Origin of the sequence: Pseudomonas sp. IT-347P, from assembly GCF_949768005.1 — a bacterium.
GTDB lineage: Bacteria > Pseudomonadota > Gammaproteobacteria > Pseudomonadales > Pseudomonadaceae > Aquipseudomonas.
In genome coordinates this window covers 57,672-114,328 of the sequence record NZ_CATKPQ010000011.1, presented here as the reverse complement: position 1 = coordinate 114,328, position 56,657 = coordinate 57,672, and the positions used below count along the sequence as shown (strand labels likewise).

Genomic DNA, 56,657 nt, shown 5'->3' with positions numbered 1-56,657 from the left:
ACCCACCGCCGACCAGGTCACCGGAGTAACGGTTGTCGCTGCTGCGGTTGGTGTGCGTGGCCGTGGTGATTTCCACTTGTTTGCCGGCCATTTGCACGTCGCCCGCGCTGCTCAATTCAGCGCCTTCGGAGCGCAACAACGCGGCGGTTTGCAGGGCAATGTTGCCGGCCTTCAATTGGCTGGTGACGCTGCGCTGCTCTTCGCTGCTGCTGTTCCAGTCGGCTTTCCACAGGTGCTTGCGGTGGTTGCCTTGATCGGTTTGCGTGTGGCTTTCAGTGGCGGCGGTCAGGCGCAAGTCGCCGCCGCTGTGCACGTGGAGATTGTTCGCCGCTTCGACTTTGGCGGCTTTCAAATCGGTGTCCTTGCCGGACGCCAGTTTCGCATCGCGGCTGGCGATAATCTGGCTGCCGTGCTGACGCGATTCACTGTCGGTCTGGGTGCGGTCGTAGGTTTCCCAGGTGATGCCGATGGTGCTGTTGTTCCAGTTCTCACGCTTTTCCTGAAGCTTGCGGCTTTCGACCGTGGACAGGGTCAGGTTGCGTTTGGCCTTGAGCGTGACGTCGCGACCGCTGACATCAGCAGCGGCCAACGTCAGGTCCTTGCCGCTGTGCAGACCGACATCACCCTGACTGCTGCGAATACCGGCGCGGGTCACTTCAAGGCTGTCGGGAATGGCTTCGCCGCTGACGCTGAGGTCGCCGGCCGAACGAATCTGCACGCCATCACGCCCGGCGACTTGCACCGCGCCCACCCGCACGCCTGCACCTTCGGCGGTGCTGACAATATTGATGCGCCCGGCCTGCATCGCGCCGAACAGGCTGGCGTCGATGCGTTGATCGCCGGTGCTGCCTGCTGGATCAACGGTTTTCACTTGGCCGCTGGCGTAATCGACCTGATTGCGCCCGACCGTGAGGTTCAACTGATCGCGCGCCGTGATTGCGCCCTGGCTGTCGATGCGCGGCGCGATCAGGTTGATCGAACCTTCGCCGTTACGCAGGCCACCGCCTTGAATCTGCAACTGACCGCTGGCATCGCGGCTGTTCAGACTTTGCAGTTTGCCGTCATTCAATTCCGGGCGACCGACCACCAGATTGGCGTTCGGCGTATTGATGAAACTGCCACCATTGACCGAGATGCCGTTAGGGTTGGCCAACACATAATCGGCGGGCCGGCCGAAGATTTCCTGCGCACCGTTGATGGCCGAGGGATTGCGGCTGATCACTTCGTTGAGGATCACGCTCGCCGCCTGCCCTTGCAGTTGCGGGTTGGCCGCCAGTTGCCCGGCCAGTTGCGATTGCCCGGCCTGCAAGGCGTTGTTCAGGACCAGGCCCTGGCGGTCGACGTTGTAATCGAGGAACTGATTGTGCGACAGGCCCGAGCCGTTGGGCGCGACGATGTTGACGATGGGCACACCGCCCTGGGTTTGCAATTGCGCGGTGCCGCCGGGGCCGGGTGCGACCACGACGCCGCCGGCGAGGGCGCTCGGCAGGTGCACGGCGAAGAACAGGCTGGCAATCGCCCAGCGCAATTTACCCCGAGGCGAAAGATGAAATGCAAAGGTGTGTGCTGGCATAAAAACGTCTCCATGTGAGTACGGCATCACGGTGCGCGTTTAGTCTTGGCCGTGGCTGACGCGCTCAGATCCGACGGCTGTTGGTTCACTGCGTTGTTCAGATTTGCAGGCCCATTCGCATCAGCCAGGTTTCAGGCTCGTGCTGCAGGCCATTCGGGGTGTTGAGGGCGCGTTGGTAATCGACGTCCACTTGCAGGTTCTTCCAGCCCAGATTCAGGCCGACACTGGCACCACTCAGGCGTTGGCCCTGCGCGCCGTGATCGGCCTTGATCCAGCCATGGTCGAGGCCCACGCGCGGGGTGATCTGCAGCGGCCACTCGCTGCGCAGCGGCAGGCGCAAGGTGTTGCGCCAGATCGCACCGCTGGCGCCGGAGGCACTGCTGACCCGATAACCGCGCACCGCCGAGTCGTCGGTGCCGAGTAACTGTTCGATGGCCGGCAACGGGTCCGGGCTGTATTGCACGTTGAGCTGGCTCTGCCACTGCCAGGTCTGCGCACCGAGCAGGCCATTGCGCCACTGGCTGAGGCCGGCGCGGTACTTGCGAAACTGCGCCTTGGGCAGGTTGTTGATCTGCTGCTGTGAGTCGTCGTCGGCGCCAAACCAGCGCAGGCCTTGGGCGTAATTGACGTCGAGGTTCCACACCGCGCGGTCGAGCCAGAACAGATTGAGTCCGGCTTCGGCCACGGTCAGGGTCGGGCTTTGGATGCCGAGTCGGACGTCTTGCAGATAGCTGTCGACATCCTTGTGCGCCAGTTGCAGGTTGGCGCTGAGCTGACGGCTCTGGTCGCGCCACAACACACGGTCGGCGCGCAGACTGACCTGATCGGTGATGCCGGTGCTGTGGAATGTGACGCTTGGCAGTTTGAATGGCGCACGGTATTCGGCGTGGCTGGCGAACACGCTGTAGGTCCAGTAACCGTAGGGAATCGCGTAATACAGGCTGGCGTTGCGACTGTAACGATCGCCTTGATTGAGGGTGTCGCTGGCGCTGAGGCTCAACAAGTCGTTGAGTTGCAACGGGCTGTCGAGACTGAGGCTGACGGTGTCGCGATCGCGTCCGGTGCTGGCGCTGCCAAGGTTGTCGATGCCCGCGTTCAAGGCCCAGCGCGAATGCGCGGAAGTGCGAGAACGCAGGATGATCCGCGAGGCGCCGGGCTGGCTGCCGGGGGCAATGTCGGCAGTGAGATCGATCGAGCGCAGGCGATTCAACTGATCCAGGCCCTGCTCCAGATCGCGCAGGTTCAACGGCTCACCGAGCATGTTTGGAAACGCGCCGCCGAGGGACACTGGCAGGCTCTGATCGGCCAATTCGATGGACTCGATGTAGCCTTCGTCAACGCGGATATCCAGCGCCTGCCCCGCTGCCGGTGCGCTGAGCAGATACGGACGGCTGGCGATGTAACCCTTGTCGACGTAGATCGCGGTGATGGTGGCCAACAGATGATTGATCTGGCCGACGCCCATGCACGGCGCCAGCAGCGGCTTGATCCGGGCGTTGAGCTTGTCGCTGTCGATCAGCGTGACGCCGCCGATGCGCGTGCCGCTCAACGGCCAGCAACGTTCATCGGGAGCAACGGTTTGCGGGTTGGCCGGGGTGACCGGCGTCGGACCGAACGCGCCGCGCTCCAACTGCCGTTTTCTTTGCTCAAGTTGCAGCTGTTGCAGATCGCGCTGTTGCTGTTGCTGCTGGCGCAGCACTTCCTGGCCCGGCGCGACAGGTTCAGCCGCTTCAATCGAGGAGGCACACACACTTAACAACACGGCCGACAACAGCGGGCAACGCGTGGAACACCGACGAAAAACAGCGCGAAACGAAAACGGCACGCAACTTCCTTGCGATCATCAAATGGCGTAATGCCATGTCATCAATGATGGTGATAGTCGGAGCCATCCCACACAAAAGCAAGACGCTTCCTACAGCGCTTACATTTCTTAAACATTTGTTGTGCCTGACTTTTATCGTCGACAGCAACGCCTGAACACAAAAAACGCAACTGACGATCGGCATGAGAAATCATTTGCGACTAAATATTACCTGCGTCATATTACCGGCGTAATAACGATCCGCTTACCCAGGTAATCCGCCATGACCAGCATGCCTCCCCTCGAACCTGTTGTGGTGAAGACCAAGCCGCCCTTGCTTAAACGTCTGTTGCTTCCCGGTGCGGGCTTGCTCGCGCTGATTTTTGCCGGCGTTTACGCCGCTCACTGGTGGGGCACCGGGCGCTTTCTCGAAGAAACCGACGATGCCTATATTGGTGGCGACGTCACGGTGATCGGGCCGAAGGTCGCCGGTTACATCGACGAAGTGCTGGTCAGCGACAACCAGCACGTCAAAGCCGGCGAGGTGCTGATCCGCCTCGACGCCCGCGACTATCGCGCCAATCTGGCCAAGGCCGAAGGCGCCGTTGCCGCCGAAGAAGCGCTGCTGGCCAACCTCGACGCCACCGAACAATTGCAACAGGCGGTGATCGGTCAGGCCCGCGCCGGCATCGACGCGGCCGGTGCAGAGACCGCACGCTCGCGGGATGACAACGCCCGCTACAAACGCTTGGTGACGACCAATGCCGTGTCCGTGGAAAGCGCACAACGCGCCGACGCCACCTTCAAAACCGCCCAGGCCCTCAGTGCCCGCGCCCAGGCCGAACTGCTCGCCGCGCAACGCCAACTGGCGGTGATCGACACGCAGAAACAACAGGCCCGCGCTGCCCTTCAACAAGCACGTGCCGAACGTGATCTGGCGCAACTGAATCTCGGCTACACCGAACTGCGCGCACCGGTCGATGGTGTGATCGGCAATCGCCGCGCACGGGTCGGCGCCTATGCCCAGGCGGGTTCGCAACAGTTGTCGGTGGTGCCGGCCAGCGGCTTGTGGGTCGATGCCAATTTCAAGGAAGACCAATTGGCGCGGATGAAACCCGGGCAACGCGTGAGCATCCGTGCCGACGTGCTCTCCGGTCAGGAATTCCACGGTCGCCTCGACAGCCTCGCCCCGGCGACCGGCTCGCTATTCAGCGTGCTGCCACCGGAAAACGCCACCGGCAACTTCACCAAAATCGTCCAGCGCGTACCGGTGCGCATCCTCCTCGACCCGGCTGACGGCGTGCTCGGGCACTTGCGGCCGGGCCTGTCGGTGACGGCAGAAGTCGACACCCGCGCACAACCTGAAACCAGTGCCGTGGCCGTCGCGCCATGAGCTCCGCCCTCGCCGCCCCGTCGCAACCTTTCAACGCGGCGGACATGGCGACCGCAACCAAGGTGTTCGCCTTCGCGACCATGTGCATCGGCATGTTCATCGCGCTGCTGGATATCCAGATCGTCTCGGCGTCGCTGCGCGATATCGGCGGCGGACTGTCTGCCGGCACCGATGAAACCGCGTGGGTGCAGACCAGTTACCTGATCGCCGAAATCATCGTGATTCCGCTGTCGGGCTGGCTGTCGCGGGTGTTTTCCACACGCTGGTTGTTCTGTGCTTCGGCGGTCGGTTTCACCCTCGCCAGCCTGCTCTGCGGCGTGGCCTGGAATATCCAGAGCATGATTGCCTTTCGGGCGCTGCAAGGTTTTTTGGGCGGCTCGATGATTCCGCTGGTGTTCACCACCGCATTCTTTTTCTTCACCGGCAAACAACGGGTGATTGCCGCCGCGACCATCGGCGCCGTGGCGTCATTGGCACCGACATTGGGACCGGTGATTGGTGGCTGGATCACTGATATTTCTTCGTGGCACTGGCTGTTTTATATCAACCTGGTGCCGGGGATTTTCGTCGCGGTGGCCGTGCCGATGCTGGTGAAAATCGACCAGCCGGAACTGTCGCTGCTCAAGGGGGCGGACTATTTGAGCATGGTGTTCCTCGCGCTGTTTCTCGGCTGCCTGGAATACACCCTCGAAGAAGGCCCGCGCTGGAACTGGTTCAGCGATCAGACCATTCTGACTACGGCGTGGATCAGCGGTCTTGCTGGATTGGCTTTCATTGGTCGCACCTTGTACGTAGCCAATCCGATCGTCGATCTGCGCGCCTTGAAGGATCGCAATTTCGCCCTCGGCTGCTTCTTTTCATTTGTCACCGGCATTGGTCTGTTCGCGACGATTTACCTGACGCCGCTGTTTCTCGGCCGGGTGCGCGGCTACAGCGCGCTGGACATTGGTCTGGCGGTTTTCTCCACCGGGGTGTTCCAGATCATGGCGATTCCGCTGTATGCCTTTCTCGCCAATCGCATGGACCTGCGCTGGATCATGATGATCGGTCTGGGCCTGTTTGCGGTGTCGATGTGGGAGTTCAGCCCGATCACCCACGACTGGGGTGCCGGCGAGCTGATGCTGCCGCAAGCGTTGCGCGGGATTGCCCAGCAACTGGCGGTGCCACCCGCGGTGACGTTGACCCTCGGCGGGTTGGCGCCCGCACGTTTGAAGCACGCGTCGGGCCTGTTCAACCTGATGCGTAATCTGGGCGGGGCGATTGGCATTGCCGCGTGCGCGACCATTCTCAATGACCGCACCAACCTGCATTTCACGCGGCTGGCCGAACACCTGAACAGCAGCAATGAAGCGATGAATCAATGGTTGTCGCAGGTTGGCGGCAACCTTGCAATGCTGGGTCAGAGCGGCGATGTCGGTGTCACCGCCAGCCTGCGCCAGTTGTGGCTGCTGACTTACCGCGAGGCGCAGACGCAAACCTACGGCGACACGTTTTTGATGATCGGGGTGTGCTTTGTTATCGCCACGGCGATGGTGCCCTTGATGCGCAAGGTGCAACCACCGGCGGCGCCGAGTGCGGATGGGCATTGATCACTATTTCGCAGGTATCCACTGCCCCCTGTGGGAGCGAGCTTGCTCGCGAATGCGGTACATCAGCCAAAAATTCAGCGACTGATTCGCCGCTTTCGCGAGCAAGCTCGCTCCCACAGGAGTTATGCGTTGGAGCTTAAGCTTGTGGGATTTTGCGAAAGCCCACAGCCAGACGGTTCCAGCTGTTGATGGTGTTGATTGCCACGGTCAGGTCGACCATTTCTTTGGGTGTGAATTGCGCCGCAACCACGTCGTAATCTTCATCCGGGGCGTGGGTCAGGCTCAGTTGGGTCAGCGATTCGGTCCACAGCAGCGCGGCGCGTTCGCGCTCGCTGAAGAACGGCGCTTCACGCCAGGCAGTCACCGCAAACAGGCGACGCGGTGTTTCGCCATCCTTGATCGCATCGGCGGTGTGCATGTCGATGCAGAAGGCGCAGCCGTTGATCTGCGAGGCACGCAGCTTGACCAGTTCGATCAGGCTCTTTTCCAGCGGCAGCCTGGAGACGGCGGTTTCCAGGGCCATCATCGCTTTCAGGGCGTCTGGGGAAGCGGTGTAGAAATCGATACGAGGTTGCATGATGGCTCCGGGTAGCAAGTGAATGTGGGGCTACGTTAGCCCTCCCACCCGGTTCGGCAAATAGCCAATATCGCCGAAGATCAGGAGGCCACTCGGTTCTGCCGTTGACCGCTCGTCAGTCACTCGGCACCAAGGGTTCTGCGCGTCAGACCAATAACAGGTACAGACCCTTTCAGGAGACGGACCATGATCACGCGCAAACTCACTTCGTTATTGCTCGCCGGGCTTCTGGCCAGCGCCTCGGCCGCCAGCTTCGCCGCCAACGACGGCGCTGACGCCACCGGCACCAAGTCCGGAGGCCCGACCAGCACAACCACGCCGCCAGACAACACGCCGGGCTCGCCTTCGGGCGGCAGCGGTTCTTCGGGTATGGGTTCCGGGACGGGCACCAATGGCGGCGCCAGCGGTTCCGGCTCCGGGGCGGGCGGCGGCACCGGATCGGCCGGCGGCGGGACTGGCGGTGCGGGCGGTGGCACAGGCGGCTGAACGAACAAGAGCCATCCGCGGTGAAGAACCTTGATTGTTTGGGTATTCACATAACCTTGGCTTGATGAAAATCCCTGTGGGAGCGAGCCTGCTCGCGAAGGCGGTAGATCAGCCAACATTTTCATCGCCTGACACTGCGCTTTCGCGAGCAAGCTCGCTCCCACAGGGGTTGTGTCGGCGTTTGGGTTAGCGATCGGAGCGCATCAGTTCGGCCAGGCCGCTGTCCAGTGACAACACCGCCGCGCGATTGCGTCCGGCATTTTTTGCCTGATACAACGCCGCATCGGCGCGCTGGATAAACACTTCCAGGCTGTCATTGCCGCTCGGAATAAACGAATAGCAGCCCAGACTCACCGTCAGATACCCGGTCGGCGAACCGCTGTGGATGATGTGCTTGTCGATCACGCTGCGCCGAATCTGCCCGGCGATTGCCAGCGCGCCGTTGATGTCGGTGTCCGGCAACAGCACCGCAAACTCCTCGCCACCGTAACGCACCGCCAGATCCGACTTGCGCTGGCAGCACGTGCGCAGCACCTGAGCCACTTGGGTCAGACAATGATCCCCCGCGACGTGGCCATAGGCATCGTTGTAGCGTTTGAAGAAATCGATATCGAGCATGATCAGGCTGACCGGGCTGACCTGCCGCGCGCCACGAGCGAATTCGATCTCCAGCGAGCGCTCGAACAAACGCCGATTGGCCAACCCGGTGAGGCTGTCGTGGGTCGCAATCTGCTCCAGTGCGCGCTGGGCCTTGCGCAGGTTTTTCTCGATCCGTTCGCCATCGCGCACTTGGTGAATGAACACCCAGCCAAACAGGCCGACCCCGAGAATCACCAGCGCGACAATGACACTCGACTGGAACGCACGCTCGTACCAGCCCTTGAGAATCGTGTCGCGCGACGTTGCCGCCGAGACCACCAACGGATACGCAGACAGCCGCCGATAGCCGTACAACCGCACCACGCCATCGACCACCGAATCGATCATCGCCGTGCCGGCCGCCGCCTCCGGCAACAACGCGCGATAAATCCGTCCTTGCGCCAGCGACGTGCCGATCAGGCTTTCATCAAACGGCCGGCGGGCAAGCAAGGTGCCGTCGCTCAAGCCGAGAAACATGATGCCCTGGTCATCGAGACTGAAGCTTTCAAAGAAGCGGTCGAAGTACGACATCTTGATCCCGGCCAGCAACACACCCTGGAAATTGCCGGCGTGATCATTGATGCGCTTGGATATCGGGATAATCCACTCACCGTTCTCACGGCTGCGAATCGCCGGGCCGATGTGCGCCAGCGTCGAGGCGTTCTGCTGGTGAAATTTGAAGTACTCGCGATCGGCCACGCCGTTGCCACGGGGCAGATCGGTGAATGAAGTAATCACCCACTGGCCCTGCGTGTCGAAGAGAAATATGCCGTGCAACTGGTCCAGCTGCTGGACACGCCGGGCGAAGATTTTCTGCAGGCGCGGCTTCTGCGCGGTGCCGTAGCCGTCATCCTGAATCCAGTCGACCAGACTGGTCATCACCAGATCGGCGGCCAGGAAGGTGTCCTCGGCTTGTTGAGCCATCGCTCGGGTCAGGTTGCTCGACGCGACTTTCGCCACCGCCAGATCCTGACGCCGCGACTGCTCCAGTTGCAGGTACAGCAGACCGGACAGGCACAACCCCACCGCAACGATAAACAGCACCGCCGCTTTGCGCAGCGGCAGGCGTTTAAGGGTGCCTCCGGGGGCCTGATGCGGATCGTGAATGGGGATAGGCAAAAGCAAGTCCTGGGCAGGTACGACAAGGGCGCCAGCGGCAAAACCCTTATGTTTGTGAGCGTAGCCCACCGGAATCTATGGGGCAAACGCCCCGCTCCCGACCAGGTATATCGGCGCGCAGCGAATTTGGATGATCGCTGTTCGCAGATTTATTTTCGATTGCCTCTTAGGGTTAGTCAGTTGTGAAGGGCCAGGCGCCGCATCGCACTGTGCAAATGCGCCCGTGCGCTCTGAGGATCGCCCTCGCGCATCTGCTCATAAGCGCGCTGCGCAATAGCGTGGGGCACCGGTTTCAGCTCGCGCTGCGTGGCCATCGCCAGCAGTTGCACCTGAGCAGCACGCTCCAGGTAATAGAGGTCGTCCCAGGCTTCGGCGATGGTTGGCGCGCCGACAATCACGCCGTGGTTTCTCAGGAACAGAATATCGGCGTCGCCCATGACACTGGCGATGCGATCGCCTTCGGAGGCGTCCAGCGCCAGACCGTTGTAATCTTCGTCCACCGCCGTGCGCCCGTAGAACTTCAGCGCGGTCTGCCCCAGCCACAACAGCGGCGGCCCTTGCAGCAGGCACAGCGCGGTGGCGTGAGGCATGTGGGTATGGAAAGCGACTTTCACTCGCGGCAGTTGTTTGTGCAGCCGCGCGTGGATGTAGAACGCCGTGGCTTCCGGCTGGCCTTCGCCCGCCACCACGTTGCCCGCGAAGTCGCAGACCAGCAGATTCTGCGCGGTCACTTCGGCGAAGGCATAGCCGTAGGGATTGACCAGAAACAGATCATCATGCCCCGGCACCATCGCCGAAAAGTGATTGCAGATGCCCTCCTCCAAACCGTGCAGCGCGGCCAGTTGCAAGCACGCCGCCAGTTCGTTGCGCGCGGTGATGATCGCCTCGGTATCGAGGTTCAGCGCTGTCGGGCGAGCAGTCCGCGCACTGGCGGTCAAGGTGTGAGCCATGACGATTCTCCGTTACCAACCGAGGGATTTGAACAGCGGTAGCACTTGATCAAGGGTGTTGAGGATCGCGTCGGGGCGATAGTCCGGCAACAATTGGCGACCGGTGCCGCGATCGATCCAGACACAACGAAAGCCCATGTCCCGCGCCGCCGTATGGTCGAGCATCGGGCTTGCGCAGATGTGCACCACCTCCGCGCGGCTGACGCCCAATTGTTCATGAGCGTAGTCGAACAGCCGCGGCGCCGGTTTGTAGGCACCGGCCTGCTGCGCGGTGATCACCCGATCGATATGGCCGCCAAGTTGCGCGACGTTACCGGCAATGATGTCGTCGTCGGTGTTGGAGACGATGCACAGTTTGAAACCCAAGGTTTTCAATTCATGCAGGGTTTCGATCACCTCGGGAAACGGCGGCATTTTCGGGATCGCGGCAGCCAGTCGCTGGCTGTCCTCGGGCAGGCTGGGCAGACCCAATTCTTCCAGGGCCATTTGCAGGCCGAGAGTACTGAGTTCACGGAACGAGCGGTGCGGCGGGGTTTGTTCGAGGCGGTGCTCATGACGATCATAGACTTCGATCAGGTGCCCGACGTCGATCTGATGCTCGCCCTTCTCGCTGAGAATCTGCGCGACGACGGATTTGAGGCCTTCGTCCCATTGAATCAACGTGCCGTAGCAATCGAAGGTCAGCCATTGCGGGCGTGGGGTGTGGGTCAGTGTCATTGGTCGAATCCTCCGTCATGAGGACTTCAGCTTATGAGCGCCCGGTGATAGTGTGAAATTAAATAAATAGCCAATCGTCAGTTGAAAATCCACTATCGAGAGCGTCGCCATGCTGGACCTGGAATTGCTGAAAACCTTTGTCTGCGTGGTCGATGAAGGCAGCTTCACCCGCGCCGCCGAGCGCGTGCACCGTACCCAGTCGACGGTCAGTCAGCAGGTGCGCAAACTCGAAGAGCTGGTCGGCCACGCCCTACTGCTGCGCGACCGCACCGGCCTTAATGTCGCCGTCACCGAACACGGCGAATTGTTGATCCACTACGCACGGCGTTTACTGGCGCTGTCCGCCGAAGCCACCGAAGCCCTGGCCAGCGACCTCGACCTGGAAATCCTGCGCATCGGCATGCCGGAAGACTTCGACGCGCGGCGCATGGCGCTGATTCTCGCCGGCTTCACCCGCAGCCATCCGCAGGCGCGGCTGGAGACTATCAGCGGCATGAGCCTCGATCTGCGCCAGCGTCTGGATGCCGGCGACATCGACATCGCCCTGATCAAACGCGAACCCGACAGCGGCCCGGCATGGGCAACCTGGCCGGAGCGGCTGGTGTGGGTCAAAGGCGCGCAGTTCGATTCGTCCACTGGCGTGCTCCCGCTGGCGCTGTTTCCGCAGGGCTGCCTGTATCGGCAGCGCGCCATTCGTTTGCTCGATGTTGCCCAGCGTCCTTGGCGGGTGGCGTTCGGCAGCCACAGCCTGACCGGGATTCAAGCGGCGGTGGCTTCTGGGCTGGGGGTTTCGGTGCTGCCAGTCTCGGCGGTATTGCCCGAGCATCAGGTGTGTACGGATTTGCCGGAACTGGCGCCGACGGAGTTGGCGTTGGTCAGCCGTGAGGGTGTGTTGAGCGGGTTGCAGCGTGGGTTGGTGGAGTTTTTGCGTGGGGAGTTGGGGGTGGATGCGGGGGGATTTGTCTGAAATCCCCCGCTTCTGCTACCGGGGTTTATTGATTTCCCGCAGCAGATCCGCGACGGGTATGTTCATGGTGTTGGAGTAGTAGGGTTTGTAGCCGTAGGCGGTGACGACGACTTTGCAGGGGATTTGTTGTTTGTTGGCGAGGAGGTGGTTCAGTTCTGCCACTGACAAGTCTCGCCGCGAACCGCCACCGTTTGAAAGTTCACTCATGAAAGTACGGGTCAAGTAGGAGAACCCCACTTTTCTGCTGACGTCTTTTTCGGATTTTATTACACCAAATGCAGTAAACCGCATGAATTTCTTAATAGAAAAATCTTGCTCATCCGACAAACCGCACTCAAACATGCCTGAAGCCATCCCCACCCTTTCTCCTCGATCAAAAAGATTAAGGACATCGATATCCGACTGATACCGAATGACATACAGAAGCGAACTATCATCCCTCTCAACAGAACGGAAGACCAAGTTCGCAGGTGGTTTTATATGATCTTTAGCACACCCGGAACAAATACATAGAAATACGCAAAGTAAGAACTTATTCACCCGGAAATTCCTTCATGATGGATTCAAACAAGAAGTCGCTCGCCGATTTCCTGCCTGCTATGGGCGCATTGAATAGCCCGAATGCGTTGGCATGGTTCGTATCGACACTGACATTCACCGAGGGACCGCATGAAACAAGCCATTTCTCGCCAAAGTCAGCCACTCCATCTGACGGGTCTCTCTGGGTGGGTGCAGCCTTGATATTTATCCAGTCATTGGTGATTGGCTCAGGTCGTTCGCGATAAATATCCGACCCCAGCCAAACCAAAGCCCCCTCTCCTACCGGATCAAGAGTGATCAGCATCTGAACTCGGTAGCCCCATTCCGACATGATTTTTGTCAGATGAGCGCCATTCCATCCACCGAGGCTATGTCCGACGATATAAACAGGACAACTCTTGTAAGGAATAAGGCTCAAGACATGACGCTGAATATCCTGTTTTCCTCTGACCTCGTTGTAGCCCAACCAATCTGACTTGTATCTACCCTGTTCTTGCAACTTACGGGTGCGATCATCAAATGTCACCCATGCCTCTCGGATATTTTTATACGGTCCGGAAAAGTAATAACTCTCTTTGTCGCCAGCCCCACCAACAAATAGAACAATCGCCTTGGTACTCTCCACCGGCACAGGCTTGTCACTGACATCCTTCTTGTCCGTCAGCGCATGTTCCTTGTGCAGCCTGTAATTGTTGCCCTTCGCGCACGTTACCGTTTCAGCAGTCATGCCTTACTCCTCCAAAAACAACTTGATGGTTTCGGGCAGATGCGAGCTGACTTGGTGAGTAAATCCGTTCGCGTCAGACACCCCATGCTCCAGACGTCCGTCAGCGCGCTGAATAACGTAAGGATGATCAGGCATGGGCTCACCGGTCACGTCATTGACCAGTTTCAACCGGTCAGTGAAATGCACCGGCATCGGCAGCAAACCACTGAAGGGAGCCGACGTCACCGTGTCTCCGATGATGACTGTGCCGGAGCCGCCGATGACGACGTTGCCGTGCCCGCCGGTGCTGTCCAGCGTCGCGGCGTTCAAGCCATTGATGAACACCGTCGAAGCCACAGCGCCGGTAATCGGGCTACCGCAGGCGGATTTGTCAGTCATCCGCGCAGCCGCCAAGCCGTCGAAATTCACATTCGGGGAGCCACTGACAATGGGATTGGTGCCATGTCCCGGCAATGGGCAGGCGGTTGGATCGGTGACGCGGGCGGCGGGTTTTCCGCTCATGAACAGCTCCTTGCAATGTTGCAGGTCATCCTTTTAGGGGGCGCAAGCATGCGCGAATTTTCCAGGCGCTTCAAACCTTCAGGCGAAAAAAAGGCGCCCGATCGGGCGCCTTTTCAATACATGGAAACCGCTCACCTCAGCGCGATGGCGGCACCCGAATATCCCCCGCCCGGCACTGGGTTTTCACACCCTTGCCGCACGCGCCGAACTGCAAATCCTTGCTCATGCACACGCGCACTTCCGACAGTTCCGGACCGCTGCAAATGACCGCGATGCCATCGGCCGGGATCCCCGGATTGGCCTTGCGGAACAGGTCGGCGATTTCCTGGGCTTCGAAGTAATACGAGGAACTGAACGGTTGCAGCTCCTGCGGGATTTTCACCGCGCCAACGGCTTTATCCGCTTCATCCAGATACCCCATCGCGCCGAGGCCGCTGCAGGTGCCGTGTTTGGACCATTCGTGGTCGAGCAGTTTTTTGGTCGGGAACAGCGTCAGGCCTTTGCTGGTTTGCGCCGCGTTCAGCGTGGTCAGCGGCGGGCAGGATTCCGGCCAGCCGCCCTTGGTGTATTGCGGCCACAAACCGTGCAGCACGAAGCCATAGCCCTTACCCGTGCACTGCGCGTCATCTTTGTGGGTCAGACAGAACGTCGGCGACCAGGACAACGCCAGCAAGTAGTAATCGAATACCCCCGCCACCGATTCCGCCTGGGCCTTGCTCGACTGCGATTGCCGCGCCGAACTCAAACCGATGCTACCGGCCGTCAGCGCGATCACTGCCAAAATTGTAAACAGCTTTTTCATCTACCCGCTCCTTGGGACGCCTGCGTCCGTGGTTTTCGATCCTGACCCGACTTGGCCAGCGTTGATTTCGACACGCTTGTGTTGCAGGCGCATGACGCAAGGCAACGCCGTACGCCGTTGAAAGGTCTACGATTAACAGGCAGACATCAAACCAAGGGATCCGAAATGAGTAAAGCAGACGAACTCGCCGCCAAACTCAAGCAAACCCGGCACACCCACGCGGATGCCGCGCTGGAGATCGATTGCTGGCCGGCGCAGGTGTACGACTTGTACCACCGCATCGAAGCGTGGCTGCAACCCGTTACCGAAGTTGGTCTGAAGATTCGGCGCAATCCCACGCACATCTGCGAAAGCTCCCCGGATGGCGAAACCCATGATTACGCCATCGACCAACTGGTGATCGAGGCCAATGATCGAAGCCTGACATTTGATCCCATTGCGCGGTTTACTGAGGATGGCGCCGGGAGGGTGCAGATCACCCTGCCGGACCGCAACACCTACCTGCTGCGCACTGTCGATGAACACCACGAAAGCCACTGGTGGTTGCAGACGGTTGAAACCGGACAGGAACTGGATGCCATCGCCCTGACGGAAAACAATTTACTGTCGGAGGTGCAGGAAGGCTTGGGTTTGTAATCCTCGTCTGCCAGTAGGGGTCGGCCTCGAGAACGTGGTTAACTTCTCGATCCGATCCCTTTGAAGTCCGACAGACATGACAAAAACCACAATCTTGCTCGGTACACTCTTCGCCCTGACCTTGAGCGCTCAGGCCGCGGAACAAGCCTCACACCTCGACAGCATCCAGCAACAAGGCCAGGTGCGAGTGTGCACCACCGGCGACTACAAGCCCTACACCTTCAAACGCCCCGACGGCGAATTCGAAGGCATCGACATCGCCATGGCCTGCTCGCTGGCCGACAGCCTCGGGGTCAAAGTCGAATGGGTGCAGACCACCTGGAAAACCCTGATGCCGGACATGCAGGCCGGCAAGTGCGACATCGGCATGGGCGGCATCTCCGTCACCCTCGAACGACAGAAAAAAGCCTACTTCAGCAACACCCTCGACACCGACGGCAAGATCCCGCTGGTGCGCTGCGCCGATGTCAGCAAATTCCAGACCGTTGAACAGATCAACCAGCCCCACGTGCGCCTGGTCGAACCCGCCGGCGGCACCAACGAAGCCTTCGTCCACGCCTTCCTGCCCAAGGCGCAACTGGCCCTGCACGATAACGTGACGATCTTCCAGCAACTGCTCGACAACAAGGCCGACGTGATGATCACCGACGCCTCGGAAGCGCTGTATCAGCAAAAACTCAAACCGGGCTTGTGTGCGGTGAATCCGCATCAGTACATGCAGTACGGCGAGAAGGCTTACCTGCTACCGCGCGATGACATCAGCTGGAAACTGTACGTTGATCAGTGGCTGCACCTGAGCAAAGTGACCGGCAAGTATCAGCAAACCCTGAGCGAATGGATTGCCGTCCCTGCCACGCAGTAATCCTCAATCGTCATGCAACATGCCGGAGCTGTACTGATTGAGACTGCTGCCGATACTGTTGCCACCAAACTTCAACGTATTGGCGTTGCGCCCCTCCGGCGACTGACAGTCGCTGGAGAAACAACTGGTGGTGGTCAAGCCGCCGGCGCCCGAGCAGGCACTCAACACCGATACCGCAGCAGCAATCAACAGCACTTTGACGACAGTAAGGCGCATGGCACGATTCCCCTCGGGATGAACAGCGACAATCTTGTGCCAACATCCTAGGCCTGCGCCGCACGCGGCAAGATGAAACTTTGCTGATCGACAGCGCCGGTTCAGAATCGCTTAACCGCCGACAAGGACATCCCCATGCAATTCCTCCCTCTCACCGACGCCAGCCCCGCCATCCAGGCCCATGTCCGCACCCTGCGCAATCAGCCGGACGTGCGCAAGTTCATGTACACGTCGCACGAAATCAGCGAACAGGAACATGCCAACTGGCTGGGCTCTTTGCAGGGCAACCCACGCCAGCAAGTGTTTGTGGTGATCAAGGATGAGCAGGCGGTGGGCGTAGTTTCTTTGAATGCAATCAATGTTTTGCACAAGAGCGCGGATTGGGCGTTTTATCTGGACGTGGGGTTGCAGGGTAAGGGTTTGGGCAGTGTGGTCGAGTTCTGGATGCTCGATTACGCGTTTGGTGTGGCGGGGCTGGAGAAGCTGAACTGCGAAGTGCTGGCGATGAACGCGGCGGTGGTGAAGATGCATCAGAAGTTCGGGTTTGAGATTGAGGGTGTGCGGCGGCAGAACGTGGTGAAGGATGGTGTGCGGATCGATGTTGTCCTGCTCGGTATCACTAAAGAAGAATGGACGGACAAGCGCCCTGCCCTGGCGCCGGTAATCGAACGGCTCAACGCCGTTTGAAATCGGGAGGCCTGCATTTGGAACGTGAACTGAGTCCTGCCGATCGCTACAAAATTCGAGCAGCGCTGTCCGATATCTTCGTCGATACCGGCATCGATTTTCCCTACATCGCCAGCCAAATTGAAGGCTACGACCCGGAGCAGGTCAAAGAGATTCTTTATTCGGAAGTTGCCGTTGTCTGCGCCGGGAACCTGGAATGCGTACTCCCGCCAATCTGGACAGGTTTCGAACCCGACTCGTTAAACCGGGACATCGAACAGATGCTGCTCGCAAACAAGAACAGCTGGATCCGGCGACAACTGCATAAGCTGCACACCGCCCGGTTGCGGTATAGCTATCGAGAGGCTTGGGAAGAGCTTGCCGCTCACTGCAAAGGCTGGAGTTGATACAGCCCGCCGTGACAATGGCGCATCAACGATAGACAACGCGTTGAAACTGAAAAGATGATTGCCCTTCTGCCCGTTCAGTCCTTTCCCGGTCTAGGGATCGCAATCCGGCTACCAGTCTTGACCTCGCGCAACGCCAGGCTGGACTGGATCGACGCAATCCCCACCTGACGCCTGAGCACCTGCTCGATAAAGTCGCTGTAGCTATCAAGATCCTCCGCCAACACCTGCAACACATAATCAGCATCACCGGTGATCTTGTGGCAGGCCACCACCTGCGGCAATTGTGCAATCACCGCCTCGAAAGCGTCCGGCGCGTGGTCGGCGTGGGTGGAAAAACGAATGTGCACGAACGCCATGATATCCAGCCCGAGCATTCGCCGATCGAGGTTGGCCTGATAGCCCTTGATCACCCCGGCCTCTTCCATGCGCTTGCGCCGCCGCCAGCACGGCGTAAGGCTCAGCGACAGCCGCTCGCTGAGTTCAGCGTTGGAAATACTGGCGTCTTCCTGCAACAACTCAAGAATCGCCAGGTCGGTCTCGTCGAGGCTGATGCGTTTGGATATTTTTTTCTGCATAACGCCATTCCTGAGTAAAAACGCCCGAATAATCGACTTAATCACGAACACAAAGCAAAGAAAGCGCAGCCAAGCCGGAACAGAATATTTGCACTGGCTAACAATAACGGATGCGCAGAATGTTTACAGTTTTCAGTGATTCCCACCGTTTGCACCACGGCACCGAATTGAAAGACGGCGTGCTCAAACCGTCGTTCGAACAACCAAGTCGCGCCGACACCGTGCACAACCGCGTCAAGCAAGTCGGCCTCGGGCAGATCGTCGAACCGCGCGCGTTTGATCGCTCGTGCTACGTCAACGCGCACAGCGAGCGCTATGTCAGTTTTCTCGAAACTGCCTGGGCCGAATGGAGCGCAACCGGTCGCACCCACGACGCCTTGCCATTGGTCTGGCCGGTGCGCGATCTGGCCAACGAGGACGTGCCGACGTTCATCGACGGCAAGCTCGGCTTCTATGCCATGGATGCCGGCTCGCCGATTACCGCGACGACCTGGCAAGCGGTGAAAACCAGCGCCGACATCGCCCTCACCGGCCTGGCCCTGCTCGATGAAGGCCACGACAGTGCCTTCGCCCTATGCCGCCCGCCCGGCCACCACGCCGCGCGCGAATACATGGGCGGTTATTGCTACCTCAACAACGCCGCCATCGCCGCGCAACAAGCCATCACTCAGGGCGCCAAACGCGTCGCGGTGCTCGACGTCGACTTCCATCACGGCAACGGCACGCAGAATATTTTTTACCAGCGCAGCGACGTCATGTTCGTCTCGTTGCACGGCGAACCGGCGGTGTCCTATCCGTACTTCTCGGGCTACAGCCACGAAGTCGGCGCGGGTGTCGGCGAGGGTTACAACCTCAACTATCCCCTGCCGAAAAACACCACCTGGGAGAGCTATCGCAACGCCCTGCTCCACGCCTGCAAAAAACTCCAGCAGTTCGCGCCTGAAGTGCTGGTGATTTCCCTCGGTGTCGACACGTTCAAGGACGACCCCATCAGCCACTTCCTGCTGGAAAGCGATGACTTCATCGGCATCGGTGAACTGATCGCCAGCGTCGGCTGCCCGACCCTGTTCGTCATGGAGGGCGGCTACATGGTCGATGAAATCGGCATCAACGCCGTCAACGTGCTGCACGGTTTCGAGAGCAAACGCAGCTGAGCCGCCCGCCGCTCTACAACCTTTCAATGACTGGATCGGAGAACAAGAACATGACGCTTTTTATTGATGTCGATGATGCTGCACGCCTGTTCACCCAAGTCGGTATCCGCCGCGCCATCCGCGAAATGGCCGGCTACATCGAAGCGGACTACGCACGCTGGGCGCAGTTTGATAAATCGCCGCGCACGGCCAATCACTCGGCGGACGGCGTGATCGAGTTGATGCCCACCGACGACGGCCAGCAGTACTCGTTCAAATACGTGAATGGCCACCCGAACAACGGCCAGCAGAACTTGCTCACGGTCATGGCTTTCGGTCTGCTGGCCGATGTGCAGAGTGGCTACCCCACCCTACTCAGCGAACTGACACTGACCACCGCCGTGCGCACCGCCGCAACCTCGGCGCTGGTGGCGAAATCGCTGGCTCGTCCGGATTCGATCTCGATGGCCCTCATTGGCAACGGTGCGCAAAGTGAATTTCAGGCGCTGGCCTTTCATGAAATGTTGGGCATCAGCGAAATCCGTATCTTCGATATTGATCGCGACGCTTCGCTCAAGTTGAAGCACAACCTCGCGGCGTTCCCGGGGATTAATGTGATTCTGGCCAGCTCGGTGAAGGACGCGGTCAGGGGCGCGGACATCGTCACCACGGTCACCGCCGACAAAGCCTACGCAACCATTCTGACGCCCGAGATGATCGAGCCCGGCATGCACATCAACGCGGTCGGCGGTGACTGCCCGGGTAAAACCGAACTGCACGCCGACATCCTGCGTAACGCCCGGATCATCGTCGAATTCGAGCCGCAGACGCGCATTGAGGGCGACATTCAGCAACTGGCAGCCGATTCCCCGGTGATCGAGTTTTTCCGGGTTGTGCTGGGCGAAGTCGCCGGGCGCGAAAACGACACGCAGGTGACGGTCTTCGATTCGGTGGGTTTTGCGCTTGAGGACTTTTCCTCACTGCGCTACCTGAAGGACCTGGCGCAGGCCCAGCAAATCGGTCAGCGCATCCACCTGGTGCCGACGCCGGCCAACATCAAAAACCTCTTCCAACTGCTCGATCCGCAACCGGCCAAAGCCTCGCGTCTGCGCACCGTCAGTTGATCGCAATCGCCGCCCCCACCACAGGGGGCGATTCACCTTGTGATTAGCCGCTGCACCTCTAACAAGAACGCTCGACATCTACTTTCTGCCAAAACTCAAAAACATAAAATCAAGAGGTTTTGCAATGAAATCGACCCCTTCCGGGCTGGCTGAACAGCCCGCGCTGCAGCGCACGCTCAGCAATCGTCACATCCAGTTAATGGCCATGGGCGGTGCCATCGGGACCGGACTGTTCATGGGCTCCGGGAAGATCATCGCGCTCTCCGGAACGTCGATCATCCTCATCTACATGATCATCGGCCTGTTCGTGTTTTTCGTCATGCGCGCCATGGGCGAAATGCTCCTGTCCAACCTCAACTTCAAAACCTTCGCCGACTTCGCCGGTGCCTACCTCGGCCCGCGCGCGGCGTTCTTCCTCGGCTGGTCGTACTGGCTGAGCTGGAGCGTCGCGGTGATCGGCGACGCCGTCGTGGTCGGTGGATTCTTCCAGTACTGGTTCCCCGACGTACCGGCGTGGATACCCGCCGTCGGCATGCTGGCGACCCTGTTCGCCCTCAACGTGCTGACCGTCAGGCTGTTCGGTGAAGTGGAATTCTGGTTCGCGATCATCAAGATCATTGCCGTCGTGACCCTGATCGGCGTCAGCACCGTGCTGATTGCCAGCTCCTTCGTCTCGCCCAGTGGCGTCACCGCGTCCCTGAGTCACCTGGTGGACAAACAGGCAGCGTTCCCCAACGGCTTGTTCGGCTTCTTCGCCGGATTTCAAATGGCGATCTTCTCCTTCGCCGGCACCGAACTGATCGGCACCGCCGCCGCCGAAACCCGCTCGCCGGAGAAAACCCTGCCCAAAGCGATCAACTCGATTCCGCTGCGGATCATCCTGTTCTACGTCCTGGCATTGACCTGCATTATTGCCGTGACCTCGTGGCAACAGGTTTCCCCGGTCAAGAGCCCTTTTGTCGAACTGTTCCTCGTCGCCGGATTTCCCGCAGCGGCCGGCATCGTCAACTTCGTGGTCCTGACCTCGGCGGCCTCCTCGGCCAACAGCGGCGTATTCTCATCGAGCCGCATGCTGTTCGGGCTGGCCAATCAGAACAACGCCCCCGGCCTATTCCGCCGACTGTCGAGCAACAGCGTGCCGCTGCTGAGCCTGGCGTTTACCACGCTATTGATGCTGGTCGGCGTGCTGGTGCTGTTCATCGTGCCGGAAGTCATGACCGCGTTCACCATCGTCTCCACCGTGTCGGCGATTCTGGTGATCTTCACCTGGTCGACCATCCTTGCGTCTTACATTGCCTACCGGAAAAAACGCCCGGATCTGCATGCGAAGTCGGCTTACAAGATGCCGGGCGGCGTGCCGATGGCTTGGTTTTCGTTGGCGTTTTTGGGGTTTGTGTTGGGTTTGCTGGCGTTGAGGCCTGATACGCGGATTGCGCTGATGGTGATGCCGGGGTGGTTTGTCTGGTTGGGGATTGCTTACCAGTTGACGCGGTTGAGGAAGCCGAGGTCTGCGGTTGAGTCGGCTAGGCAGTTTGGCTAGATCTGCAAGCGAAAGCCGTCACCTGGAAGTGACGGCTTTTTGTTATCAGCGAAAGAGCATTTCACCTGCCCACGGCGGGACAGGCTTTACGCCTTCACCTCAACGTTATCCAACGCCTGATTCACCGCCAACTCCCCCAACATCACCACCTGCGCAATGCCCAACGCGGTTTTGCGGTGCGAGGGGTCGAGTGCTGCGGCGAAGTTGTTGAGCATTTCAGAGGCGGAACTCAGCGTTTCACTGGCATTGGCCAATAGGGATTCCGAGTCGTACTTTGGATTGGCGAGGTACATGCGCTCGGGCTCGTTGACGCTGGACATGATGTGGCCGGCGGGCAGGAGGTAGTGATCGAGCGCGCGTTCGGCGGCTTCGTGGAGTTTTTTGGAGTTGAGGGATTCGTAGGGGGATGCAGGATCGGTTTCTGGTGGATTTGGTGTTGGTTTGAACATGGTGTAACTCCTGACGGATGAACGAAAAGGAGCCATCACTCTCGCTACCAAACGAAGGGTGGAGGCCATACGCAGGTTGGTAGACCGGTCGTCAGGAACCCCGGCGCGTCCGAAGACGCCCCGCGCATGACCACCATAAAACGAAGACGAAAAACGCCCTCGCAAGACAGTAGTCTTGTGCTTCTGACGGAGACGGGCTACCAAACCCGATCACTGGTTTTCAGTGACGTAGGGACGATAGAACCTGCGGGCTAGAGGCACAAGCCGGGGGATTCTGTCTTAGCTGTAGGGGGAGGCGCAAGGGCGTGTAGGCTGAGGACTTCAGGAACAGGCTTCATTTAAACAGACACGTTTTTTCTGTTTGGAAAGGCTTTACGGGAAGGTTGATCGATCCAAATACTGTCAACAGCACAGAGAGCACTGCGTTCCTTTTTCACGGGCTGTCCGTCGCCCCGATGATGGATCGAACTGACTCTTCTTTTACCTCCCGCAAATAAAGGCCCAAACGCCTCGCCTCCAACCCGCGTACCATTTGCGTACCAGCTCTGTTCTTCTCCCTTCTTTTCCCATCCCCTCTGCCAACTGCATTAGCAAATTTTTAAGCAGCGGTTCTCGGCTCCAATCCTGGCACTGTCTATCGTCGGCTCAGGCGTGTTTCGTGAGAGTTAAACCGCGCGCATGAGAGGCCAGCGAATCGCCCCGTCTGTGCCTTACTCCGTTTTCAGGTTGACCCCTGGTAAAAAGGTAATTTTGATAATTTTATTTTCATAGTCATAAAAACCCAATAAAATCAGCATGTTAGATGGATCTAGCAAAGGTAATAATAGGGTAATAGGAAGGTTAGAAAATTACCCTTAGTCGTAGTAATTTCACCCACCTACGAAACCCTTTAAAATCAGTCACTTGGTGAAATATTACCTCCGGCCTTACCAAATATTACCTTCAAAGGTAATACCTCAAAGCCACGGTCTATAAGGACTGCAGCCATTTTTCCGCACCGTCTTACCAAAATTACCTTTTCCCCAGCCTCGAACTGAAATTGGCTAGCACAGATGCCCTGCTATGCTTCCTGGTTTCCGAATGGAGTCGAATACATGGCCAGCGAATATTCCCTCACCGTCGTCCTTGAAAAAATGTGCGAAAACCAGCTGGGGCTTGAAGCAGCGTTAATGGAATTGGTGCTGCTAGTCGAGCAGCAGGGATATGAGGCCGTGGGGGAGAATGCGGGGTTTATCCGTCAAGGATTGGCACGATTGAGAAACTAGGAAAAGGACTAGCTTTTGACCCGCCGTTCCAATCTGCTATCGGTCAATGTAAAGTTCTGTGAAAATATAGCTCCTATACATTAAAAACCATCAACGCTGCACAAGCAAACTAACTTAGCATATGTAAACCGTTGAACATTCAGCCTTGAAGCATACGCGGGAACTCAAATTTGACTACTAAATATCCAAACGCAAAATCAATCAACATTACAATCCCCGGAACTGATAAAGTTTGCGCCATCAATGCCGATGGCCGTAGCGTGATAATCACAGGCATAAATGGTTCCGGAAAGACCCAATTACTCAAAAAACTTCATAGCATTTGCGAGCAAATGCTAAACAGTGATGACTCGGTAGATAATTTACAAGCACAAATTACTCACTTACAAAGTTTTCTCAATATAAACTCCCCTCTTAACCCCGGCTATGAAGGCCATTTAGCCGCACTAAAAAACGCAAAAGAAAGGCTCGAGAATCTAACGACCCCACCAATTACAATTTCCGAAAACAGGAGATATGCGGAAGATTATAAACAGGGTAAAGCGGTGCTGATTTTTTTCGAAGCAACCCGCCAAGCCAATTTCAATGAGGCTACATCTGCTACAAGCAAAGAAAAAATAATACAAAAATCTGCACATACCGCTGACACTTCAAGCTACTTTGAGGACTATCTTGTAAGCCAGATAACTATGCAAGCTTACGCAGAGTCTCCTAAAATTGGAAATAATCCCGCAGCTGCACAGTCTATTGAAAAATGGTTTGAAAAACTTGAAAATGACTTTAAAAGTCTTTTTGAGGATCCTACGCTTCGCATACGGTTTGACTCAAACAAGCAGTGTTTTTTTATTCATCAAGATTACAAAACCCCTTATCGACTTCAGAATTTATCATCCGGTTTCTCATCCCTCTTAGCTATATACGCCAACTTAATTATGAAAGTTGAGTTACGTGAAATACTTCCATCCGAAATGTATGGCCTGATTTTCATAGACGAGATAGATGCTCACCTTCACGTGTCACTGCAGCGTAAAGTGCTTTCATTTTTGATAGATGCCTTTCCTAACATTCAATTTATCACTACAACGCACTCTCCATTCGTTGTATCGTCTGTAAGCAATGCTGTAATTTATGACATTTCAACACTTGAGCAAACTGACGACCTTTCAATGTTCTCTTACGAATCTATTTTAAAGGGCCTATTTGACACCCCTCCAATATCTCAAATCGTAACAGATAAAGTTGAACGACTTTTTGACATTTTGAATTCTGCCTCCCCAGACCTAGTTGAGCTTCAGGACATCCTCAAGCTGGTTAGCGCACACGAATCTGAATTAGATCCTGAATCGGCAATGCATATTAAGCGCGCGCGGATCATGTTAAACAAGTACATAAAAGGTGACGCTGATGTTTAATGCTATACGCACCTATCCCGCTCCAGAGTCGCTAGCTGAAGCAAGAGCATATGATGGGGAGGATGTTTATGTCGAGCTCAGAAAGATATTTTTCGACAAGTGTTACTTATGTGAAACCAATGACCCGCACGATATAAACGTGGAGCATTTTGTTGCACACGAAGGTGATGTTCAAATCAAGTACGATTGGGGAAACCTCTATTTCGCATGCAGCAGATGTAACAACATCAAAAGTAATGTATTTAATGAAATCATAGATTGCTGCGACCCCGCACACGACGCTTTTCGATCAATTAAACTTTTACCACCTCTATCGCCACGTGGAAAAACCGTAATAGTAACACCCACAAATGAAGATCCTCGAACTATAAAAACATCTGAGCTTCTCAAAAAAATATTCAACAGCGACCATACAATAAATAAAAGAATTTCAAGTGAGTTCTTAAGAAGCAAGATTTTTAAGCAATATAATCTACTACTTGATCAAATTGACTCTTACTTTGATCCAGTTGCCACTACTGATCAAAAAGCCAATTCTATAGCCCGCATGAGGGTGCTGATGCAGAAAAGCATGCCATACTCAGCCTTTATTCGTTGGTGCATCTTAGAAGACAATGTTCTCGGTCCAATTTTGGCAGGTGATATGGATTGATCACTTTTGTTATCAACGACTTTTCCAGTTAATTTAAGTGAATAATGTGCTTGGATAGCCGCTAGGCAGCGGCCGTTCCAGGCTGATATTCAGATTCGTTAAATATGACAATTGAACTGATTTTCATTAACTCCTAGGTGTACGTATTCAGCAGCTTTGTCAAATTCCGCTCCGTTTTGCTCTGTCTAGCGAATCATCCTATATTATTGATCAGCAGTGAAATGCACGAACCACTATAGAAGCCATGTAAAATAGGCGTTTGAGTGAATTTAGCGACCTTGTAGAGATACAGAGCGAGCTCCTCTGAAGAGCTCTCACATGAGCAAAAAGTCGACAAAACACCCATTTTAATATGACGCCACCTTGTAAACTGGGCGTTGTTGAGATCGTCTAGCAACCTGGTTTGCCCAAGGCGCTGTGCAATTCCTCCTCATTTTTTTGCAAAACCTTTCACTCCTTGAAATGCCACCCGAACTTAGATATCCCGCACTACGCTTGGGCGAGGCCCTTATTTGCAACGCCACCGCTTTTGCACAAAAAGCAGCTACGAGGCCCGCCGGCGGGAGGGGAATAAATGCTTTTTCGGCAGATTTTTTCTTACCGGGAACGTTATGCACGGCTAGCATGCACCCAAAATAATCAGGTAAGGATTAGCTGATGGAAGCAATCACGATATGGGGTTACAACGTCAAGTTCAGCGATGCGATAGCATTCCTGGCGCTTATCGTAGCCGGAATTGCGGTGTGGGTTTCGTGGCTGGCATACCGCGTGAACAGGAATTCCCTTGGCTTGTACGAAGGTGGGGATTATTTAGGGACGGTTTTATACGTCACAAACAATAGCCCTCACGCCGTGACTGTTTCGAATCTCGGCTATGTTGGTCCCGACGGACGTCCATTTAGTCTGCTGGGAGAGCAAGGGTTAAGAGTCCGTATTGAACCTAGGGACGAGGCAAGCATTAGGCTTGACGATGACATGGCCGCTACCGTGAGACGTGGTAAAGGTACCTACTCACGTCATTGTCTATTCGTGGCACTCGCCACTGGTCATAAGTTCTACAACGTCAATTTGTCGCGAAGGCTATGGTGGAAGGTTCGGGGGTTTTTCGACGGTAGCCGCAGACAGCGAAATCGAAAATCCCAGCTGTGACTTCCTTCCTTTGATTGAGCATTCGTGTCACCCGTGGCGCGCTTGTTGAATTGCTGACCAGCGGAACGGTGCTAATCTGGCGTGATCAACTGACTCCCTATGAGATTAGGTGCAAATGCCAGATTACCTTTATAGATTCCGTTCGGTAGAAAAGCTGCTTGGTAAAGATGAACTTGAAGGAGAGCTTGCAGGTACCTATATATATTTTGCGTCACCAGATCAGCTAAATGACCCATTCGAAGGCTATCGTGAATTGTTCTTTTCGGGCGATTCTATTGTGTGGCGCCAGCTTTTCAAGCGTTATATTGCTTGCCTAATATATAGAAACTATCAATATCTATCCGGATTTGAGCTTAATCAAAAAGACTTTCCAGATGTGTACGATCTCAGCATGCTGCCACCTGAGGTAAGCGAGCCTGGAAAAGAGACAATCTCCAATTTTCTTTCGAACAGCAATATCCAGCGACACATCGAGTTTCTGGCGCGAGGAGAGCGAAAGGTTACAAAAGAAGAACTGACCGTGCACCTAAACAGCATTCAGGTGTATGCAATGAAATTAGTCGCCGGACTTTACATTCAAATAGGCGTGAAGCCCGTAAACACCAAATTGAAGGAAATGAATGAAGCTCGTAGTCTTGAGTCGTCATCTGCATTGCTTTCAGTATGTGGAGAAGGTGAGGAAGGAGAGATTAGTGCAGCCGACGCTATAAGGTATACCGTAGCCTTGTACATGGCGGAAACTGAACTTTTCATATCGAACTACAATTCCTATAAGGAGGAGTCAAAAAACATTAAATGGCGCAGGCTTGTTCATAGTTTTATCGCGCAATTTGTAGAGAGCTTGAAGAAATTAAGTCATAGGGAGTGGTACACCGCGTGCTTTATGGAAAGTTGCAGCAACTCATCCATATGGGGAACCTACGGTGATAACCACAAAGGCGTGTGTTTAAAATTCAAGACTGACAAGGCTGGGGGCAAAGCGCAGTTATCTTTCCATATGGCTGTCGCATTATCATCCAGTGGGTCATTGTGGGATCATGCAAAGCTTACGTTTGAGAAAGTAAATTACGTGACCGAAATAAGTGATCTTGATTTTTTTAGATCTATCGGAATTTATCCAAAAAACACGCTGTTAAAAAACTGGTACTTGAACGATGCCGGTGATCGGAGTGCATGCTATTCAGCTCTTGATAATCAGGAGGAGTGGATAGAGAACTACTGGAAAAGCCGACAACTGAGCATTACTAGTAAAATGCGGGACTGGGAAAATGAAAGTGAATATCGTTTAATCTTGCAAAACGGAATGCCAGATTACGAAGAATTCAAAAATCGGTACTTAAAATATGATTTTGAATCGCTTGAAGGCATAATTTTCGGAATTCGCACGCCGGAAGTTGAGAAATATAAGATCATTCAAGTTGTCGAAGCGCTTTGTGATAAATACAAAAGATCCGAATTCAATATATATCAAGCCCATCATAACCCTTCAACAAAAGAGATTAGTTATCGCTCTCTTGTAAAGGTTAGCTGCGACAACCCCACTTAGGGACTAACTTAAAGAGTGATTTTTTTAACTGACATCGAGGCCGCTTTAGATTGCGCGGCGCATTGCTCGAAATTCGTCGCATTAGCAGGCACTGGTGTAGGCCCGTGCGTATGAATGGCGATTTCTAAGTTCATTTGTTGCAGTAGGTCGAGAACATCCCCGACAACTTTGAACAAATTGACTTCTCCGGAGCCAATCCAGTTTTTCAGTGCCTGAAATCGCTGGCTGATTCCTGCAACGCTGCGGCGTAAGCCTTCTATCCGCTTCTGCATATCGCCACCCACCGTGGCGTTGTGCTTCTGACCCATAACCAGATTCAGATCCCGGCCGGTGGCTTGATGCAGGTCATCCACCGCCGCCAGGCTCGCGGATCCGCCCGACATCAGTTTGAGCGCGCCCAGCGCCTCGATCTTTTTCACCCCCCCCCCCCAGAGTCTCGGTCGAGTGGTCATCAATCGTCTGCGTGTGGCTCTGGAACTGCTCGCGGTTGTCCAGGGCTTCGACTTCTCGCTCGATCGCCTGATCACGGATCTTGCCATCGGTCTGGCTTAGCCAGTTGCCGTCGGCATCGACGCGCTGCTGGGCGGCAGCGCTGTGTTGCCACACCTGATCACCTTTCGGCACCTTCGGCATGCTCAGGCCGTGCGGCAAAATCGATTGGATGTAGGGCTTGTTCGGCAGGCCGTAGGCGAAGCGCACCACTACCCGCGTGCCCTCCTCCGGAAAGGCGTAGATGCCCATTTCCTCGCCACCGGTGGGTAGCGGTAAAGGAACGCCAGTGAGCGCCGGCATGGCCGGATCTGGCTCGTCATCCGGGCCGAGTACGATAATGTCCACGGCGTAGCGCGGGCGGAAGTCGTCGCACAGTCCGCCGGCGCGTCGGCTACGGCGGTAACCTGGGCAAATCGCGGCAGGTGATAGCCACCGGTGAGTTCGGGGAATTGGCGCTCTACAGCGCGGCGGATTGCGTCGTCCATCGGATGGCCATCTGGTCATTGGTGAGTGCAACAGTGGTAATGCGCTCGCCGTTGTTGATCGTTGCACCTGGTCGCAACCCGGGGAGGGCGGCGACCATGGCGCTCTGGTTGCCCTGGTAGCCGTCGAACAGCTCCGTGGGAATCTGCAGCGGCGCACGTGCGCCGAAAAAGCTGTCGGCCCAACTGCCGGCGAACACTTCGCCGTTGCCCAGCTGGTGCCAGGTGAAGTCGGGAATGCTGAACACCCGGGCCAAACTGTCCATCGCCTGGTAACCGGCGGCGAGGCTGTAGAAATACGACGCCTTCACGCTGGCGTAAGGCCGGTCGGGAACACGAAAGCGCAGCCCGGTCTGTTCGCTGATCTCGGCCAGCACCGCACGCAGATCCACATGACGCAGGTTCAACGGCAACGGGTTGGCCAGAACGGCGGCCAGCTCACGGCAGAACAGCACCTGTTCGACCGCGTTGGCGGTCGTGCGGCGCTCGATGTAGCCGATATCCAGTGTCACCAGACCTTTCAACAGCAACGCGGATTGAACAGTGAAATTCGCCCAACCGGGACTGGTGGCGTCCAGCCGAACGTCTTCCTTGATCATCCGGATCAATCGTCATTGATGCCGAATGGTGCGACTTCACGCCTGCTCACTCCCACCAAACCATGTATCCATCACCCGAGCATTTTTTCAAAATCAGATAACGCCGGACTGTCGCCGGTTGGGTCACAATCGTCGGTTTCAACGACCAGCGTTTCTGGGGCACACAGATCAGTCGGGCAATCAACTCTGGGGCAAAGCACTAACTTATATGACCTTAAACACCGCCTATCATCGACCGGGCACACATGAATCCCAGTGTGTAAAGCTCTGCCCAGCTCATTCCTGATAAACTCACCCACCTTCGCCCCTCTGATCCAGATTCCCCCAATGTCTCTACAACCCGCCCCACTCTCCCGCCGCTTCTCCGTCGCCCCGATGATGGATTGGACTGACCGCCATTGCCGTTTCTTCCTACGCCTCCTGTCGAAGAACGCCCTGCTCTACACCGAAATGGTTACCACCGGCGCGCTGCTCAATGGTGATCACGAACGTTTCCTCCGTCACAACGAAGCCGAGCACCCTCTCGCGCTGCAGTTAGGCGGTAGCGTCCCATTGGATCTGGCCGCCTGCGCCCGTATGGCTCAGGAACACGGTTACGACGAGGTAAACCTAAACGTGGGCTGCCCAAGCGATCGTGTGCAAAACAACATGATCGGTGCGTGCCTGATGGGTCACCCGCAACTGGTGGCGGATTGTGTGAAGGCAATGCAAGACGCGGTGTCGATTCCAGTTACGGTAAAGCATCGCATCGGCATCAACGGTCGGGACAGTTACGCCGAACTGTGTGATTTCGTCGGCACCGTCCACGATGCCGGGTGCACCAGTTTTACCGTGCATGCGCGGATTGCGATTCTGGAGGGGTTGTCGCCGAAGGAGAATCGCGATATTCCGCCGTTGCGCTATGACGTGGCGGCGCAGCTGAAGGCGGATTTTCCGGCGTTGGAGATTGTGCTGAATGGCGGGATCAAGACGATGGAGGCTTGTCACGAGCATTTGCAGACGTTCGACGGTGTGATGTTGGGGCGTGAGGCTTATCACAATCCGTATTTGCTGGCGGAGGTGGATCAGCAGTTATTTGGCAGTTCGGCGCCGGTGATCAGTCGGGCTGAGGCGTTGGCGCAGTTGCGTCCTTATATAGCCGAGCATTTGCTGGCGGGTGGTGCGATGCATCACATCACGCGGCATGTGCTGGGCCTGGGCACGGGGTTCCCGGGGGCGCGGAAATTCCGTCAGTTGTTGTCGGTGGATATTCACAAGGCCAAGGATCCGTTGGCGTTGCTGGATCAGGCGGCTGAGTTGCTTGAAGGTCGTTGATTGAAGTTTTGAGTGTGCGGGCGACGCAAGAGCGTTGCCCGCTGTTTTGTTGTACTGACAGGATGTCTTTCGTTTATGCCCGCGTTTACTTTTTCTGGTTTCAAGCGTTTCACCCTCCTCGCCTTGTTCAGCTTCACTTCCGATGTTTATGCGCACTGCGATGGCTTTTGCATGGGCCGTACTGATACGCCGTGGGAGGTGACGCAGTTTTCCGGCTTCACGTTGGTGTCTTTAATCCTCGCACCTATTTCGTCTAGCCAGGAAACGACCGACAGTCACAAGCGTGTTTACTCTGTTGAAGAACAGGAAGACGCGCGACTCTATCTGGCCAGCGACGGCATGCTGCAGGCCGCGTATTTCACCTCGGCCTTGCAGCGCTACCGCCAGGAGTCGCCGGATTCGGCGTTAAACGATCTCGCCGTTGCGGCGTTGATCAGCAGCCAGTGATCAGGCGGCCGCTGCGGCGGTCCAGTTGACCCAGCCGAATAGCCACGTCGCCAGAATCAGCAAACCAAACGCGATCCGGTACCAGGCGAACGCGGCGTAGCTGTGGTTGGCGATAAACTTGAGCAAGCCGCGCACGGCGATCATCGCGAAGATGAATGCGGTGACGAAGCCGAGGGCGAAGACTGGCAGGTCGTTGGGCTGGAACAGGTCGCGGTATTTGTAGCCGGAGTACACGGCGGCGCCGACCATGGTGGGCATGGCGAGGAAGAAAGAGAATTCGGTGGCGGCCTTGCGCGACAGGCCGAAGAGCAGGCCGCCGATGATGGTCGAGCCGGAGCGCGAGGTGCCGGGAATCATCGCCAGGCATTGTACGAAGCCGACTTTCAGTGCGTGAGACCAGCGCATGTCGTCGACGTGTTCAACGCTGATCACATGGCTGCGCTGTTCGGCCCACAACATGATGATGCCGCCGACGACCAGGGCCACGGCGACGGTGATCGGGTTAAACAGGTATTCGTGAATGGCGTCGGCGAACAATACGCCCAATACCACGGCGGGCAGGAAAGCGATGAGCAAGTTGAGGGTGAAGCGTTGCGCATTACGTTCGGTGGGCAGGCCTTTGACGATTTCGAAAATCTTCGGTCGAAACTCCCAGACGACGGCAAGAATGGCACCCAGTTGAATAATGATGTTGAACGCCATGGCGCGTTCGCCGCCGAACTCCAGCAGGTCGGCGACGATGATCTGGTGGCCGGTACTCGAGATTGGCAAGAACTCGGTCAGGCCTTCTACCGCGCCTAATATCAACACCTGGAAAAGGGTCCAGAAATCCATTAATCCTCCGTCAGAGCGCTCTTGGCGAGCGACCGGGTAATAACACTCAGGGGTTGAGTATCTGCAGTGACATCATTGACATACATAAACGCAAAAGTTCATCAGCCACAAAGATTACGTCTTATTAAAAGACACACTCAAGCCATGTTAGTAATCGTCGGCTGACGAACTACGCGGAAAATATTTAGGCGTTTTGCGAAAAAAAGTTGATCTGGCAATAAAGTGTGATCAATATCACATTATCCCGAGATGGCCAGACAGTGGCATAAGGACATAGACAAAGCCATCGCAATAAGCTCAAAATAGTGGCACCATTGCATATCGCCATCATCTAAGCAGTAGTTCACCCTTCCGAGAAAATCAACTAAAAGCTTGAAAAGCTTAATTATTGTTAGAAAACTCGCGAGACACGTCTAAAAATCGCGTGAATGTTACCAATTGTCAGTCACAGATGAGAACCGGTGCTTTAACATCCCGATGTCAGCACTTAATTCGAGTCAATGCATGATGCTCTCAGGGAACTTAGCGACTAGTAGTCCGCGCCCTACAAACGACGAACCTGGTGTTCTTACTTTGGGTCGTACCCGTGGCGTGGCTGAACATTTCAAAGCGCTAGTCGCCCCGCATGTACGCACCGGTATGGCGCTCGAAGCCAATGCCTACACTAGTGCATATCAGTTGGATGAGCAGTCTGGTTCGTATCGAGCGATCTTCCTGGTTATCGACAGCCCACAGGCGCTCGAAGACAATCTTGCGCTGATCGAGAACCTGCGCAGCGACAATTTGAAACCGATCATTTGCGCGGTTATCACCGGTCGCGGCGCCTTCAACAAGATCAAATATTATCTGGCTGGCGCGGATATTTGTATCAAGCTCAATACCCTTTCCGACGATGGCGCCGAGTTGCTGGGCGAGTTCTTCAACAGTGAAGAATGGCAGCGCGATATCGATCTGACACTTGATCCGACGCGTATCTGCCTGATGGGCACCAGCAAGAAACTCGACATCTCGTTTGCCGAAATGAAGATTCTCGAAGCCTTCGCGCAAACCAGTAATCACATTCTGAGCCATGATGAAATCGCCAGCATCATGGGCCTCAACACCAATTTCTACGACCCTCGAGCACTGGAGAAATCAATCAGTCGCTTGCGTGGAAAAATCAAGGACATGTATGGTACAAACGCGATTCAGAGCATTCGCGGCTACGGCTATCGCCTGCTGCGGGGTCTGATATCGACTGCCTGAGTCTCGGGCAGCCATCCCTTTTGCATACGTACGAAGGATCGTCTGATGCAACCATATAGCTCCCGTTCTGCTTCACGCCTGTTTGAAATCAAGCAATTGAATGAGCGCGACAACACGACCCATAACAATAAAACTCCATAACATAGCAGCAGATCGAGTGGAATTTATCGAGGGCCAATCTTGGGCCCAGACCCTGCCTATCGATTACTTCCGAGGAAGTCATTGCTCGCCTGCCGATTTATCCTTTAGCCAATTTTGGTATGTATTCAGGAGAGAGACATGGAAACTAGTACAACCCTCCCAAGGAAATATTTTGTTGTCGTGACTCACAGTACAACGTCGCAACGCGAACTGGAGAGCATGCTGTCCAGTGAACGTTTCAATTCGTTTGAAGGGGTTGATTCGCCCTCTTCCGCTCCAATGGTGATGGAGTTCACATATCCAGGCATCAGTCGAAAAAATACTCCCCGCAGTATCGAACAGGATACTCAACGAATATTGGCCACGCTCGAATCCGAATGGCGCGCTGCGCAATCGGCTAACCCTTTCCAGAATGTCCCGGCCATTACCGGGGAAACCCGCAACATGCCGCCTGCCGTTGAAGGTGATATGCCCGGCAATGAAACCTGGCATCTCGACCCAGATCAGGGTGCACTGGTCAAAGAAGGTGTCGAAATCAGTCTGACGGGCCTGGAAACAGCACTGGTCAGAAAAATGCTCAGCCATGAAGAGCGTGTGGTCAGTCGTGACGAGCTGATTCTCAGCATCGGTCGAGAACCGGAACAATATCGCGGCCTGGAAATGTGCCTGAGTCGCCTGCAAGACAAATTCAAAAGCGCCAGTAATGGTGAGCGACTGTTTCGTGCCGTCAGAAACCGCGGTTATTGCCTGATTCAGGAAATCGTCGCATAACCCCGCAAGACTTCCGCGAACAGAACAAACAGACAAAAGTGCGATTACAAATACAACAAGAGCACTCTGTTTGGCTTCACCCTCCTCCCTGAATTAAAGATTCCCTGCCTCCACCCTCCAACAGTAACAAATACAACATCATTTATTCACCCCTTCCTCTGCGACCTTTTCTAACACTGTTCTATTTAATTATTAAAAAGTTGGCACTGTGCCATCTTGTTAGAACTCGTCAGACACCATTCCCGGCAATAACTTAGTCTATTGACTGACGACAGTTCGGCATATCGATGTTGTTACCTCAGGACACTCGTTAGAACAAAAACAATAAGTCTGCATAACAACTCGGATTTCAACTGTTGAAACCTGAATGGACGTCTTTTGGGGATACCGTATGGATCTTTCTTTAAGTATCAATCGAAGCACAGGCCTCAAGGGACTGACCTTTTGGGGCCAATGGGCGCTGGCACAAGGCTTTGTGGTGACGCTGTTGTTCATACTCGCGGAGCAGCATACCGGGACGGTGGCGTTCTACTACCGGATGTGTGCAACGCTGGCGGTACTGGCGTCGGTGCCGGCTTATACGTTTAGCGGTGTTTACCGCAAGCGTGACAATTACCTGACCGGTCTCGGTCGACTGTTCATGGGTTGGTCGATGACCATGGCAGCGCTGGCGTGCATCGCCTTTGTCTGCCAGGCCGATGAGCTGTTTTCGCGGCAGGTGATTCTGAGCTGGGCGGTGTATGGCTTCCTCGGTCAGGCGTTTCTTTACGCGCCGTTGCATGCGTTTTCCAAGTACTACCAACGTTCGCGTAAAAGCGAACACAAGACGCTGATCGTCGGCACCGGCGAACTGGCGTTGGGTCTGGCGAAGAAGCTTAGCCAACTGGAAAACCTGCCGTTGGTGGGTTTGGTCAGCAATGGCGATGTGTCGGCGCTGGGTTCGGATGCACCGCGCGTTGTCGGCGATCAGGAGCAGTTGCTGGCGCTGATCGAGGCGCATGACATTCGTCGCTTGTACATCACCCTGCCGCTGTGTGAAGCCGCGAAAATCGAGGCGATTTATGGTGACTTGCTGGGTGCCAACGTCGACGTGGTGTGGGTGCCGGACTTGAACAGTCTGACCCTGCTCAATCACTCGGTGAAGGTTGTGGACGGTCTGCCGGCGATCTACTTGAACGAAAGCCCGCTGACCAGCCGCCCGACCGCTGCTTTGAGCAAGAGCCTGGTCGAGAAAACCGTGGCGTTTCTGGCGATCATCGCGCTGAGTCCGATCCTGCTGATCATTGCGCTGGCGGTGAAGATCAACTCGCCTGGCCCGGTGTTCTTCAAGCAGGATCGCCATGGCTGGAACGGCAAGGTGATCAAGGTCTGGAAGTTCCGCTCGATGCGTGTTCACGATGACCGTGAGGTTAAGCAGGCCAGCCGTAACGATTCGCGCATTACCGCAGTCGGTCGCTTCATTCGCCGCACTTCGCTGGATGAGTTGCCGCAACTGTTCAACGTGTTGCAGGGGCACATGGCCCTGGTCGGCCCACGCCCGCACGCCGTTGCGCACAACAACTACTACTCGGGGAAAATCCTCGCGTACATGGCGCGTCACCGGATTAAACCGGGGATCACCGGCCTGGCCCAGATCAGCGGCTGCCGCGGTGAGACGGACACCATCGACAAGATGCAGAAGCGTGTGGAGATTGACCTGCAGTACATCAACAGCTGGTCGTTGTGGCTGGATCTGAAGATCCTGGTGAAGACGCCGTTTACCTTGCTGTCGAAGGATATTTACTGAGGTTTGAAGCTGCACACTGCAAGGGGACGAAAGTCCCCTTTTTTGTGCCTGGGATTTGGGAGCGGAGCTGGATTGCTGGTAAACGCAAATACTGTGGGAGCGAGCTTGCTCGCGAAAGCGGTGGGTTAGGCAACATTGATGTTGGATGTGCTGACGCTTTCGCGAGCAAGCTCGCTCCCACAGGGATTCGGGAATGGTTCGGGATCTGTGGCGTGACAAATAGCCAATGTAGGCCTTCGCCTGCTCGCGATGGCGGTGGGTCAGGCAACAGGGATGTCGGCTGGTCGGACGCTATCGCGAGCAGGCTCACTCCTACAGGGGATTTGTGGCTGGCTCGGGATTTGTGGTGTGACAAATAACCAATGTGGGAGCGAGCTTGCTCGCGAAAGCGCTGGGTCAGGCAATGATGATGCTGACTGTGCTGACGCCTTCGCGAGCAAGCTCGCTCCCACAGGGATTCGGGAATGGTTCGGGATCTGTGGCGTAGCAAATATTCAATGTAGGCCTTCGCCTGCTCGCGATGGCGGTGGGTCAGGCAACAGGGATGTCGGCTGGTCGAACGCTATCGCGAGCAGGCTCACTCCTACAGGGGATTTGTGGTTGGCTCGGGATTTGTGGTGTGACAAATAACCAATGTGGGAGTGAGCTTGCTCGCGAAAGCGGTGGGCCAGGCAATGATGATGCTGACTGTGCTGACGCTTTCGCGAGCAAGCTCGCTCCCACAGGGATTCGGGAATGGTTCGGGATCTGTGGCGTGACAAATAGCCAATGTAGGCCTTCGTCTGCTCGCGATGGCGGTGTGTCAGGCAACGGGGATGTCGACTGTACGGACGCTATCGCGAGCAGGCTCACTCCTACAGGGGATTTGTGGTTGGCTCGGGATTTGTGGTGTGACAAATAACCAATGTGGGAGCGAGCTTGCTCGCGAAAGCGGTGGGTCAGGCAATGATGATGCTGACTGTGCTGACGCCTTCGCGAGCAGGCTCGCTCCCACATGTTTTCAGGTGTTAGGGAGATCCGCGCTTACTCCGTGATCTTCTCGAAATTGCGATAAAACATGTCCCCTTCCCGGCTATCGGTCATCGAGTGCAGTTGGTAGCCGCGATTCAGTCGCGCACCACCGTCACGGGTCAGCGGGGCCCAGACCAGGTTGGCGCGGCGCATGGTCGACATGCTCATCATTTCGTCGAACGGGATCGACAGGTAGATGCCTTTGTCGAAACTACCTTCGCCATATTCCGCACTGCCCGCCGTGGTGATCGTTGCCCACGCGCCAAAGCGCACGCCGTTGAAAAACTCGCGCGAGATGTCCACGGTACCGCCCCAATCCCCAGCCAGATAACGCCCGACGCTGACAGCCGCGAGCGTATCGAACGGCAGATCCGTATAGGCCGTGACATGCCCGGTCACCACCGAATAATCGCGCAAGGCAAAACCCTGATCGAAATCGCGCTGACGCACCCAGTTCAGATCCGCCCCCACCGACCAACGCTCACCGGTCGGGCGGAACAACACTTCACCGCCGACACCGGCAAACATCGACTCCAGATAACCGCCATACACCATGCCGTACAGGTCTTTATCCAGTTGCTCGGCATGGCTGACCTGGAACAACGGCATGGTCACATCGGACGTGGTCAGGTACTGCCGCAAATCCGTGCGCACACGTGGCAGACCGCTCGGCGCATCGTAGGTGAATTTATCGAAGTTGTTGGCCAGGTTGGCACTGAGCAAACCGCTCCACCAGGTGTTGCGGTTGAAGCGGTATTCGGCGTCGGCATCGGCGCTCAATTGATAGAGCAAGCCATCCGGACCGCCGACGTTCTGCTTGAAACCCAGCCCCACGCCATAACTGAAGTGCTGCGGCGCTTCGCTGTAGAGGGTTTTCTCGTTGTGCGGCATCGCCGGGTTGATCTCGGTGGTGCGGTGCAGCGACTCCAGTGGCTCCTCGTTGTTGATCACTTCGCGGAAGGTCTGGCGCGGCACGCTGGTTTCCTCCAGCGGCAAGTCATAGCGCTTGTTGACCACGGTGAACCAGTCGATGTCGTCGTTGACGCTGTTGTCGAGAATCCGGCTCGCCCGCCCGACAGCCTTGGACGAATGGAAGTAACGCTGCTGCTCGCCATAGACGATCAGCTCGGAATCACGCTGGGTAATGCGCTCGACCTTATAGCCGGCATTCTGCTGCAAACGCTGCGAGACGTTGGCCCAGTCAACCTGATCCATCGCCGTGGTCGGCATCTTCGCCGGCAGCGGTTCCGGGGTCGGGTCGTAAGTCTTCGCCGGTGCCTTGCGGCTGACGAAATTGGTGTGAAAGGTCACGCCGAACATCGCTGTGTTACCGCGCTCCCACGCCGCACTGACATCGACCGAATCGGTGACCTTGAACACCGCGCCAAGGTTGATCGGCGAGTCCTGCTTGATCTCGTTGTCCTTCGGTTCGTGTTTGTAATCGTTACCTTCGAATTCGAGTTTCAGGCTGAGGCGATCCCACGGCGTCTGATAGCTCACACCACCGAAGAACGACGGCCGCCCACGAAAGTACGAACCCGAGTTGACGTCACCGGTGCCCTCCAGGGCCGGACGGGTGTCGAAACGATCACTGACGTAGCCCAACGGGTTGTCCATGTCGCCGCGATTACCGAGGTAACCCCAGGCAATCCCGGCGCTGAAATCGAAGTTGTCGTAGCGTTTGTTGGCGACGAAAAATTCACTGGAGAACAAACCGGTACCACCGATATCTCGGAAGCCCAGCGCCACGTCGGGCAGCCAATGACTTTCCTGCCACAGCCGGACTTTGACGTCGACCGCCTTGTCCTTATAGCTTTGACTACCGCTGAGGGCCTCCGAGCCGTACGGCCGGTTGGTGATCGCGGTGTAGCGAAACGAGCCTTCGAGCCAGTCCAGCGGCTGCAGCGACACGCTGTAGCGACTGTACGGATCGGTGCGGTTGGCGTTGACGCTCAACTCGCCGGCCGGGGCCATGCGCGCGGTTGGCGTCTGCAACAGACCGGTGCCACCGAAGTCATTCTGGGTAATGCGCGGCTCGGCATGCACCAGACCGCAGGGCAATAACAACACAGCTGCAAAACGTAACTTCAACGAACCACCTCGGCCAGCTGCGTGGCAATGAATTCGGCCAACTGCTGATTCAGTTCAGGAAGAGGCGGATCAAGATCATCATTTTTCACCGGCACCAGAATCTTGCTGCCGGCCACCGGAAACTGTCCGGACTCGCGATTCCAGTGGGCAATGCCGACGCGCCGCGACACGCCGTTGGGCTGGATCAGCCACAGGTAATCGGCTTCGGCATCGGCCAGAATCGAACAGCCTTGCAGGTATTCGCGGGCCTCCTGCAACGGCTGATACGGCAAGTGGCACGGTTCGGCGACGGCACCGAGCACTTGCACTTCATCGACGCGTTTCGGATAGACCAGACGATCGCCGTCATCGAGACGAATGTTGCGCGCGAAGCCGACTTCCAATGCGACCGGATCGAGATCGGCAATTTGCCGCCCCGTTACCGGCATCTGCCGCACGTCTTCGGCCAGACGCCGAGCCAGCGCCACACGACTGGGTTTGTCGAACAACGCCGCCATGCGCTGCAGCACGTCGAGATCGAACAGCACGCCGACCTTCAATCGCGTCTGTTCCTCAATCAACGACTGCCGCAGCAAGCCGCCCGCCAGCCAATAACCTTCGGCATTCGGCACCGCTTCACCGATCACATCGAGCAAGCGCCCGCCGGGGGGCAACGTGACCGGCCCGGGATTGGCGACATCGCCCGACACCGTGACGGCTGCCTGACTCACACTCGCGACCAGCATCAGGCTCGCCGATAACATTTTCAGGCGCATCACGGCAGGTGCCTGCGATCAGGGGTCAGTTGCACAACCTTGACGCGCAACTGCGAGGTCAGTTGTTGCTCGCTCTGCAAAATGAAACCGTCACGCGGGTCGACCCAGTAACGATTGGTCGCGCTCAGGCCGATGGCCGGGGCGTCAATCTGCTCATCGACACGCAGCACGGTGTATTCCTTGTCGAGAATCTGCAGGGTCTGTTCGGTGCGGCGCGAGAAGCGGCTGTTGACGATCACCCCGACTTCCTGACCCTTGTAGAGGTCGATCCAGCGCCGCGTGGTGAAACCGTCGGCGACGTGATGCAGGCCCTGTTTGAACGGCGAGTCATCGGCCAGCCGCGTGCCATCGAGATCACCTTCCAGGCCGAGGCCAATGCTGCGCACGGCGAGGCCATTGCGCAGCAGCAGCACTTGCTTGCCGGAGGCGACCCAGAACTGCAGGTCTTCGCGCTCGCGCACCAGCGCCAGCACCCCGGAGCCCGACGGCGTGGTCAGTTTCAGTTGCGGGTAGTTGACCCCGGCCACTTCGGCCGCCGACACGTCGACTTCATCCGGGCCGACGACCGCCGCTTTAAGGTTGTTCAACGAAGCGCTCATCAGCGGGTTACAGCCGCACAGCAACGAGGCCGCCATCAGGCACAGGCCAACTTTCAAAATGTTCAAAGTCGGCGACCTTATTTGCTGTTGTTACTGTATTCGCTCCAGTTCTTCGCAGCGGAAGCGCCAGTGCCAACAATCGATGCCGATGGCACCAATTGGCTGATCAAGCGGTTCCAGCGAGTCACGTTGGCCGGCCCGACATACACCACGTCCTGCGGGCGCACTTCAAAATGCGAAGCCAGTGCCATGGCGGTCGGCGATTCGGCTTCCAGCTGGTAGATCTTCGCCGGTTCGACATCGAGGTTTTCCACGCCACGAATGACATAGACCGCGTTGCCATTGGAGGTGGTCTGGGCCAGGCCGCCGACCGAACCAAGCACGTCGGTGAGGTTCATCGTCGCGGTCTTGAAACTCAGCGCACGCGGTTGGTTGACCTCGCCCATCACGTAGATGCGCTTGTTGTCGTTGTAAGGCAGATACAGCTGATCGCCACCCTTTAGGTAGACGTTCTGCAACTCGGAATCCTGCTGATTGAGCGAGTCGAGATTGAGCGGATAGGTACGCCCCTTGCGCGTCAGCAACAGCCCGGACAAATCGGCGTTGTTGGTGTCGATGCCGGCGGAACCGAGGGCTTCGACCACGCTTAACGGATTGGTGGAAATCGCTTGCGGGCCGGCCTTGGTTACCGCACCGGTGACCACGACTTTCTGGCTGGCGAAACGCAACACCGCGACATCCACCTGCGGCTCGGCGATGAATGCCGACAGCCTCTGTTCAATGTCCGAGCGCAGTTGCTGGATGGTCCGGCCGGCGGCCTGGACTTCCTTGATGAACGGGTAATAGAGCGTGCCATCGGAGCGCACCAGTCGGCCGTTGGCGTCGATCTGTTGTTGCGCGCCGGAGGGGGCCGTCAGCTCAGGGTGATCCCAGACCGTGATGTACAAGACATCGTTGTTGCCGATGCGGTATTCGGCCGGGGTCGCCAACAGCTCCGGCGGCAGCGACTCACGCTTTTGCGTGGCGCGGTTCATGGCGATCAACTTGGGTGTGATCGGAATCAGCTCGACCCGGCTGCTTTCGCTGGCACCCTGGCGGGTGATGTCACTGGTGCTGAGGTATTGACCGGGGGAAAACATGCAACCTTGCAAAGCGAGACTTGCCAACATTAAAAGATAAACACTACGAGTCATAATGGCACTACGCTATTCAAGGGCGAATCCAAAAACAAAGTCACCCGACTTGCGTCGGGCGACCCTGTACTGCACTAACAGAACTTCCTGTTAGTTATGCGTGCCGGTTGTACCGGTGGTACCCGTCGTACCGGTGGTACCGCCGTTGGCACTGCCACCGCTGTTAGACGCCGCTACAGCACTGGCAACCATTGCAGTACTGGCTGCGGGCGCTTGAGAAGCCGCCACGTTGCCACCTACATTGGTTACCGCTGTCAGCGGTGCTTCAGCGGCGGCAGCCCAGTTGCTCAACATCGTCAACAGGGCAACTGCCATCACTTTTTTCATATCAACTCCTTTCTAACATTCGACGTGTTAAAAAACTCGTCTGAGTTAGCGGTGGTGAGTTCAAGTCCGCAAAAAGCGCGAACATGATCCGTCGTTCTTTCACAGTCTTACCCAACTGATAAAAGTCGAACGGCAGGTTTATATCTACGGACTTGCAAAAGGCATTGCCAGTGTAATTTCCCGACGTTATCTAACAACCTGACTGAAAATAACATTGGACTAAATGGCCATCATCGCGAATAGCCTTGGGGATGGTTTGATTGCCAGCGCCAAGTATCGGTAACCATGTCCTGCAAGTTGCGCGTGGCTTTCCAGCCCAACTCTTTTGCCGCCTTGGAGGCGTCGGCCCAACTCTCGGCGATATCTCCGGAGCGGCGCGGCATCATCCGGTAGGGCACCGGTTGCCCACAGGCCTGCTCGAACGCGTGGAGCACTTGCAGCACGCTGTAGCCATCGCCGGTGCCGAGGTTCCAGGTATGAATGCCGCTGCGTTCGGAGATCGACTGCAAAGCCTTCAAGTGGCCGTCCGCCAGATCAACGACGTGGATGTAATCGCGCACGCCGGTGCCATCGACCGTCGGGTAATCGTTGCCGAAGATCGACAGCTCTTGCAGGCTGCCGACCGCCACCTGGCTGATGTAAGGCACCAGATTATTCGGGATGCCGTTGGGGTCTTCGCCCATATGGCCGCTATGGTGCGCGCCGATCGGGTTGAAGTAGCGCAGCAAGGCGATGCTCCAGCGCGGCTCGGCCAGGCTCAGGTCACGCAGGACGTTTTCGACGATCAGCTTGGACTGGCCGTAGGGATTGGTCGGATTGCCGGTGGGGAAATCCTCGCGGATCGGCATCTGCTCAGGCTCGCCATACACCGTGGCCGATGAGCTGAACACCAGGCGGAACACCCCCGCCGCCGCCATCGCCTGGCACAGATTGATGCTGCCGCTGACGTTGGTTTCGTAGTACTCGAGCGGCTTGCGCACGCTCTCGCCGACCGCTTTCAGGCCGGCAAAATGCATTACCGCGTCGATGTTGTGCTCGCGAAAAATCCGCTCGAGCAGTGCCCGGTCACAGACATCGCCACGGATCATCCAGGCACTTTTTCCGCAGATGGCTTCAACGGCGTGCAACGCGGCTTCGCTGCTGTTGCAAAGGTTATCCAGTACGACAACTTCATACCCTGCTTCAAGTAAAGCAAGTGTGGTGTGCGAGCCAATATAGCCGGCGCCCCCCGTTACCAGAATCTTCATAGCGCGATCCGTCTTTGAATGAGTGACAAGTAGCGTGTCAAGCCTGATTCATTGCAGATGTGGCACACTCCACACAAATAAGGCGACAACAACCGAAAACAAAACTAGTTCAATGACTGGCAATAAATATTTTTGCAGGTCACACTGTATTGCCCCGCTACTTATTAGCACTCCCTGCGCACTCATCACTATCGACAGATACCGACTAAAAATAACTAACAACGCACTTGCCGACATCTCATAACATTGTCATGATTTACTGCGCTGACTAATTGCCATTAACATCCTGACTCAGGTATTAAAGTAAGCCTTCAATCAATATTGAAACTTGCGGCCATTGTTTATGGCCTGCATCCGTCGCCTGTGTTCCATGACTGTCCAGGATACTTTTATGATTCGTAAATGTTTGTTCCCCGCTGCCGGCTATGGCACGCGTTTCTTGCCGGCCACCAAAGCCATGCCCAAAGAGATGCTGCCGATCGTCAACAAGCCGTTGATCGAGTACGCCGTTGAAGAAGCGCGGGACGCCGGCCTGCAACACATGGCCATCGTCACCGGTCGCGGCAAGCGTGCACTGGAAGACCATTTCGATATCAGCTACGAACTCGAACACCAGATTCGCGGCACCGAGAAAGAGAAATTCCTCGCCGGCACCCGCGAGCTGATCGACACCTGCACTTTCTCCTACACCCGTCAGGTGGAAATGAAGGGCCTGGGCCACGCAATTCTCAGCGGTCGTCCGCTGATCGGCGACGAACCCTTCGCCGTGGTGCTGGCCGATGACCTGTGCCTGAACCTGGAAGGTGACGGCGTGCTCACCCAGATGATTCAGCTGTACAAGAAATTCCGCTGCTCGATCGTTGCCATTCAGGAAGTCCCGGCCGACCAGACTCACAAGTACGGCGTGATCGCCGGCGAGCTGATCTCCGACGGCATCTACCGCGTCAACAACATGGTGGAAAAACCGGCCCCGCAAGACGCGCCGTCGAATCTGGCCATCATCGGTCGCTACATCCTCACCCCGGACATTTTCGACTTGATCGCTGACACCCAACCGGGCAAGGGCGGCGAGATCCAGATCACCGACGCGCTGATGAAACAGGCGCAGAACGGTTGCGTGCTGGCCTACAAATTCAACGGCCTGCGCTTTGACTGCGGTGATGCCGAGGGTTACTTGCAAGCGACCAATTTCTGCTACGAAAACGTCTATCTCAAAGGCCGCTGAGACGGCTCCCTTCTCCCCACGAGGCCACCATGAACATTGCACAACATTCCGTAGAGATTGAACGCGAGGTGGGTAACCTCGGGGTGATGAGCTGGTTGTCCCGCCACCAGCCTTTGCCCAGCGCCAACGAGTCCTGGCTGGGCACGATTCTGCTGGTGGAGCGGATTGGCGTATTTCCCGCGTCCGGTGATATCCGCCGGACGCTGCGCGATCCCTATCCCCTGCTCGCTCATCTGAAAAAGCTGTATGGCGAGCAGGCGCTGGAAATGGATGACAGCGATGGTTTGAAGGTGATCTTCAGCGACTGGCGCTTTCGCGTGCGCATCTGCTGCAACGACCCGGCGATCATCATCAACGTGGAAACCCGTTGTGATACGCGGTTGATGCCGCAGAAGATTGCGGAATTGCTCGAGCAAGTCGACGGCTTCGAATAACGCCCTTCACCTGATGGTTCCCACGCTCTGCGTGGGAACCATCATTACTGGACGGCGTCGCAACGATCCTTGGCGCCCATGATCCAGCCATAGAAGTAATCGGCAATCACCTTACCGCCCGTGGCCGGTACCGGATGAATCTTGTCCGGGCCGATCATCGCCGCCGCGTAGCGTTTGACGTCGGGGCCGAACGCGCATTGCAGGTTGGCGTAACCCAGATGTTGTTCACGCGCCCACGGCTCAAGCACCTGCGCGTACGCTGACATCGGATAAGCGCTGGAACGCGTGGTGTCCTGGCGCATGATCAGATTAATACTGGCCTGCGGTTGAATCTCGCGCAGCATGCCCACCAGACCCTGAACGTTCTGCAGGTACTGCGCAGGCTTCACGCCGAAACCCTGATCGTTGCCACCGAGCATGATCAGGTAAACGTCGGCAGGGATCTTCGACACGGCAGCTTTCCACTGCACCTGCCATTGCGGGTCCTTGTGATAGAAGTCCGCAGAGGCCGCACCCGATGCCGCCAATTTCGAAACCCGCACACCACTCTGATCGTTGCTCATCCACAAACCGAATAACGTCGGCGCGCCCTTCACCACTTCCAGTTTGAAGGACCAGTCTTTGGCTGCAGACAGGCCTGCCAATGGCACTTCCTGAACCCCGGCGCCTGTCAGCGTCATCGGCTGCCAATCTTCTGAAGGTGACCAGCGGTAACGGATCTCAGAGGATTCGCCAATGCCCAGGTAAAGCAATTTCGTCTGAGTAACCGCCGTATCGATGCGCGGCGTCGGGTTGGCATCCACTTGCAGCCAAGCGCCGGGCCGGCCTGTTACCGTGCGACTGTCCGGACTCGCCTGGCCCAGGTCTGACACCTTCCAGCCGCCGCCAAAGTACTTGTCACTGCTGCGGGTGTATTTGAAATGCGTACCGCCCAGCGCGGCACCGTGGTTGAAACCGACGTAACCCGGCCCGGCAAACCCCACCTCCCCGGCCACACGCTGCACCAGTTTGTTCAGGTAGAAGTCCTGCCCGGCGCTGTAGCTGTCGCCGATCACCGAGACCGACAGAACCTTGCCGGCCTTGCCTTCACGCCACTGGGCAAAACGCTCGCGGGCATCGCCCACCTGAACCACCGACGCTGCGACGGGGTGCGCATCATCTACTGCCAACATGCAAAATTTCCTTCAGTCTGAAATGGCCCCTTCGCGAGCAAGCTCGCTCCCACAGGGATTGTGGTCATCTACAGGGATTGTGTGACTTGCAGAGATCCACTGTGGGAGCGAGCTTGCTCGCGAAGCTCTTAGCTGCTTTGGGTCTGCACCACCGGAGTGACAGGCACCAACGGCTTCTTCTTCGCCGCGCGCTCCCCAAGGAACAACACCGAGGTGAAACTGAACCGGCTGAAAATCATCGCCAACACCACCGGCCCGAGCAAACCAAAGCTCAAACCACCGAGCACCAGCAAGCTCTCATCCTTCACCCCCAACCGCCCCAGGACAAACCGCGACGTCGCCGCGAACAGCACATGGAACAGGAAGATCGCATAGGAATAACCACCGAGCCAGGTCAGCGCCTTCGAGCGCATATCACTCGACAGCAAGGCGATGCACGATACGCAACCCACGGTCAGACCGATCAGACTGCGCCGATCAACAATCAACTCACGATCAATCGCAGCGACGTACAACAACGTCAGCGAGATAAACACAAACACCAGCGGCCCGATCACCTTCAAGCGTTGTTTCAACGCGTCGACATTCTCCTGGCCAATCATCCCCGCAACAAAAAACGGCAACAGATAAAGCGCGCCGTTGATCCCGAACGCATCGAGCTTGAACGGCGGCAGCAAAAACAACAGCGCGGCAAACGCGAACAGCCCATACAAGCGCGTCGCCGAACGCAACATTCCGCGCCACTCCAGCAGCCCGACAAACATGAAAATAATGAACACCGCCTGCAGGAACCAGAAGTGGTTGATCGGCACCCAGAACGACAACAACGCGTCGATCACCCCGACATCCTTGTTCACCCCCGGCCCCACCGCTTGCAACACTGAGAACGGCACGCCGACGCAAAACAGCGGCACGATCAAGCGGCGCACCTTGCCGCTGAAGAACGCAGAAAAGTCATTGCCGCGAATTTTGTAGATGGAATAGATGTACCCGGAAATAAACGTGAACAGCGGCATGCGCACGTACACCATCGAGTCGGCGATCACCCGGAACGGCGAGCCGATGTCGATCTTCAACCCGCCGCCCAACGGCCCGATGACGTGATAAAGCACCAGCAACAGGCACGCCAGACCCCGCAGGGTTTCAATCTCCAGGGACTTTTTCTTGCTCGACATAAAGCACCTGCCTCAATTCAGAATTCGTGATTCGACCTGCACCGGTTTGTTCGCCCGCAGCATCAAGCCCAGACCAACAAACAACACCGGCACCACCATCGAGAAGTGCCGGGCGAAGGAGCCGAAGTCCGGCTCGAACAGGCCTTGCACCAGCAGAAACGCCAGCGGGATCGCGATCAGTTCCTTGGGTTTGGTCTGGATCGGCGCGCCTTTGTAATCGGTCGAGGTGATGACTTTGAACAGCAGCAACGCGGTCATGATCATCAAGGCGACGAAGATCACCTGCCCCGGTCCCGAGAGCAGAATCAGCTCAACCGGGAACGACAAGCGGAAGAAAATGATCATCGAGTCCAGCGCCTGCGAAACGAAGTCGCTGCCGCTGAGCCACGACACGATCAGCGACTTCGAACCCTCCTCGCCCGCCGTGCGCAACTCGTTGTTGCTGGCGCGAATCGACGACACCGGAAAGCCCAGGGCGATCTGGATCGACATGGCCACCGCGAGGTAAAACAGGAACAGCATCAAAAAGAAGGTTGTGCGCGACACGTACTTTTTCATCACGCAGACGCCGACCCACGACAGCGAAAACAGAATCCAGTAAGGCCGGATCAGCACGCCGTAAATCACCGCCGAGAGGAAAAAACCGCCGCGATATTTGCGCGTCAGCGAGCTGAGCAAAATGCTCAACACCGCCACCGACACAATGATTTCCTTGGTCAGATTCTCAAGGAAGAACGAGCGCACGATGCCCCACAGACAAAGGGTGCCGAAGATCGCCAGCGGCATGCGCCGGAACACCACCACCGGAATCGCCGTGAGGAAAAAATTGCAGAACATGCCGTAGGCCCAGGCATTGGTCAGGTTGATCCCGGTGGGCCGCAGCAGGAACGCCGAACACTCGTAGGACGAGCGATCCGGCGAGAACGGGTTCCAGAAGTTGCAGTTGTCGGCACGGGCGTAGGACGACCACAAGGTCATCGCATCCGGGCCCGGATCACGGGGGACCAACAACGGCATCGCCACCGACAGAAACAGCCCGGTGAAGAGGATCAGGAACGAGACATACGAATCGAGTCGCTTGCCACGAAACTCGATGCACGGCAGCTTCAGGCCCATGACAACGCAGCCTTTTTCCCCGCCGTCGCGCGGGTCAGCACGGCAATCACCAGCAGTTGCACGATGATCGCAAAGACGTTGCCCCACGCGGCGCCGTAAATCGAATAATGCTTGATCAGCACATAGCTGACCGGCACCGACACCAGCAGGCAGATCACCGCGCTGGCGAGCGATACGCGACTGTTTTTCGAGGCAATCAGCCCGCCCCAGACGATGTCGCCGATCGCGCGCAAAGCAAACGAAAAAATCAGCACGCCGAGGATCGCGTTATCCGGGCGCGGCACGCTGGCGGCGACGTAATCGAGCACCACGTTGAAAAACACATAGATCGCCACCGCCACCGCCACCGACACCACAAGCGAGCGCATCACCCACTTGTTGATGAACAGTTGCCTGACCGTGAACGCCTGCTGATCGGCCTGAAAACGCTTGGCCAACAGCGGAATGCCGACCACCGCCACCACCGCATACGACAGCGCCTGCAAAGTGTTGGCCGCCGACCACGCGTACACGTATTGGCCCAGTTTGGCGTACGGTTCGAGGTCGGCGATCAGAAAGCGCTCGGCGTACTGACTCAACGCGATCAACCCGGTGCCGAGGTAAAACGGTAATCCCGCTTTCCACACAGTGGCGGTGGCCAATGTCCCGGCTTCCCGACCGTGATGAACGTTCACCACGATCAGGTAACCCGCGATGATCACCAGCACGTTGGCAGCGACCCACAGCCACAACACACTGGCGATCCCAGAGACCCAACCGAGCATCATCCCGCCCACGGCCAACACCGCCCACAGGCCGGTCTTGATGAAAAACAGCAGCGCACCGGCCGTGGCTTTCTGCGCGGAAAACACGAACGAGTTGATCTCGAACGACAGGTGCTCAGTGAGCAACACCAGGGTCACACAAAGGATCAGCGCGGCGCTGGCTTCAACCGTCTGGAACAGCGAATAAATCAGCACCGTCACCACCGACAGCACCAGCCCCACCGCCAGATACAGCAGCAAAACCTTGTCGACCACGCGGCGCGAACTGCCGCCAACGCTGATCAAGCGATTGATCTCGGAACTGAACCCGACGCTGTAAAACTTCGAGGCGATCAACGAAGCCGCGACCACCACGCCGTAAAAGCCCAACGCCTCATAACCGAGGTAATGGGTGATCGCCAACACCAGCAAAAACTTCGCGCCCAAGGCTCCGCCGCGAAGCAATAGCCGAAATATCATCGAACGACACCTTTGATGATGTCGTCCATGGCCACGGTTTTCGCTTCGATTTCACGGCAGGTGTCAGTCAGGCGCTTGCCGAAATCCGACAGCGCATTCGGCGCGTAAACCGTGTTGATGATGGTGTCAACATTGATGTCGCCGCCGTTGATCACCCAGTCTTCCACGCCCATGTCCTGATAGGCGCCAAAGCCTTTGCGCTCGTAGCTGATGTGGTAGGCCGGCACGCCGGAAAGCAGCGATTCGATGGCGCCGTGCAGGCGTACGGAAATCACCAGGTCCGGCTGATATTTGGCAATCGTCGCTTTCAACGACAGCAAATCTTCAGTGATGCCCAACTCGCGATAGAACGCGCCGTCATCGTTGCCACGCACAGCGCTTTGTACGGCGCAGACCACTTTGCTTTTGTTTTTCAAACGCTGCAGGAGCAACTTCAGGTTGGCCACGTAAGCGACTTTCTTTTCCTTGCTCCACTCCGGCGGCTTGCGCAGCACCACACACACCGTGGCCGGCGACGACGCGCAGCGGGTGAACTTGGGTTGTTGAAGGATTTTGCTCGCCAGCGATTGCACGGCCAGATCCGGCGCGCGGTAAACATTGGCACAGGCATCGAACATGGCCGAGGAGCGATTATCACGGACGAACACCGCATCGGCGCTGGCGTAGTGCTCGACGATCTTGCTGCTCTCGCCGTGGAACGGACCGATGCTTTGCGGCAAGTACACCGACGGCACTTTGCTGAGGATCGCAGTTTCCAGTTGCTTGGCGTGGCCGAGCTTCAGCTTGATGTGTTCGAAAGCGCTTTTCGAGCGCATGTAGCCGCCGCCGACGCCGACAATCAGATCGGTTTTCTTCAGCAGATCAGCGAGCCCGGCGTAGGACTGATTGAGAAACACCGCCTGCTTGACCCGGCCCAAGCCCTTGGCCGCCATCACCGGTGCGTCGAAACGCGGGTGTGGCAAGTAGCTGAAAGAATCCGGGTCGGACGCGACGACACTGATCGCGGTGTCTTCGCCAAAGTTGCGCTGCACCAGCGCGATGGCCAGATCGACGAGCAAGCCGTCACCGGAGTTGGACGCACTGTAGCCATGCAAAATCGTTACGTTCATATGCTTGAGTTCTACTTAAAAAGTGGGAGCGCGATACAGGTCGTAGGTCTGGCGAATCATCAACGCGGCGCTGAAGCGCTCGCGGACGATGCTCCGGCCTTCGTTGCCGAGGTCGAGCAGGCGCGGTTTCTGGATGATCGTCAGGACATCGGCCAGCGCCTGGTGATCGCCGGACGGGAAGACATAACCGGAGACTTCATTGGTGACCAGTTCAGGCAGCGAGGTGCAGTTGCTGGCGATCACCGGCAAGCCCATGGCCATGCCTTCCAGCGGCACCATGGCGAATCCTTCCCAGCGACTCGGCACAATCAGCGCATCGGCCTTCTGGTACAGCGCCTGCACTTCGCTCGGCGTAACCCACGGCAGGTATTCAACAGAGTCCATCGGTGGGCACTCCACCGAGTCCTCGTTCACCGCGCTGCCGACCACGGTCAGCTTCAAGTCTTTGCGCTGCACGTTGGCGAAGGCCTTGAGCAGCACGTCGAAGCCTTTCTGATAGTCGAGGCGACCAACGAAGAGCAGATGAATCGGCTCGGGACTCGCCGCTTTCGGCGCGTCATCCTTGCGGTGAATGCCGTTGTAGATCAGTTTCATGCGCTTGCGCTCGATGCCGAAGCGCGCCGCTTTGTCGAGTTCGTACTGGCTGACGCAAATGATCACGTCGGTGACTTTCTGCAGCACCCGCTCGATCCACGCATAGACTTTCTGCTTGGTCGGCGAACTCTCCATCAGGAACGAAAACGCATGCGGGCAGTAGACGATTTTCGGCTTGCGCCACGGTCGCAGCAGCACACACACGCAACGGCCGATCACCCCGGAAAAGGTGCTGTGCAAATGCACCACATCGGGTTTTTCCTTGAGCATCACCTGGGTCAGGCGCCAGGCAAAACGCAGCAGCGACGGCACGTTGCGCCCGCTGCGGGGAAAGGTGCGGATCTGTTGCGCACCGATGCCGTGCAACTCTTTGGCCTGATCATCCGGCACCAGATACACCAACTCGTAGTTCGCCGCATCGCCTTCCGGCGAAGCCGAAATCGTGCGGATCACCGTCGCGACGCCACCTTTGATCGTCTCTGCCACGTGCAGTATCTTTTTCACAAATCACCCACTTCAAACTGAAAAGAACAATCGCTGACGGTCAGGATTTGTCGGACGCGTATTCGTAGTTGTAATAACCGGCGCCGCCGTTGCCGTAGTAGCTGGCGGCACGCTTCTCGACGCCGTTGAACACCGCGCCTTTGAGCTCGATGCCGTTCTGCGCGAAGCGGCGAATGGTCAGTTCGATCTCTTTGGCCGGGTTCACCCCGAAGCGCGTGACGATCAGGCTGATCCCGGCTTCACGGCCAACAATCGCGGCATCGGTCACCGCCAGCAGCGGCGGCGTATCGATGATCACCAGGTCGTAGCGCTCGCTCAGTTCCGCCAGCAGTTCGCGGAAGTTGGCGTGCATCAGCAGCTCGGAAGGATTCGGCGGTACCTGGCCGCGACTGATGAAATGCAGGTTGTCGATTTCGACTGTGTTGATCGCCTGATCGATGCTGCAGCGCTTGACCAGCAGGTCGGACAAACCGTTGGTGATCGGCGTGTTGAGGGTTTTGTGCAGGTGCCCTTTGCGCATGTCGGCATCGATCAGCACCACACGCTGACCGCTCAGGGCCATGACGGCGGCGAGATTGGACGAGACGAACGTCTTGCCGACTTGCGGGCTCGGCCCGGAAATCATGATGCGGTTGTTGGTCGAATCGAGCCCGGCGAAGTGCAGGCAGGTACGCAGGCTGCGGATCGATTCGATCGACAGATCCGTGGGATTGCGCAGGGCCAGCAGGTACGCCGGTTTGTCGACACCGTCGCGGGCGCGGCCTTTTTTGTTGTCTTCTTCATCCTGCAAGGCGCTGTACGGAATCGACGCGTACACCGGCAAACCGAGTTGCTCGATGGCTTCCGGGCCTTCCAGACCTCGGCTCAGGGATTTGCGCAGCAGCACCAGCGCCACGCCAACGAAGGCACCGAGGAATGTGGCAATCAGCACAATCAGGGCTTTCTTCGGTTTGACCGGGCTGGTCAGGTCGACATCCGCCGCGTCGACCAGACGCACGTTACCCACGGCACCGGCGCGAACGATGTCCAGCTCCTGGGATTTGTTCAGCAACTGCGTGTAGATCTGCGAGGCCACTTCGACATCGCGGGTCAGGTTGAGCAACTCTTGTTGGGTCGCGGGCAGATCGCCGACTTTGCCTTCCAGCGATTTCTGTTGCTGGGTCAGTTCGCCAATCTGGCTCATCAACGCGCGATAGGCCGGATGCTGTTTGGTGAATTTGCGGTCCATCTCCGCCTGCTGCATTTTCAGCTCGGAGATCCGCGTTTCCAGCGCCACCGACTGACCGAGCACCGACTGGGTTTCCAGCGAGATGTTCACGGTCTTGCCGTGGGTCTGATAGGCGTTCAGCGCATCGCTGGCCTTGGCCAGATCACGCTTGACCTGCGGCAACTGGCTTTGCAGAAAGGCCAGGCTCTGCGCGGCTTCCGCCGAGGTGCGGCGCACGTTCTGATCGACGTACAGCGCGGCGATCTTGTTGAGGATCTTCACCGCTTCAGCGGCGTCGCTGCTGGCCAGCGCCAGTTTGATAATCCCCGATTCCTTGCCCTGTTCGGAGATATCCAGCGCGTCTTGATAGCCCTGAATGGTCACGATTCGCGGGTTGCGCACCACTTCGAAACGGGTGCCGGAGTTGGCCAGCAACTGGCTGATCTGCCCTTCTACACCGTCCTGCGCAAACGCTTCGCCCGCAGTGCCTTCGACCAGCAGGTTGTCGTTGTCGTCGAGCAACTGGAAGCGCTTCTGTTCGCCAGCGATCAGGGTGAGCTTCTTGCCCAGCAGTTCTTTGGGCAGATTGAGCCGGGCGAACTCCAGTCGCTCGCCGCCCCAGGCGTAACTGCTCAAACCGAACCGCGGCGCGGCAACACTGGTCTCGGTTTCGCCGCGATAACGCCGGGCGAGAAAGCCGCCAATCATCGGAAAGGTGTTGGGGGTGACATCGATGTCCAGGCGCAAGTCGTCGACGGTTTTGCCGATCACTGCGCGGGATTTGATGATGCCGATTTCGGTCACCGACGGTGATTGCCCGCCGAGCATGCTGTTGAGGTCGGAAAACCCGAGCATGTCGTTCTTTTTCGGCTCGACCTGCACCAGCGCATTCGCCAGGTACACGGGCGTGGCCAGAACCGCATAGGCCACACCGGTGACCATAAAGGCCCCGGTCAGTGCGCCGATCAACCATTTCTGATCGATCAGGCTGCCAAATATGCCGAGCAGATCAATACTGTCTTGATCGTTGTCACGGGTGCCGATTACTGACGGTAACTGCATAAGTCTGTTCTTACCATTCACTGATCTGAAGAATATTCATCAATGCCCGAGGCGCTGCGCCCATGAACTAACAGCATCTTCAATCAATGCGTGGGCATGAATAAAAGCGGCCTTGCCTTGACGATACGGGTCCTGTATTTCGCGCTCGCTCTGCCACTTGCCGAGCAGAAACACTTTGCCTCTGGCGTGAGAGGCAATCTTCAGTACTTGATTAACATGCTGTTTTTCCATGACCAGAATCAGGTCTGAGTCATTGACGATGTCCGCGGTCAGTTGCCGTGCCTTGAACGTTTCGGCACTGTGCCCATGGTCTTCGAGAACTTGCCGGGCCGAAGCCTCGACGCCTTCGCCAACCCGAGCGGCAAGGCCTGCGGACGTCACCGTGATGGGCGATGAACCCAGCGCGTTACGCAACAACAGTTCTGCCGTCGGACTTCGGCATATATTGCCCACGCAGACAACAAGGATCTTTCTGAACAAGGTTTACTTTCCTGTGCAATGTCAAACGGCCAACATCCCGAGAGTATTTGAATGAACCCTCAAGATCTTTCTTCACTCAGAAATAGATTCGCCCTGTTAGTACCGAAGCATTAAGTACCACAGCGTTTAAAAGCCCCCCAACCACAATTAGCGGACTAAAAATAACTGTGATTTTCGAGCGATTGTTTTCCGACAAAAAATAACATTCGTGCACTAAGTGCCATCACCCAACTCGAAAATTGAGCAACGAGATCATTTATTCGCAGTTGTCACTTCTCTTCGGGAGAGCAGACATGAAAACAGTACATCTCAAAAAAATCGGCGCTTTGGCGCTAATGATCGCCGGGGCTACGACTCAGGTTCACGCCAGCGAACTGTTTCCCAACCTTCCCGCCAAGAACATCGGTGTGCAGGTGAAGATCCAGAACTTCACGGCCGCAGACGCCGCACAGATCAAATCGGCCGGCTTCGGCTTCGTCCGCTTCGGTGTGTGGAGCGACAGCCTGACGGCCAGGACGTATCAGAAACAGGTCAGCGACGCCTTTGCGGCGGCGCAGTCGGCGGGCCTCCCGGTGCTACTCACGGTCCGCGCGATCAAAGCGTTGCCCGCCACCTCAAGCGCCGAGCTGAGCACTGCCGGTGCGGGCTTCGCCAAAGCCGTGACGGGGCTGCAACAGTCGTACAGCGCGCAACTGGTGGCGATCGAGTTGTGGAATGAACCAGACCTGGAAACCTACTGGCCGACGCGCAATTTCGACACAACCTTTGTGCCGTTCATGAGCGGCGTATGCAAGGCGCTGCAAGAACAACCGCTATCGACGCCAGTGGTCGGTTACGGCTTCGCTCGCCCACCGAGCGCAGGTTCTGCTTCAACCGTGGCGCTGAACCGCATCGTCAGCGAATACCCGAAATGCCTGAGCGCCGTGTCCTATCACCCCTACGGCATGACGGCCACGCAGATCAGCAACGCGCAGAATTTCATTCAGCAGAACTTCCATCTGCCGGGCGTTATCAGTGAATGGGGTATCTCGGCGCTCGCCTCCAATGGCGGGCCTGAAGGGCAAGCGAGCAAGATCAATGCGTTTATTGGCGATGTTAAAAAGCTCAATATTCCGCTGACGTCCATCTACGAATGGAGGAACAGTGATTCCGGCAGCAACGATCGTGAGAAAAACTTCGGCCTGCTCACCGCCGACGGCCTGCCGAAACCGGCGCGCATGTCGGTCGAGGCGCTGTTGAACGCCCAGTAGCGCATGCACAACCGGCCTGTACGCAGGTCGGTTGCTTTGAACCTGTTGGCTGTTTTGGCATCGTATTCATCGATACCTCGCCCCGCCTTTCAAACAATTGTTTTCAGGTTGTTGCCGCAGGGGCCATCGATACACGCACCTACCCTTGAGTGGCCGCAAGCGCTCGGGTAATGTCATCAGACCCATAGGACAGAGCACGCCCATGACTTCCAAGCTGGAACAACTCAAACAATTCACCACCGTGGTTGCCGACACCGGCGACTTCGAAGCGATCGCCCGCGTCAAACCGGTCGACGCCACCACCAACCCGTCCCTGCTGCTCAAAGCGGCAGCCATTCCGGCCTACGCCGAACTGCTGAATGCTTGCGTCAGCGACTGCAAAGGCGATGTCGGCCTGGCCAGCGACCGCTTCGGCGTTGCGGTTGGCCAGGAAATTCTCAAAGTGATCCCGGGCCGTATCTCCACTGAAGTGGATGCGCGCCTGTCGTTCGACAAGGATGCCGTGCTGAAACGCGCGCACCGCTTGATCGAACTGTACGACAAGGCCGGCGTTGGCCGTGACCGCGTACTGATCAAGATCGCCTCGACCTGGGAAGGCATCCGCGCCGCCGAAGTGCTGGAGAAGGAAGGCATCCAGACCAACCTGACCCTGCTCTTCTCCTTCGCCCAGGCCGCCGCCTGCGCTGACGCCGGCGTGTTCCTCATTTCGCCGTTCGTGGGCCGCATCTACGACTGGTACAAGAAGGCCAATGG

54 protein-coding genes and 1 pseudogene (2 of these 55 cut by a window edge) are annotated in these 56,657 nt (G+C 57.0%); 25 read left to right on the top strand and 30 right to left on the bottom strand.

Features of this window, described 5'->3' with window-relative positions:
* Together ACM6IV_RS04645 and ACM6IV_RS04640 are read right to left on the bottom strand one after the other, a co-directional pair.
* On the bottom strand, positions 1-1,573 hold the 5' portion of the coding sequence (locus ACM6IV_RS04645) for a hemagglutinin repeat-containing protein (protein WP_414868919.1). The gene continues 2,897 nt to the left of window position 1, outside the view; the window shows 1,573 of its 4,470 coding nt (coding positions 1-1,573); the start codon lies at positions 1,571-1,573; its stop codon lies beyond the left edge, outside the window.
* A gap of 97 nt (positions 1,574-1,670) precedes the next feature.
* Positions 1,671-3,398 (bottom strand): ShlB/FhaC/HecB family hemolysin secretion/activation protein, encoded by a 1,728-nt coding sequence (locus ACM6IV_RS04640; RefSeq protein ID WP_414868918.1) that lies wholly within the window; start codon positions 3,396-3,398, stop codon positions 1,671-1,673.
* A gap of 262 nt (positions 3,399-3,660) precedes the next feature.
* On the opposite strand from ACM6IV_RS04640, the gene ACM6IV_RS04635 reads away from it, so the two are divergent.
* Positions 3,661-4,770 carry an HlyD family secretion protein gene (locus ACM6IV_RS04635; protein WP_414868917.1) on the top strand — a complete coding sequence of 370 codons (1,110 nt, stop codon included), beginning with the start codon at positions 3,661-3,663 and terminating at the stop codon, positions 4,768-4,770.
* On the top strand, positions 4,767-6,359 hold the full coding sequence (locus ACM6IV_RS04630) for a DHA2 family efflux MFS transporter permease subunit (RefSeq protein WP_414868916.1): 1,593 nt from the start codon (positions 4,767-4,769) through the stop codon (positions 6,357-6,359). The genes ACM6IV_RS04635 and ACM6IV_RS04630 overlap by 4 nt, the downstream gene beginning before the upstream one ends.
* A gap of 136 nt (positions 6,360-6,495) precedes the next feature.
* Here the strand turns inward: ACM6IV_RS04630 and ACM6IV_RS04625 are convergent, their stop codons facing one another.
* Positions 6,496-6,936 carry a carboxymuconolactone decarboxylase family protein gene (locus ACM6IV_RS04625; RefSeq protein WP_414868915.1) on the bottom strand — a complete coding sequence of 147 codons (441 nt, stop codon included), beginning with the start codon at positions 6,934-6,936 and terminating at the stop codon, positions 6,496-6,498.
* 186 nt (positions 6,937-7,122) lie between these two features.
* On the opposite strand from ACM6IV_RS04625, the gene ACM6IV_RS04620 reads away from it, so the two are divergent.
* Entirely contained in the window at positions 7,123-7,422 is a 300-nt protein-coding gene (locus tag ACM6IV_RS04620; protein WP_414868914.1) for a hypothetical protein, read from the top strand.
* A 186-nt stretch (positions 7,423-7,608) separates the two neighbouring features.
* Here the strand turns inward: ACM6IV_RS04620 and ACM6IV_RS04615 are convergent, their stop codons facing one another.
* The 3 genes from ACM6IV_RS04615 to ACM6IV_RS04605 form a co-directional block, all read right to left on the bottom strand.
* Positions 7,609-9,180: a diguanylate cyclase gene (locus ACM6IV_RS04615; protein WP_414868913.1), complete on the bottom strand. Its 1,572-nt coding sequence runs from the start codon at positions 9,178-9,180 to the stop codon at positions 7,609-7,611.
* A gap of 176 nt (positions 9,181-9,356) precedes the next feature.
* On the bottom strand, positions 9,357-10,130 hold the full coding sequence (locus ACM6IV_RS04610) for an aldolase (protein ID WP_414868912.1): 774 nt from the start codon (positions 10,128-10,130) through the stop codon (positions 9,357-9,359).
* A gap of 12 nt (positions 10,131-10,142) precedes the next feature.
* Complete coding sequence (locus ACM6IV_RS04605; protein WP_414868911.1) at positions 10,143-10,847, bottom strand: haloacid dehalogenase type II; 705 nt, start codon at positions 10,845-10,847, stop codon at positions 10,143-10,145.
* 109 nt (positions 10,848-10,956) lie between these two features.
* Between ACM6IV_RS04605 and ACM6IV_RS04600 the strand changes: the two genes are divergently transcribed.
* The gene (locus ACM6IV_RS04600) at positions 10,957-11,814 is read left to right on the top strand and encodes a LysR substrate-binding domain-containing protein (RefSeq protein ID WP_414868910.1); all 858 of its coding nucleotides are present in this window, start codon (positions 10,957-10,959) and stop codon (positions 11,812-11,814) included.
* Positions 11,815-11,829: 15 nt separating this feature from the next.
* On the opposite strand, the gene ACM6IV_RS04595 is transcribed toward ACM6IV_RS04600, so the two are convergent.
* From ACM6IV_RS04595 to ACM6IV_RS04580, 4 genes are all read right to left on the bottom strand, one after another.
* The gene (locus ACM6IV_RS04595) at positions 11,830-12,354 is read right to left on the bottom strand and encodes a hypothetical protein (RefSeq protein ID WP_414868909.1); all 525 of its coding nucleotides are present in this window, start codon (positions 12,352-12,354) and stop codon (positions 11,830-11,832) included.
* A complete protein-coding gene (locus ACM6IV_RS04590; protein WP_414868908.1) occupies positions 12,347-13,081 on the bottom strand; it encodes an alpha/beta hydrolase in 735 nt (244 codons plus the stop codon). Before ACM6IV_RS04590 ends, ACM6IV_RS04595 begins: the two co-directional genes overlap by 8 nt.
* Before the next feature lie 3 nt (positions 13,082-13,084).
* Positions 13,085-13,582 carry a PAAR domain-containing protein gene (locus ACM6IV_RS04585; protein WP_150811783.1) on the bottom strand — a complete coding sequence of 166 codons (498 nt, stop codon included), beginning with the start codon at positions 13,580-13,582 and terminating at the stop codon, positions 13,085-13,087.
* A 136-nt stretch (positions 13,583-13,718) separates the two neighbouring features.
* The gene (locus ACM6IV_RS04580; protein ID WP_414868907.1) at positions 13,719-14,384 is read right to left on the bottom strand and encodes a ribonuclease T2; all 666 of its coding nucleotides are present in this window, start codon (positions 14,382-14,384) and stop codon (positions 13,719-13,721) included.
* A gap of 165 nt (positions 14,385-14,549) precedes the next feature.
* Here ACM6IV_RS04580 and ACM6IV_RS04575 point away from each other — a divergent pair, with 165 nt between their 5' ends.
* Together ACM6IV_RS04575 and ACM6IV_RS04570 are read left to right on the top strand one after the other, a co-directional pair.
* Entirely contained in the window at positions 14,550-15,020 is a 471-nt protein-coding gene (locus ACM6IV_RS04575) for a hypothetical protein (RefSeq protein WP_414868906.1), read from the top strand.
* A 76-nt stretch (positions 15,021-15,096) separates the two neighbouring features.
* On the top strand, positions 15,097-15,882 hold the full coding sequence (locus ACM6IV_RS04570; RefSeq protein WP_414868905.1) for a transporter substrate-binding domain-containing protein: 786 nt from the start codon (positions 15,097-15,099) through the stop codon (positions 15,880-15,882).
* A gap of 3 nt (positions 15,883-15,885) precedes the next feature.
* Here ACM6IV_RS04570 and ACM6IV_RS04565 read toward each other — a convergent pair whose 3' ends face one another.
* Complete coding sequence (locus ACM6IV_RS04565; RefSeq protein WP_123451098.1) at positions 15,886-16,098, bottom strand: hypothetical protein; 213 nt, start codon at positions 16,096-16,098, stop codon at positions 15,886-15,888.
* 135 nt (positions 16,099-16,233) lie between these two features.
* On the opposite strand from ACM6IV_RS04565, the gene pseH reads away from it, so the two are divergent.
* Positions 16,234-16,785, top strand: a complete 552-nt coding sequence (gene pseH, locus ACM6IV_RS04560) for a UDP-4-amino-4,6-dideoxy-N-acetyl-beta-L-altrosamine N-acetyltransferase (RefSeq protein WP_414868904.1) — start codon at positions 16,234-16,236, stop codon at positions 16,783-16,785.
* 17 nt (positions 16,786-16,802) lie between these two features.
* Positions 16,803-17,171: a hypothetical protein gene (locus tag ACM6IV_RS04555; protein WP_414868903.1), complete on the top strand. Its 369-nt coding sequence runs from the start codon at positions 16,803-16,805 to the stop codon at positions 17,169-17,171.
* Positions 17,172-17,248: 77 nt separating this feature from the next.
* Here ACM6IV_RS04555 and ACM6IV_RS04550 read toward each other — a convergent pair whose 3' ends face one another.
* A complete protein-coding gene (locus tag ACM6IV_RS04550; RefSeq protein ID WP_414868902.1) occupies positions 17,249-17,749 on the bottom strand; it encodes an Lrp/AsnC family transcriptional regulator in 501 nt (166 codons plus the stop codon).
* A 119-nt stretch (positions 17,750-17,868) separates the two neighbouring features.
* On the opposite strand from ACM6IV_RS04550, the gene ACM6IV_RS04545 reads away from it, so the two are divergent.
* The 3 genes from ACM6IV_RS04545 to ACM6IV_RS04535 all read left to right on the top strand — a co-directional run bounded on the left by ACM6IV_RS04545 (position 17,869) and on the right by ACM6IV_RS04535 (position 21,546).
* Positions 17,869-18,903: a histone deacetylase family protein gene (locus tag ACM6IV_RS04545; protein WP_414868901.1), complete on the top strand. Its 1,035-nt coding sequence runs from the start codon at positions 17,869-17,871 to the stop codon at positions 18,901-18,903.
* Positions 18,904-18,953: 50 nt separating this feature from the next.
* A complete protein-coding gene (locus ACM6IV_RS04540; RefSeq protein WP_414868900.1) occupies positions 18,954-20,006 on the top strand; it encodes an ornithine cyclodeaminase in 1,053 nt (350 codons plus the stop codon).
* 124 nt (positions 20,007-20,130) lie between these two features.
* Positions 20,131-21,546, top strand: coding sequence for an amino acid permease (locus ACM6IV_RS04535; RefSeq protein ID WP_414868899.1), 1,416 nt, complete (start codon positions 20,131-20,133; stop codon positions 21,544-21,546).
* Positions 21,547-21,632: 86 nt separating this feature from the next.
* Here ACM6IV_RS04535 and ACM6IV_RS04530 read toward each other — a convergent pair whose 3' ends face one another.
* The gene (locus ACM6IV_RS04530; RefSeq protein WP_099756761.1) at positions 21,633-21,995 is read right to left on the bottom strand and encodes a DUF6124 family protein; all 363 of its coding nucleotides are present in this window, start codon (positions 21,993-21,995) and stop codon (positions 21,633-21,635) included.
* A gap of 1,094 nt (positions 21,996-23,089) precedes the next feature.
* On the opposite strand from ACM6IV_RS04530, the gene ACM6IV_RS04525 reads away from it, so the two are divergent.
* From ACM6IV_RS04525 to ACM6IV_RS04505, 5 genes are all read left to right on the top strand, one after another.
* Entirely contained in the window at positions 23,090-23,260 is a 171-nt protein-coding gene (locus ACM6IV_RS04525) for a hypothetical protein (RefSeq protein WP_414868898.1), read from the top strand.
* 170 nt (positions 23,261-23,430) lie between these two features.
* Positions 23,431-24,672 (top strand): AAA family ATPase, encoded by a 1,242-nt coding sequence (locus ACM6IV_RS04520; RefSeq protein ID WP_414868897.1) that lies wholly within the window; start codon positions 23,431-23,433, stop codon positions 24,670-24,672.
* Positions 24,665-25,324 carry a hypothetical protein gene (locus tag ACM6IV_RS04515; protein ID WP_414868896.1) on the top strand — a complete coding sequence of 220 codons (660 nt, stop codon included), beginning with the start codon at positions 24,665-24,667 and terminating at the stop codon, positions 25,322-25,324. Before ACM6IV_RS04520 ends, ACM6IV_RS04515 begins: the two co-directional genes overlap by 8 nt.
* Before the next feature lie 657 nt (positions 25,325-25,981).
* Entirely contained in the window at positions 25,982-26,473 is a 492-nt protein-coding gene (locus tag ACM6IV_RS04510) for a hypothetical protein (RefSeq protein ID WP_414868895.1), read from the top strand.
* Positions 26,474-26,588: 115 nt separating this feature from the next.
* Complete coding sequence (locus tag ACM6IV_RS04505; RefSeq protein ID WP_414868894.1) at positions 26,589-28,019, top strand: DUF2971 domain-containing protein; 1,431 nt, start codon at positions 26,589-26,591, stop codon at positions 28,017-28,019.
* Between the two features lie 8 nt (positions 28,020-28,027).
* Here ACM6IV_RS04505 and ACM6IV_RS04500 read toward each other — a convergent pair.
* Positions 28,028-28,996: pseudogene (locus ACM6IV_RS04500) on the bottom strand (hypothetical protein).
* Positions 28,969-29,592 carry a hypothetical protein gene (locus ACM6IV_RS04495; protein WP_414868893.1) on the bottom strand — a complete coding sequence of 208 codons (624 nt, stop codon included), beginning with the start codon at positions 29,590-29,592 and terminating at the stop codon, positions 28,969-28,971. Before ACM6IV_RS04495 ends, ACM6IV_RS04500 begins: the two are co-directional and overlap by 28 nt.
* Positions 29,593-29,919: 327 nt before the next feature.
* On the opposite strand from ACM6IV_RS04495, the gene dusA reads away from it, so the two are divergent.
* Together dusA and ACM6IV_RS04485 are read left to right on the top strand one after the other, a co-directional pair.
* Positions 29,920-30,906, top strand: a complete 987-nt coding sequence (gene dusA / locus ACM6IV_RS04490; RefSeq protein WP_414868892.1) for a tRNA dihydrouridine(20/20a) synthase DusA — start codon at positions 29,920-29,922, stop codon at positions 30,904-30,906.
* A 75-nt stretch (positions 30,907-30,981) separates the two neighbouring features.
* Entirely contained in the window at positions 30,982-31,353 is a 372-nt protein-coding gene (locus ACM6IV_RS04485) for a DUF2388 domain-containing protein (RefSeq protein WP_414868891.1), read from the top strand.
* Here ACM6IV_RS04485 and ACM6IV_RS04480 read toward each other — a convergent pair whose 3' ends face one another.
* Positions 31,354-32,187, bottom strand: a complete 834-nt coding sequence (locus ACM6IV_RS04480; RefSeq protein WP_095114324.1) for an undecaprenyl-diphosphate phosphatase — start codon at positions 32,185-32,187, stop codon at positions 31,354-31,356.
* A 504-nt stretch (positions 32,188-32,691) separates the two neighbouring features.
* Between ACM6IV_RS04480 and ACM6IV_RS04475 the strand changes: the two genes are divergently transcribed.
* The 3 genes from ACM6IV_RS04475 (at position 32,692) to ACM6IV_RS04465 (ending at position 36,130) form a co-directional block, all read left to right on the top strand.
* Positions 32,692-33,432 carry a winged helix-turn-helix domain-containing protein gene (locus ACM6IV_RS04475; protein ID WP_414868890.1) on the top strand — a complete coding sequence of 247 codons (741 nt, stop codon included), beginning with the start codon at positions 32,692-32,694 and terminating at the stop codon, positions 33,430-33,432.
* 279 nt (positions 33,433-33,711) lie between these two features.
* Positions 33,712-34,344 (top strand): winged helix-turn-helix domain-containing protein, encoded by a 633-nt coding sequence (locus ACM6IV_RS04470; RefSeq protein ID WP_414868889.1) that lies wholly within the window; start codon positions 33,712-33,714, stop codon positions 34,342-34,344.
* A gap of 391 nt (positions 34,345-34,735) precedes the next feature.
* Positions 34,736-36,130, top strand: coding sequence for an undecaprenyl-phosphate glucose phosphotransferase (locus ACM6IV_RS04465; protein ID WP_414868888.1), 1,395 nt, complete (start codon positions 34,736-34,738; stop codon positions 36,128-36,130).
* A 1,023-nt stretch (positions 36,131-37,153) separates the two neighbouring features.
* Here ACM6IV_RS04465 and ACM6IV_RS04460 read toward each other — a convergent pair.
* From ACM6IV_RS04460 to galE, 6 genes are all read right to left on the bottom strand, one after another.
* Complete coding sequence (locus ACM6IV_RS04460) at positions 37,154-39,232, bottom strand: YjbH domain-containing protein (RefSeq protein WP_414868887.1); 2,079 nt, start codon at positions 39,230-39,232, stop codon at positions 37,154-37,156.
* Entirely contained in the window at positions 39,229-39,987 is a 759-nt protein-coding gene (locus ACM6IV_RS04455; RefSeq protein ID WP_414868886.1) for a capsule biosynthesis GfcC family protein, read from the bottom strand. The genes ACM6IV_RS04460 and ACM6IV_RS04455 overlap by 4 nt, the downstream gene beginning before the upstream one ends.
* Positions 39,987-40,652: a YjbF family lipoprotein gene (locus tag ACM6IV_RS04450; protein ID WP_414868885.1), complete on the bottom strand. Its 666-nt coding sequence runs from the start codon at positions 40,650-40,652 to the stop codon at positions 39,987-39,989. Before ACM6IV_RS04450 ends, ACM6IV_RS04455 begins: the two co-directional genes overlap by 1 nt.
* An 11-nt stretch (positions 40,653-40,663) precedes the next feature.
* On the bottom strand, positions 40,664-41,725 hold the full coding sequence (locus tag ACM6IV_RS04445; protein ID WP_122607453.1) for a polysaccharide biosynthesis/export family protein: 1,062 nt from the start codon (positions 41,723-41,725) through the stop codon (positions 40,664-40,666).
* Between the two features lie 144 nt (positions 41,726-41,869).
* Complete coding sequence (locus ACM6IV_RS04440; protein ID WP_007910552.1) at positions 41,870-42,106, bottom strand: hypothetical protein; 237 nt, start codon at positions 42,104-42,106, stop codon at positions 41,870-41,872.
* A gap of 230 nt (positions 42,107-42,336) precedes the next feature.
* Entirely contained in the window at positions 42,337-43,353 is a 1,017-nt protein-coding gene (gene galE, locus ACM6IV_RS04435; RefSeq protein ID WP_414868884.1) for a UDP-glucose 4-epimerase GalE, read from the bottom strand.
* Between the two features lie 391 nt (positions 43,354-43,744).
* Here galE and galU point away from each other — a divergent pair, with 391 nt between their 5' ends.
* Together galU and ACM6IV_RS04425 are read left to right on the top strand one after the other, a co-directional pair.
* Positions 43,745-44,578 (top strand): UTP--glucose-1-phosphate uridylyltransferase GalU, encoded by an 834-nt coding sequence (galU, locus tag ACM6IV_RS04430; RefSeq protein WP_414868883.1) that lies wholly within the window; start codon positions 43,745-43,747, stop codon positions 44,576-44,578.
* Positions 44,579-44,607: 29 nt separating this feature from the next.
* Positions 44,608-45,012: a mannose-1-phosphate guanylyltransferase gene (locus ACM6IV_RS04425; protein WP_414868882.1), complete on the top strand. Its 405-nt coding sequence runs from the start codon at positions 44,608-44,610 to the stop codon at positions 45,010-45,012.
* Between the two features lie 44 nt (positions 45,013-45,056).
* Here the strand turns inward: ACM6IV_RS04425 and ACM6IV_RS04420 are convergent, their stop codons facing one another.
* From ACM6IV_RS04420 to ACM6IV_RS04385, 8 genes are all read right to left on the bottom strand, one after another.
* The gene (locus tag ACM6IV_RS04420; RefSeq protein ID WP_414868881.1) at positions 45,057-46,184 is read right to left on the bottom strand and encodes a GDSL-type esterase/lipase family protein; all 1,128 of its coding nucleotides are present in this window, start codon (positions 46,182-46,184) and stop codon (positions 45,057-45,059) included.
* Between the two features lie 128 nt (positions 46,185-46,312).
* Positions 46,313-47,359 carry an acyltransferase family protein gene (locus ACM6IV_RS04415; RefSeq protein ID WP_414868880.1) on the bottom strand — a complete coding sequence of 349 codons (1,047 nt, stop codon included), beginning with the start codon at positions 47,357-47,359 and terminating at the stop codon, positions 46,313-46,315.
* A gap of 12 nt (positions 47,360-47,371) precedes the next feature.
* Positions 47,372-48,475 (bottom strand): hypothetical protein, encoded by a 1,104-nt coding sequence (locus ACM6IV_RS04410; protein WP_122607459.1) that lies wholly within the window; start codon positions 48,473-48,475, stop codon positions 47,372-47,374.
* A complete protein-coding gene (locus ACM6IV_RS04405) occupies positions 48,466-49,698 on the bottom strand; it encodes a polysaccharide biosynthesis C-terminal domain-containing protein (RefSeq protein WP_414868879.1) in 1,233 nt (410 codons plus the stop codon). Before ACM6IV_RS04405 ends, ACM6IV_RS04410 begins: the two co-directional genes overlap by 10 nt.
* Positions 49,695-50,807 (bottom strand): polysaccharide pyruvyl transferase family protein, encoded by a 1,113-nt coding sequence (locus ACM6IV_RS04400; protein ID WP_414868878.1) that lies wholly within the window; start codon positions 50,805-50,807, stop codon positions 49,695-49,697. Before ACM6IV_RS04400 ends, ACM6IV_RS04405 begins: the two co-directional genes overlap by 4 nt.
* Before the next feature lie 15 nt (positions 50,808-50,822).
* Positions 50,823-51,905: a glycosyltransferase family 4 protein gene (locus ACM6IV_RS04395; protein WP_414868877.1), complete on the bottom strand. Its 1,083-nt coding sequence runs from the start codon at positions 51,903-51,905 to the stop codon at positions 50,823-50,825.
* A 40-nt stretch (positions 51,906-51,945) separates the two neighbouring features.
* Positions 51,946-54,174 (bottom strand): polysaccharide biosynthesis tyrosine autokinase, encoded by a 2,229-nt coding sequence (locus ACM6IV_RS04390; protein WP_414868876.1) that lies wholly within the window; start codon positions 54,172-54,174, stop codon positions 51,946-51,948.
* A 39-nt stretch (positions 54,175-54,213) separates the two neighbouring features.
* Entirely contained in the window at positions 54,214-54,654 is a 441-nt protein-coding gene (locus tag ACM6IV_RS04385) for a low molecular weight protein-tyrosine-phosphatase (RefSeq protein ID WP_414868875.1), read from the bottom strand.
* A gap of 293 nt (positions 54,655-54,947) precedes the next feature.
* On the opposite strand from ACM6IV_RS04385, the gene ACM6IV_RS04380 reads away from it, so the two are divergent.
* On the top strand, positions 54,948-55,904 hold the full coding sequence (locus ACM6IV_RS04380) for a cellulase family glycosylhydrolase (protein ID WP_414868874.1): 957 nt from the start codon (positions 54,948-54,950) through the stop codon (positions 55,902-55,904).
* A gap of 202 nt (positions 55,905-56,106) precedes the next feature.
* Positions 56,107-56,657: the 5' portion of a transaldolase gene (tal, locus tag ACM6IV_RS04375; protein ID WP_414868873.1), read on the top strand. 376 nt of this gene lie beyond the right edge of the window; 551 of the gene's 927 nt are visible here — the first part of the coding sequence; it begins with the start codon at positions 56,107-56,109; its stop codon lies off the right edge, out of view.

Excerpts from the sequence above, each read along its gene's own strand:
- ACM6IV_RS04635 (WP_414868917.1), top strand. The coding sequence starts at position 3,661 with ATGACCAGCATGCCTCCCCTCGAACCTGTTGTGGTGAAGACCAAGCCG.
- ACM6IV_RS04630 (WP_414868916.1), top strand. The coding sequence starts at position 4,767 with ATGAGCTCCGCCCTCGCCGCCCCGTCGCAACCTTTCAACGCGGCGGAC.
- ACM6IV_RS04625 (WP_414868915.1), bottom strand. The coding sequence starts at position 6,936 with ATGCAACCTCGTATCGATTTCTACACCGCTTCCCCAGACGCCCTGAAA.
- ACM6IV_RS04620 (WP_414868914.1), top strand. The coding sequence starts at position 7,123 with ATGATCACGCGCAAACTCACTTCGTTATTGCTCGCCGGGCTTCTGGCC.
- ACM6IV_RS04610 (WP_414868912.1), bottom strand. The coding sequence starts at position 10,130 with ATGGCTCACACCTTGACCGCCAGTGCGCGGACTGCTCGCCCGACAGCG.
- ACM6IV_RS04605 (WP_414868911.1), bottom strand. The coding sequence starts at position 10,847 with ATGACACTGACCCACACCCCACGCCCGCAATGGCTGACCTTCGATTGC.
- ACM6IV_RS04600 (WP_414868910.1), top strand. The coding sequence starts at position 10,957 with ATGCTGGACCTGGAATTGCTGAAAACCTTTGTCTGCGTGGTCGATGAA.
- ACM6IV_RS04590 (WP_414868908.1), bottom strand. The coding sequence starts at position 13,081 with ATGACTGCTGAAACGGTAACGTGCGCGAAGGGCAACAATTACAGGCTG.
- ACM6IV_RS04585 (WP_150811783.1), bottom strand. The coding sequence starts at position 13,582 with ATGAGCGGAAAACCCGCCGCCCGCGTCACCGATCCAACCGCCTGCCCA.
- ACM6IV_RS04580 (WP_414868907.1), bottom strand. The coding sequence starts at position 14,384 with ATGAAAAAGCTGTTTACAATTTTGGCAGTGATCGCGCTGACGGCCGGT.
- ACM6IV_RS04575 (WP_414868906.1), top strand. The coding sequence starts at position 14,550 with ATGAGTAAAGCAGACGAACTCGCCGCCAAACTCAAGCAAACCCGGCAC.
- ACM6IV_RS04570 (WP_414868905.1), top strand. The coding sequence starts at position 15,097 with ATGACAAAAACCACAATCTTGCTCGGTACACTCTTCGCCCTGACCTTG.
- ACM6IV_RS04565 (WP_123451098.1), bottom strand. The coding sequence starts at position 16,098 with ATGCGCCTTACTGTCGTCAAAGTGCTGTTGATTGCTGCTGCGGTATCG.
- pseH (WP_414868904.1), top strand. The coding sequence starts at position 16,234 with ATGCAATTCCTCCCTCTCACCGACGCCAGCCCCGCCATCCAGGCCCAT.
- ACM6IV_RS04550 (WP_414868902.1), bottom strand. The coding sequence starts at position 17,749 with ATGCAGAAAAAAATATCCAAACGCATCAGCCTCGACGAGACCGACCTG.
- ACM6IV_RS04545 (WP_414868901.1), top strand. The coding sequence starts at position 17,869 with ATGTTTACAGTTTTCAGTGATTCCCACCGTTTGCACCACGGCACCGAA.
- ACM6IV_RS04540 (WP_414868900.1), top strand. The coding sequence starts at position 18,954 with ATGACGCTTTTTATTGATGTCGATGATGCTGCACGCCTGTTCACCCAA.
- ACM6IV_RS04535 (WP_414868899.1), top strand. The coding sequence starts at position 20,131 with ATGAAATCGACCCCTTCCGGGCTGGCTGAACAGCCCGCGCTGCAGCGC.
- ACM6IV_RS04530 (WP_099756761.1), bottom strand. The coding sequence starts at position 21,995 with ATGTTCAAACCAACACCAAATCCACCAGAAACCGATCCTGCATCCCCC.
- ACM6IV_RS04525 (WP_414868898.1), top strand. The coding sequence starts at position 23,090 with ATGGCCAGCGAATATTCCCTCACCGTCGTCCTTGAAAAAATGTGCGAA.
- ACM6IV_RS04515 (WP_414868896.1), top strand. The coding sequence starts at position 24,665 with ATGTTTAATGCTATACGCACCTATCCCGCTCCAGAGTCGCTAGCTGAA.
- ACM6IV_RS04510 (WP_414868895.1), top strand. The coding sequence starts at position 25,982 with ATGGAAGCAATCACGATATGGGGTTACAACGTCAAGTTCAGCGATGCG.
- ACM6IV_RS04505 (WP_414868894.1), top strand. The coding sequence starts at position 26,589 with ATGCCAGATTACCTTTATAGATTCCGTTCGGTAGAAAAGCTGCTTGGT.
- ACM6IV_RS04495 (WP_414868893.1), bottom strand. The coding sequence starts at position 29,592 with ATGATCAAGGAAGACGTTCGGCTGGACGCCACCAGTCCCGGTTGGGCG.
- dusA (WP_414868892.1), top strand. The coding sequence starts at position 29,920 with ATGTCTCTACAACCCGCCCCACTCTCCCGCCGCTTCTCCGTCGCCCCG.
- ACM6IV_RS04485 (WP_414868891.1), top strand. The coding sequence starts at position 30,982 with ATGCCCGCGTTTACTTTTTCTGGTTTCAAGCGTTTCACCCTCCTCGCC.
- ACM6IV_RS04480 (WP_095114324.1), bottom strand. The coding sequence starts at position 32,187 with ATGGATTTCTGGACCCTTTTCCAGGTGTTGATATTAGGCGCGGTAGAA.
- ACM6IV_RS04475 (WP_414868890.1), top strand. The coding sequence starts at position 32,692 with ATGATGCTCTCAGGGAACTTAGCGACTAGTAGTCCGCGCCCTACAAAC.
- ACM6IV_RS04470 (WP_414868889.1), top strand. The coding sequence starts at position 33,712 with ATGGAAACTAGTACAACCCTCCCAAGGAAATATTTTGTTGTCGTGACT.
- ACM6IV_RS04465 (WP_414868888.1), top strand. The coding sequence starts at position 34,736 with ATGGATCTTTCTTTAAGTATCAATCGAAGCACAGGCCTCAAGGGACTG.
- ACM6IV_RS04455 (WP_414868886.1), bottom strand. The coding sequence starts at position 39,987 with ATGCGCCTGAAAATGTTATCGGCGAGCCTGATGCTGGTCGCGAGTGTG.
- ACM6IV_RS04445 (WP_122607453.1), bottom strand. The coding sequence starts at position 41,725 with ATGTTTTCCCCCGGTCAATACCTCAGCACCAGTGACATCACCCGCCAG.
- ACM6IV_RS04440 (WP_007910552.1), bottom strand. The coding sequence starts at position 42,106 with ATGAAAAAAGTGATGGCAGTTGCCCTGTTGACGATGTTGAGCAACTGG.
- galE (WP_414868884.1), bottom strand. The coding sequence starts at position 43,353 with ATGAAGATTCTGGTAACGGGGGGCGCCGGCTATATTGGCTCGCACACC.
- galU (WP_414868883.1), top strand. The coding sequence starts at position 43,745 with ATGATTCGTAAATGTTTGTTCCCCGCTGCCGGCTATGGCACGCGTTTC.
- ACM6IV_RS04425 (WP_414868882.1), top strand. The coding sequence starts at position 44,608 with ATGAACATTGCACAACATTCCGTAGAGATTGAACGCGAGGTGGGTAAC.
- ACM6IV_RS04420 (WP_414868881.1), bottom strand. The coding sequence starts at position 46,184 with ATGTTGGCAGTAGATGATGCGCACCCCGTCGCAGCGTCGGTGGTTCAG.
- ACM6IV_RS04415 (WP_414868880.1), bottom strand. The coding sequence starts at position 47,359 with ATGTCGAGCAAGAAAAAGTCCCTGGAGATTGAAACCCTGCGGGGTCTG.
- ACM6IV_RS04410 (WP_122607459.1), bottom strand. The coding sequence starts at position 48,475 with ATGGGCCTGAAGCTGCCGTGCATCGAGTTTCGTGGCAAGCGACTCGAT.
- ACM6IV_RS04405 (WP_414868879.1), bottom strand. The coding sequence starts at position 49,698 with ATGATATTTCGGCTATTGCTTCGCGGCGGAGCCTTGGGCGCGAAGTTT.
- ACM6IV_RS04400 (WP_414868878.1), bottom strand. The coding sequence starts at position 50,807 with ATGAACGTAACGATTTTGCATGGCTACAGTGCGTCCAACTCCGGTGAC.
- ACM6IV_RS04390 (WP_414868876.1), bottom strand. The coding sequence starts at position 54,174 with ATGCAGTTACCGTCAGTAATCGGCACCCGTGACAACGATCAAGACAGT.
- ACM6IV_RS04380 (WP_414868874.1), top strand. The coding sequence starts at position 54,948 with ATGAAAACAGTACATCTCAAAAAAATCGGCGCTTTGGCGCTAATGATC.